Raw genomic sequence first — 55057 nt, 5'->3', positions numbered from 1 at the left:
GAGTCTGCCATCCGAACGAGCAGGAGTGCGGCGACGACTTCCAGCTGCGCCAGACCCGCGGCGCGACCGACCTGCTGCTCTGCGACGGGCTGGGGCACGGGCCGGAGGCCGCGGCGGCGGCGGGCGAGGTGCTGGATGCGGCCGGGCGCGCCGGAGGCCTGTCGCAGGAACCGGGCGCGACGATGCGCCAGATCACCGAGCAGCTTGTCGGGCGGCGTGGCGCGGTGGCGGCCATCGTCCATATCGCGCAGCCAGCCATGAAAATGAGCTACGCCGGCCTTGGGAACATCTCGACGCTGCTGATCGGCGCGCAGGGTGTGCGCCGGATGGCGGTGCGCGACGGGCGGATCGGTGCCGGGCCGACGCGCGGCTACGAGGAGAGCGTGCAACTGGCAGAGGGCGACCTGCTGATCCTGCACAGCGACGGTCTGAAGACATTGCGCGAGGCGCATTTCCCGCCGGGGCTGCTCAAGAAGAGCCCGCTGGTGATCGCCGGCTTCTTCCTCGACCGGGCCTTCCGGGGGCGCGACGACGCGAGCATCGTGGTGATGCGCATCACCCGTGGGCCCGAACAATGAAACCCGCGAAGCTGACGACGGTGAACCTCGAGAAGAGCGCCGACGTCGCGCGGCTGCGCGACGTTGCGATGACGCTGACCAACGTGCTTGGCTTCGGTGCCTTCGAGCGGACACGGACGGTGACCGCGATCGTCGAGCTGGGGCGCAACGCCATCGAGCATGGCCAGAAGGGGCGGGCCACCTTTGCGCTGACCGAGGTCCGCGGCAAGCCGGCGCTGGATCTGACGGTGATCGACCAGGGTCGGGGCATCCCGCAGGAACACCTCGACCCGAACGGTGCGGTTGGCTCCTCTTCCTCGGGCATGGGGCTGGGGCTGCGCGGCGTTCAGCGGATCGCCGAGCGGTTCGAGGTCGAGACCGGCCACGAAGGCACGCGGATCAACACGTCGTTCCTGTCCTCGGCCGCGGTGCCGGACAGCGGCCTGCTTGCCGCAAGGGCCGCCGAAGCGCTGAGCGCGCTCAGCGCCAAGGATCCGACGGCGGCGCTCACCGAGCAGAACCGGGCACTGACCGAGGGGATCGCGGACCGCGATCTGCTGATGCAAGAATTGCACCACCGCACGGGCAACAACCTTGCGCTGATCGTTGCGCTGATCCGCATGAGCAAGTCGCAGGCCGAGGCGGAGGAGACCCACCAGGTGCTCCGAGAGCTCGAGATCCGCGTTGGCGCGCTGGCCAAGGCGCACGAGCTGATGCAGCGCACCACCGGGGCCGGCGACCTCGAGCTTGGCGAGATGTTGCAGGAGGTTGCCTCGAACGCCGAGCGCGCCTTCAGCGGAAGTGGCCGCGAGGTGGCGATCGGGGTCGTCTGTCCGCAGATGGAGCTGGAGGGCAAGCTGGTCATCGATATCGGGCTGATCGTCGGCGAATTGATCACCAATGCCTACAAGTACGCCTTTGCCGGGCGTGACCGGGGGACGATCTCGGTCAGGGTGGAGGGCAGCCTGCAGGCCGGGCTGGTCCTGAACGTCGCCGATGACGGGGTCGGCCTGCCCGAGGGCGCGGAGCGGCCCGAGCGCTCGCAGTCGCTCGGCTGGCGGATGATCCGCACGCTGACCTTCCAGCACGGGGCGACCCTGAACGTCGAGAGCGCGGGCGGGCTGAGCGTGCACGTCAAGTTCCCGGCGCAGGGCTGAACGCGGCGCAGGGGCACGTCGAGGGCCGGGGCGCGCGACCCCGTGGCGGCGCGCCGGGAGCGGGGACGGCGGGGTCAGGACAGGTTGTCGATGAGCTTTTGCAGCACGCGCAGCCCGCTCGCGATCTCATCCGGGGTCATGCCGCGGGTCATCTCGGCCTCGTAGCGCTGCGCTTCCAGCAGGAGGCGGCCCACCACGTCCTCGCCCTGCGGCGTCAGCCAGAGGCCGTTGGACCGGCGGTCGTGTTCCATGAGTCGGCGTTCGATCAGCCCCTCTGCGCAGAGCTGATCGAGAATGGTCACGAAGCTTGATCGGGGCAGGGCCACGGCCTCGGCGATCCGGCTCTGCGGCTGGCCCGGGTGGGCGCGGATCACCGCCAGAAGGCCCAGATAGCGCGGCGCGCGTCCGTAATCGGTGAGCCGCTGTTCGAAACCGCGGAACGCGAGGATCTGCGCGAGCCGCAGCTTGTAGCCGAGGGTTTCCTCGGCCTCTCCCGCGTCGAGGCGCAGCTGGCGGTCTTGGCTTTCGGGCACCGGCACAGACGTCCTCCACGATTTTGTTTTACATCGAACAGTTCCATTACGTACAGTATGGCATGGACTTCGTCCATCCTGAGTCGACCCGGAGGGAGGAACGTGTCGATGGCAGTGACCGCCACAGGTCTTGCGCACTGGCTGCCCGAGGCGTCGGCTGCGCCGCTACGCGAAACCACGCTGGGGGCCCTGCTTGCCGAGCGAGCCGCGGCGCTGCCGGGGCGCCCGGCGCTGATCTTTGATGAGCCGCAGGCCCGCGCAACATGGACCTACGCAGAGCTTGACGCCGAAGTCACGCGATTGGCGAAGGCGCTTCTGGGGCATGGTATCGGGCCGGGGCAGCGCGTGGCGGTGATGGCCGCCAATTGCCCTGAATGGGTGTTCCTGGAATATGCGCTGGGTCGGATCGGGGCGGTGCTGGTGACGGTGAACCCGTCGTTCCGGCAGGGCGAGCTGGATTACCTGCTGCGGCAGGCGCGGGTCTCGGCGCTTTTTGTGGCGGGCGTCTTCCGGGGCTTCGATGTCGGGGCGATGCTGGCGGAGATGCTGCCCGGGCTCAACCGTGGCCGCCCCAGTAGCGGATCCTATGGCGGCTCCGCCTATCCCGATCTGCGGCTGGTCGTGCAGATCGGCGCGGCTGCGGTTCCGGGGGCGCTGCCCTTCAATGGGGTTCTCGAGGCTGCGCCCGAGATCTCCGAGGCCGCGCTTGCCGAGGTCGCGCAGGGGGTGCGCCCCGAGGACGTGCTGCAGATTCAATATACATCGGGGACAACCGGCAAACCCAAGGGCGCGATGCTCACCCACCGCGGCACGATCAACAACGCGCTGCTCGCGGCGGAGCGGGCCGGGTACCGCGAGACCGACGTGATGGTCTCGGCGATGCCGCTCTTTCACACCGCCGGATGCGTCTGCAACGTGATGGGGATGCTGGCCGCCGGGGGGTGCCTCGTCATGATGGCCGATTTCGACGCGGGGCGGCTGCTCGACCTCATCGAGCGCCACGGCGGGACGATCACCAATGGCGTGCCGACCATGTACATCCGCATGCTGCAGGACCCGGGGCTGGTCGCGGGGGCGCGTGACCTCTCGCGCTGGCGGATCGCCTACACCGGGGGCACCTCGATCCCGCCGCAGGTGATGCTGGATCTGCATGCCCGCGTCGGCTGCGAGCCGGTGATCATCATGGGCATGACCGAATGCAGCCCGATCATCACCCAGACGGCGCCCGATGAACCGCTCGAGACGCGGGTGATGACCGCGGGCGTGCCGCTGCCGCACGTCGAGATCCGCATCGTCGATCCGGTGAGCGGCGAGACCCGGCCCGTCGGCGCGGAAGGCGAGCTTCAGATCCGCGGCTTCCTGGTGACCGCCGGGTATTTCGACATGGCCAAGCAGACCCGCGAGACCATCAGCGCCGACGGCTGGCTGAAGAGCGGCGATCTGGCGGTGATGGACGCCGAGGGGCACTTGCGGATCATTGGCCGGATCAAGGACATGCTGATCCGCGGCGGCGAGAACATCTACCCGGTCGAGATCGAGGATTGGTTGATGCAGCACCCCGCCATCGCCGAGGCGCAGGTGGTCGGCGTGCCCGACCCGGAGTTCGGCGAGGAGATCTTCGCCTTCGTCGTATTGCACCCGGGGAAGACGCTGGAGGGGGGCGCGCTGCGCGACTGGTGCCGGACGCGTATCGCGCGCCACAAGGTGCCGCGCCACATCGCCTTCATCGAGGCGACGCCGAAGACCGCGAACGGCAAGGTGCGCAAGGTCGACCTGCGAAGGATGGCCGAAGAGATGCTCGAAAAGGACACGACCGCATGAGCGCAGCCCACCTGCTCGAAGAGCGCCGCGGCCCGGTGCTTTTGCTGACTCTCAACCGGCCCGAGGTGCGCAATGCGATCTCGCCGGAGATGGCTTGCCGGCTGGCCGATGCCTTCGCCGCCTTCGATGCGGAGGACGAACTGCGGGTGGCGATCCTCACCGGGGCGGGGGCGCAGGCTTTCTGCGCGGGGGGCGATCTGGGACGGACGCTGCCGCTGCTCTCGGGCGACCGCGCCCCCGAGGACGACTGGGACCGGCGCTTTCTCAATGAGCCGGGGCTGCAGGACCGCTCGGCGCTGCGCCGCGCGCCGCCTGCCAAGCCGGTGATCGCGGCGATCAACGGGCTCTGCCTAGCTGGCGGGATGGAAACCATGCTGGGCACCGACTTGCGGATCGCGTCGGAGGGTGCCGTGTTCGGCTTGCCCGAGGCGCGGCGCGGGGTCATTCCCTTTGCCGGGGCATTGGTGCGACTGAGCCGCCAGATCCCCGAGCCGGTGGCGCTCGAACTCTTGCTGACCGGGGGCACCATCGATGCCGCCCGCGCGCATGAGATCGGGCTGGTGAACCGGGTGGTGCCGCAGGCCGAGGTGCTGGACCGGGCCTTCGAGATGGCTGCGGCGCTGGCCGAGAATGGGCCGGTTTCGCTGCGCGAGATCAAGCGGGTGGTGCGCGGCAGCTCGGGGCTGCCGTTGGACGAGGGCTTTGCACTGGAGGACGAGGCGAAGCGCATCGTCATGGCCTCGGAGGACGCGCGGGAGGGACCGCGGGCCTTCATGGAGAAGCGCAAGCCGAGGTTCGTGGGGCGATGAGCGAAGCGGGGGACATCCGGCTCGACGGGCGCGTGGCAGTGGTCACCGGAGCCGGGCAGGGGATCGGGCGCGCGACGGCGCGGGCCCTGGCGGCCGCCGGGGCCTCGGTGGTGGTCAACGACATCGACGCGGCCGCTGCGAAGGCGGTGGCGCGGGAGATCGGCCCGAGTGCCGTGCCGTGCGTCGCCGCCATCGGCAGCGCGGAGGCGGCGGAGGCCTGCGTCGCGGCAGCGCTTGACAGCTTCGGGGGGCTCGGTGCTTTCGTCTGCAACGCCGGGCTCCTGCGCGACCGGGTGCTCTGGAACACCTCCGACGCGGATTTCGATGCGGTGATCGCGACGCATCTGCGCGGCACCTTCACCTGCGCCCGGGCCGCCGCGCGGCACTGGCGCGAGGCGGGGCAGGGGGGGCGGCTGATCCTCATGTCCTCGATCGCCGGGCAGCGCGGCAATTTCGGCCAGACCGCCTATGCCGCCGCCAAGGCGGGGATTGCCGCCATGGCGCGCACCTGGTCGATGGAACTCGCCCGCGCCGGGGTCACTGTGAATGCCGTGGTGCCCACCGCACTGACGGCGATGACCGCCACCATCCCGGCGCTCGCCGAGCTTTCCGAGCAGGCGGCGCGCGGTGAGGTACTGGACGACAGCGTGCGGCAGGAGATGGGGATCGGCGGGCCGGAGGACGTGGCGCCGTTGATCGTCTATCTTGCCTCCGAAGCCGCTGCCTCGGTGACCGGGCAATGTATCGGCATCGGCGGAGACCGGCTGAGCCTCTGGGCGCATCCGGTCGAAGCGGCACATGAAATCGCGAAAGGCGGGTGGAGCGCGGACGGCATTGCCGGCGCGCTCGAAGGATCACTCGCCGGTTCCCTGCAATCCGTGGGGATCGAAGTAAACTGACGCCCCGGAGGAGGAACACCGGGCGCATATAGGGAGGAAGACCATGAAGAACTTTACCATCGGGGCGGCCACGCTACTGGCTCTTGCGGCCACGGGCGCGCAGGCTCAGGACGTCACGCTGCGGCTGGCGCACTGGCTGCCGCCGCAGCACGCGGTGCCGCAGACCGGCATGCAGGAGTGGATGGACTCGATCACCGCCGACTCGGGCGGCACCATCACCTTCGAGGTGTTCCCCGCGCAGCAGCTGGGCGCCGCGCCGGATCACTACGACATGACCCGCGACGGCATCGCCGACATCGGCTACGTCAACCCCGGCTATACCGCCGGCCGCTTCCCGATCTACGAGTTGACCGGTGTGCCCTTCCTGGCGACAGACGGTCCGAACGCCGCCAAGGCGATCCACGAGTGGTACGCGGGCGACTACGCCGAGAAGGAGATGGGCGATGTCCACTTCTGCCTCGTCAACCCGCACGAGCCCGGCCGCTTCCATGGCAAGGCCGAGATCAAGGTCCCGGCCGATGTGAAGGGGCTCAACGTGCGCCCGGCGCATTCGACCATGGCGCGCTTCGTCGCCTCGCTTGGCGGTGCCTCGGTGCAGGTCCCCGCGCCCGAGGCGCGCGAGGCGCTGGCGCGTGGCACCGCCGATGCGGTGACCTTCCCCTACGAGGCGATGAAGGTCTTCAACGTTGCCGAGGAGACGAAGTTTCACAACGACATGCCGCTCTATCTCTCGTCGCAGGTACTGCTGTTGAACAACGACAGCTACGACGGTCTGAGCGCCGAGCAGAAGGCGGTGATGGACGCGCATTGCACCCCGGAGTGGTCGAAGAAATTCTCCGAGGGCTGGGCCGAGTATGACAAGGGCGTGCGCGAGGAGATCCTGAACAACCCCGAGCACACGGTTTACACGCCCACCGACGAGGAGGTCGCGCTCTGGCGCGAGGCGGCAATCCCGACGCTCGATGCCTGGAAAGCGGATGTGTCGGCGGCGGGCTCGGACCCGGACGCGATCCTCGAGGGGCTGCGCGCGGCGCTCGACGCCAACGGCGTTCTCTACAAGTAAGGCAAAGGCACACGGGGGAGCGGAGGCGTTCCCCCTACAATAGCGAGGCGCCATGGCTCGGCAACGACACGGCTCGGCGGACCGGGTGATCCTGTGGGTGGAGAGAACCGCCGCGGTGATGCTCGGGCTCGTCACGCTGCTTATCTTCGTATCGGCGGTGGGGCGGTATCTCTTTGCCGCCCCGCTGCCGGATTCTTTTGACCTGTCGCGGCTGACCCTGGCCATAGCGGTGATCTGGGGCTTTGCCTCGCTCGGCTACCGCGGCAGCCACATCAAGGTCGACATCTTGGCGCAGGCGGTCGGACCCGCACTGCGGCGCTGGATGGATCTTGCTGCATGGGTGATCCTGCTGGGCTTCACCGGACTGCTGGTCTGGAAGCTGGGCGGGCGGGTGATCTCGCAGCTCTCGGGGGGCGAGGTCACCATGGACCTGCGCCTGCCGCATTGGCCCTTCCTTGCAGCGATCCTGCTGGGACTGGTCGCGGCACTTTTCACCACGGCGCTCCGGCTCTGGCGGATCTGGCGCTTTGGCGAAGGGCTCGACTCCCATGAAACCCCCGCCGAAGACGCGCGTGCCGAGGTAGACAAGAATGAGTGAACGCGACCTGATCGCGGCAGGCGGCTTTGTCGTGCTGTTCCTGCTGATGCTGATCCGTGTACCAATCGGCATTGCAATGGGAATTGTCGGGGTCGGCGGCTTCGGCATGGTGACGGGGCTGAAACCGGCGCTGAACCTTCTGGCCACTTCGCCGCTGCGCACGGTGACCGACTTCAACCTGACGCTGATCCCTTTCTTCGTGCTGATGGGGGTGCTGGCCACCCGCTCGGGCATGAGCCGCGAGCTGTTCCGCGCGGCGAACGCCACGCTGGGTTCGTTCCGCGGCGGGCTGGGTATTGCGACGGTGGGGGCCTGCGCTGGCTTTGCGGCGATCTGCGGCTCGTCGGTGGCGACCGCGGCGACGATGACCGACATCGCCTACCCGGAGATGAAACGCGCGGGCTATGGCGACGACGTGGCGACCGGGGTGGTCGCGGCGGGCGGGACCTTGGGGATCCTAATCCCGCCCTCGGTGGTGCTGGCGGTCTATGGCTACATCACCGAGCAGGACATCGGCAGCCTTTTCATCGCGGGCATCCTGCCGGGGCTGCTGGCGGTGCTGATGTACATGCTGACGGTGCGCTTCTGGTACGGGCCGCGGCTGCCCGCGGGTGCGCCGTTCCGGGTCGGCGAGGCGCTGCGGGCGCTGCGCGATGTCTGGGCGGTGGCGCTGCTTTTCATCGCGGTGATCCTGTCGATCTATCTCGGCATCGCGACCGCCACCGAGGCGGCGGCGGTCGGGGCGGTGCTTACCGCGGGGATTGGCATCGTGCGCGGGCGGCTGGGGGCGGCCTCGCTGCTCGACTGCCTCGTCGGGGCGCTGCGCACCTCGGTGGCGATCTACACGATCCTGATCGGGGCGATCCTCTTCGGCTACTTCCTAGCGGTGACGCAGGTGCCGCAGAACATGACCCGCATGCTGATCGAGCTGGGGCTCGGGCGCTACGGCACGCTGGTGCTGATCATGGCGCTCTTCGTGGTGCTGGGCTGTTTCCTCGACGCCATGGCGATGATCATCCTCATGGTGCCCATCGTGTTTCCGGTGATCACCCAGCTCGGGTTCGATCCGATTTGGTTCGGGATCATCATCGTGATGACCGTCGAGCTTGGTCTGATCACACCGCCAATCGGCATGAATGTCTTTGTGATCAACAGCATTGCCCGCAACGTGGGGCTCGGCACGATCTTCCGCGGTGTGCTGCCCTTCGTGCTGGTGGACCTGCTGCGCCTCGCGCTCCTGATCCTCCTGCCGGGCCTGGTGCTGTTCCTGCCGAACTCGATGTAGCCCGGACGGGTCCGGCCGGTGCCGCTCGCTACGCTGGGAGGCATCGGAGGACAGCCCGCGTGACGCCGCCCGCCTGAGGCGTCACGCGGCCGACGAAAAGCAGCCTCGCAGCATGGGTGCGGGCCATCCGGCGCCTACAGGACCGGCGCGGAGGCACCTGGCCTCCGGGTCGAGGCTCAGGTCCCCCCGGCCTCGAGGCCGAGGAATGCGCGCATGCGCGCGGCTTGGCAGGCAGCCATCTCCTGGCCGGTGACCACCGGGATTCCCCGCAGGCGGGCCTGTTTCACCAGCGCGGTTTCTGCAGGATCGGTCAGGGCGTCTGCCACGCAGCGCGCGTTGGCGATCAGCGCCTCGCCGAAAGGCGGCGGAGCGGCCCCCGGGCTGCCGGCCGGTGAGGCGTTCACGAGGATGTCGGTGCTGACCGGACTCTGCGTGGACACCGGAATGCTCGCCACCGAAGAGACCCTTTCCGCGAGCACAGACGCCCGGCCGGGGTCCGCGTCTATGAGGGAAATCTCCCGCGCGCCCCGGAGCGCGGCCTCGATGGCGATGGCGCCGCCGGCGGCGCCGGCGCCGCAGATCACGAGGCGCGCCCCCGAAACAGCCACGCCCGTCCGCTCGATCGCATCCAGCATGCCTTGACCGTCGAACATCTCCCCGGCCAAGGCGCCGCCTTCGTCCAGTCGGACGGTGTTCACCACACCCAGAAGGCGCGCGGTGGCGGAGAGCGTGTCGCAGGCCTGCGCAAGCGCCACCTTGTGTGGCACGGTGGTCAGGAAGCCCGGCACGTTCCGGGCCTCGCGCACCCAGCGGAGGAAAGACTCCAGCCCGGCGGGCGGCAGATCGATGGGCACGCAGACCGCGTCCCGCTGCCTTGCGCGGAAGACCTCGTTCCAGAGCCCGGGGGTGGCCACCTGCGCCACCGGATCGCCGAGGATCGGGATCACCAGCGTGGCCGTCTGCGTCGTTTTCATGCGGGGTCTCCTCGGCAGGGAACACGGCGCCTCTTGACGCCCTATCTCGAATACTTCTAATAAAGTTACACATTTTTGAGATCAAGTAACGAAAGGGTCGGGCGCAATGTTCGGTCGCAAGCCTCAGAAAACGACTGCGGAAACCGTGGTGTCGGTCGTGGCTGCATCGCTGCGCAGGGACATTGCCTTTGGCGATTTGCCGCCCGACTCGAAGTTGAAAATCGAGGAGCTGCGGGGCCGTTACGGGGGATCGAACCACTCAGTGCGCGAGGCTCTGACGCTGCTCGCCTCGGAAGGGCTGGTGGAGGCCACCGCCCAGCGGGGCTTCCGTGTTGCCTCGGCCACCGAGGCGGATCTTCGGGACATCATCAGGTTTCGCGCGGAGCTGGAGCCGCTCGCGCTGAAATGGGCGATGCAAAATTCCGATGTCGCCTGGGAAGGCAAGCTCGTCGCCGCGCTGCACGCGGCCGACCGGGCGACGGAGCGGCTGATCCTGGACCCGGACGGCGCGGTCATGATGTGGGACGAGGCGGGGCGTGCGCTGCACCGGGAACTCATCTCTGGCTGCGGCTCGCCCCGGATGATCCGCGTTCTCGGCCAACTCTACGACCAGTCGCGACGCTTCCGGCTTGCTGCGCTGCGGGAAGGGCGCTGCGATCCGCGGGTGCTGCGGCAGCTGCACGCCCAAATGGTCGAGGCCATTCTCGCCAACGACATCGATGCCGCAGTCGGGGCACTCGTCGCCGACATCCGGCACGACCTGGACACATCGCACTCGCGGAGGAGCGATCCCTAGACCACCAGCGCCTCGGCTCGAGGCGCTTATCTCAAGGAGGAGGACCACCCATGAAAACTCTGACACGGCGCGCCACACTGGCGGCCATCGGCGGCGCGCTCGCCACACCCTACCTCGTGCGCTCCGCGCGCGCCGGGACCTCGGTGAACGTCGGCGCGCTGCGCTTCGTGAGCCATGCACCTAGCTTCATTGCGCTTGAACGTGGCTATTTCCAGGAGGCCGGGCTTGACGTCAGCTTCGACTTCTTCGAGGCTGCGCAGCCCATGGCCGTGGCGATTGCCTCGGGGGATACCGACTACGCAATGACGGCGATCTCGGGCGGGCTCATCTCGCTGGCCGACAAGGGCGTGGCAAAGGTCATCGGCGGTGCCCTGACCGAGGAGAAGGGCATTCCGGGTCAGAAGATCCTTGCCTCCAACGCGGCCTATGAGGCCGGGCTGACCAGCCCTGCGGATCTCGACGGCAAGACCTTCGGCATGACCCAGGCCGGTTCGTCCTTCCATTACATGGGCGCGCGCATTGCCGCGGCCGAGAACGCCCAGCTCAAGTTCAAGCCGCTGCAGAAGACCGGCGCGGTGATCGGTGCGATCAAGTCCGGGCAGATCGACGCCTGGTCCATCGTGCCGCATATCGCCAAGCCGCTGGCGGATGCCGGGGCGGTCAAGATCATCGGCGAGGTCGCCGACTATATCCCCGACTACCAGGTGACCACGGTCTTCACCTCGGCCAAGATCGCCTCGGAAGAAGGCGATCAGACCCGGGCCTTCCTCGCGGCACTGTCGCGCGGCGCCGACGACTTCAACGCCGCGCTGGTCGACAAGACCGCCAGCGAGGACGAGCAGGAAGCCATCGTCGCGCTGCTTGCGGCGCATGTCTATCCCGACCGCGCCCTGGAAGATGCCCGCGCCCCCATCGTGGATGGCGCGATGCGGATCAACGCAGGGATGTCGCTCAACCGTGCGTCGATCGTGGACCAGCTCGAGTGGTTTAAGGCCGAGAACCTCGTGAAGGCCGACATCGCCTACGAAACGCTCGTGGACGAGAGCTACGTCGAAGCGCGCAGCTGACCGGACAGCGCCGGCTCTCCGTCACTGGATAGCCGGCCACCCAACCATCGGAAGACTCTATGGAACTCAGACTCGAAGGGGTCTCGCATCGCTATGGCGATGTCGAGGTCATCCGCAATATCGACCTCTCCATACCCAAGGGGCGCATCGTGTGCATCGTGGGCCCCTCGGGCTGCGGCAAGTCCACCCTGCTGCGGTTCCTCGGCGGCCTCGAGCGTCCCACCTCCGGCTCGGTGAGCCAGGTCGGAGAGCCGCCGAGCGACAGCATCAACCCGCTGACCTACGTGTTCCAGGATTTCGCCCTGCTGCCATGGCGCTCGGTGGAGGGGAATATCTCCCTGATCCTGTCGGATCATGGCGTGCCGAAGGCTGAGGCCGAGGATATCATCACCGACGTGCTGGCCCGCACCAAGCTGAGCGACTTCCGCAAGGCGCTGCCAAAGCAGCTTTCGGGCGGCATGAAGCAACGGGTTGCCATCGCCCGCGCGCTCGCGGTCAATCCCGCCGTGCTGCTTATGGACGAGCCGCTCTCGGCGCTCGACAGCCAGACCCGCGAGCTGCTGATGGACGATCTGGTGGACCTTTGGACGCGATCGCCGTTCACCGCGGTTTATGTCACCCACAACCTCGCCGAAGCGGTGCGGCTGGGGCACCGGATCGTCGTGCTCTCGCGCCGGCCCGGGGCGATCAACGAAATCGTCGAGATAGACACCCCCCTCGCAGAGCGAAGCTCCGCCGACCCTGACCTCGAACGCACGCAGCAGCATCTCTGGGCGCTCATGCGCGCCGAAGCCGAGGCCGCCGATATGGAACTGATCGATGACTGACATCGCCCCCCAGACCCCAGACGTTCGCCCGGTCGAATTCCGTGGCGGCGGCTTCCGCCCGTCCTCACCCCGGTGGGTCGGCCTGCTGGTTTTCACGCTGTTGATCGCCTTCCTCGAGTGGGGGACACGCGCCGGTTTCATTTCGTCTCTGACCGTGCCACGCCCCTCGGACGTCTTCCTGACGCTGTGGGACCTCGCGGTGTCGGGCGCGCTCTGGACCAACCTCGCGCCCTCGCTGATGCGTTTGCTCGTGGGCGGCACCATCGGCGCCACGGTCGGCATCGCCGTGGGTGTGATGATCGGCCTCTTCTCCTTTGCGAGGGCGGGTCTCGTGCCGCTGGTGGCCGCGATCTTCCCGATCCCAAAGATCGCCCTGCTGCCGCTCTTCGTGATCTGGTTCGGCATCGACGAGGCGTCGAAATACGCGCTCATTGCCTTTGGGACCTTCACGCCCACGGTCGTGTCGACCTACGGCGCCGTCGACAACGTCGACCGCTCGCTCATCCGGATGGGGCAGAGCTTTGGACTGCGCTGGTCGACGGTCGTGTTCCGCATCGTGCTGCCCGGGGCGATGCCCGGCATCCTGTCGGGGCTCCGCGTCAGCCTCGCGATCGCGATCATTCTGCTGGTCGCCGCCGAGATGCTGGGCGCAGAGCACGGTATCGGGGCCTACATCCTGCAGGCTGGCTCGCTCTACGACCTCGAGCGTCTGTTCGCCGGGGTGACCATCCTCTCTCTGCTGGGCGTGCTGCTTTCGGCCGCCGTGGGAGCCGTCGAGAAACATGTTCTGGGGTGGCGCACATGAGCCGGAAGATCGAGAGCGAATATGACGTCATCGTCGCCGGCGGCGGTGCCGCCGGGGTTGGCGCGGCGCTCGGCGCCGCGCGCGCCGGGGCGAAGGTCTGCCTGGTCGAGAAGTATGGCTTCCTCGGCGGCGCGGCGACCACCTCGCAGGTGCTCGCCTACTGCGGGTTTTTCCAGCAGGGCAAGACCCCGATCAAGGCAGTCGGCGGCGCCGGGGAGCTCGTGCTCGAGGCGATGCGCGGCTGCGGCATGACCGGCGAGGCCTATAATTCCGAGACCACCGGCAACTGGATCATCCTGCTCAACCCGGAAGGCGCGAAACTGGCGTTCGACCGGGTGCTGGCCGATCACGGCGTCGACGTGCTTTTGCATTCGCGCGTTGCGGCCGCGACGCGGACCGCCAACGGGATCGAATCCGTCACGGTCGCCGGGATGGAAGGCCGCCGGCGCATCGCCGCCGAGGGCTTTGTCGATGCCACCGGGGATGCCAACCTCTCGCTGGTCTCGGGCATCGCCATGCGCGAGGGCGACCATGAGGGAAGGCTGCAGGCTGTTTCGGCCCCGATCCGGATCTCCGGTCTCGACCCGGACGTGCCGTTCGACCGGGAGGCGATCAAGGCCGCGGTCCGGCGTTACAACGAGACCGGCGCGCATCCGATCACCCGTAGCGATGGCGGGATCTATACCCGGATCCCCGGCACCGGCGACATGTGGTGGATGATTATCGACCTTGCCCTGCGCGACCTCAGTTCGGGCAGCTTCACCTGGGCGGAGCAGCGCGCGCGGGAGATGGCGCATGACTATGTGGCGATGCTGCGTGCTTATGTCCCGGGTTTCGAGCGGTGTTTCCTTGCCCAGTCCGGTCCGCAGATCGGCATCCGCGAGAGCCGGCATCCCGCGACCCGCTACGAGATGACCGCCCACGATCTGGCCAGCGGTCGGCAGCGGCCCGACAGCGTGGCGCGGGCGGCCTGGCCGGCGGAGCTGCACGGCGAGGCCGGCAAGCCGGTCTACCATTCGGTAGGCGGGCCGGGATACGCTTCGATCCCGCTGGACAGCCTCAGGGTGCGCGGCCTCGATAACCTCTTCGTCGCCGGCCGCGTCATCGGGGCCGATCCCGTTGCCTATGGATCCGTGCGCGTGATGGGAACGGCGTTCGCCACCGGCGAAGCGGCTGGCATCGCCGCCGCTTTGGGTGCCGAGGACGGGGAAACCGTGGGTGCGGAAGTCCGCCGGCTCGGGGGGCTCACCTGAGCAGCGAGGCGCGGCGCTCCGGAGCCGCTGTGCAGCTTTAGACCCGCCGCCCGCTGCTTGCGGGCGGGGGACGCCTGGCCGAACGCTAGGGGCGGATGCCTCCGCGGGCTCATTAATTCGACAAATGTGGAAATAGATGTTGACCGTCCGGGAGATGGGGGCGCATCTATTTCCATGGACATCGAAACAGCCTCCCGCCAACTGGATGCCATTGGCAATCCGACACGCCTTCGCATCTACCGCGCCCTGGTCCGTGCGGGCGAGACCGGCGCGCCGGTCGGACAGGTCCAGGAAACCCTTGGCCTTCCGGCTTCGACGCTGTCGCATCACCTCAGGAAACTTCTGGAGGTCGGCCTGATCCGGCAGGCGCGGAGCGGCACCACACTGCAATGCCATGCCGAGTATCCCGTGATGAAGGCGCTGGTCGCCTTCCTGGTCGACGAGTGCTGTGCGGACGACGCCAGCCAAGCCGGATGATCGCCCCACGGACACGCGTGGTTTCGGCACTCGGCGTGGTTCAGATCCTTGCCTGGGGAAGCAGCTATTACCTGATGGCCCCGCTGGCCGGAGCCATCGCGGAAGAGACTGGCTGGGGGCAGGCGCTGCTCTCGGCAGGCGTGTCCGCCGGCTTGTTGATGTCCGGCCTCGCCGCGCCGGCTGTGGGGCGCTGGATCGGGCGCAGCGGGGGGCGGATGACCCTCTGCGTGGGAATGGCGCTGATCGCGGCGGGGCTGATCCTGCTCAGCCTCTCGTATGCGCTCTGGGCCTACCTCCTCTCCTGGTGCATTCTCGGCCTCGGAATGGCGACCGGGCTCTACGATGCCGCCTTCTCGGTGCTCGGGGCCGCCTACGGACGGAACGCACGGTCCGCGATCACCCAGCTGACGCTGTGGGGAGGATTTGCAAGCACGGTCTGCTGGCCGTTTTCGGCATGGCTTGTCGAGAGTGTCGGGTGGCGATCGACCTGTCTTGTCTACGCGGCGCTCCATCTCTTTGGCACGCTCCCGCTCTGCTGGGTGGCTCTGCCGAGGGCCCGCGGGCCGCATGAGACGTCGGCGCGCACGCCGGTCCTTCTGGGCCGAACCTTCGATGCCCGGTTCCTGTGCATCGTTGTCGCCGGTGTCACGCTGACACTCCTGGCGACGATCTGGTCCATCCACATGGTGACGCTCCTGACGGCCGACGGTTACACACTTGCCGCCGCCATCACGGTCGGCACGCTCATCGGACCGTCACAAGTCGGTGCCCGTGTCCTGGAAATGATCGGGGGCGGTCGACATCACCCGATCTGGACCATGCTCGCGGCAACCACGCTCGTGCTCGCCGGGTTCATCGGGTTGTCGCTCGGCGTGCCCGCGGCTGCCGCTCTTGTCGCCTACGGCGCCGGAAACGGCCTCTGGTCGATCGCACGCGGGGCGCTTCCGCTCGTCCTCTACGGTCCGGAGAACTATGCAACTCTGATGGGCCGCCTCGCGCGCCCGATGCTGCTGGCCGCCGCCGCCGCCCCTACGCTGGGCGCGCTGCTCATCGACAGGTTTGGAGCCGAAACGACGATGGCGCTCCTGTCGATCGCCGCCGCGCTGCCACTGGTCATGGCGCTGGTGCTCTACGCCGACGTGATGCGGTCGAGAGGGATCCCCGGATCGGGATGACTGCGCTCGGGCGAGGCCGAAGGAGACGGGAGTTGTTCTGTGCAGAAAACGTGCAATTCACCAGCCAAAGTCGCCAATTTTTGGAGGCTATCGGAGGGGGATTGATTCGAAGTTGCCTCGAATAAAGTCTTCCACTACCTTCGGTAAAAATTTCAAGCCACCTGTGTTATTCAGCCTTCCAGAAATTGAATTGGCTCCTTGCGTGTGCGCAGTTCCAGTAGAGGTAATTGATGAATCTTTCTGTCGGTAGGGTTGTTTCCGTCACAGGCTCCAGCAGCGGCGCCACATTGGAGCTTACCGGCCTGGAGGGAGCCGAAAGAAAGTTCATAAAGAACTTGGGTGAGACGCCCTTGGGAAAAGAGGGCGATATCCTCGCCTACCATATTCGTGGCGAGACACAATTCATCTACAACCTTACCGACGGAACCTACTCCAGTCCGACAACGCGATTTCTTGACGGCGCATCCGCGCTGGCGCTTATGGCGGCCTTCCTCTTGGTGGGCTTGATGGTCAAGATCGCCATGGCCCTGGCCATATGTTCTATGGCATCTCTCCTGTTTCATTTCCTGTACGAACGTCCGAACCACAGGAAAGCGCTTATTCGCGCCGAAGGACTCGCAGACGAATATAGGGACTACGTCGTGAGGTCGCGGGAAGACCGCAGCTTTCTTCCTGCCGCCTGAGGCGCACCGGAACGATTGGGGTGCTGTACGGGTCGAACCACCTGTCTAGGCGGCCAGCAGCGGCACGGCCTAAGTGCGCGGATCGCGCGCACGGCTCCCGGCCTATTGCACGAGCTTTGCTCCCACGATCGACGCTGTATTGCTGATGTGCGCGCGCATCTCCGCGGCCGCAGCGGCGCCGTCGCCCGCTTTTAGGGCGGCGAGGATGGCGTGGTGCTCGGCGATCGAGGCCTCCATGCGCGAGACTTCGGTGTTCGGGATCGGGACGCGCTGGCTTTCGGTCAGCACGTCGTGGATTGACCGGTAGAACATCCGCAGCATGCCATTGGGGCAGGCATCCGCGATCCGCGCGTGAAAGGCGAGGTCGGCTTCGACATGCGCCAGAAGATCGCCGTTGCGCCAGGCTATCTCGAAGGTGCGTGCGGCGTCGGCGAGCGCGTCAAGCCGCGCCCCGGTCATCGCCGGGGCCGCGAGACGGCACATCTCGCATTCGATGAGGAGCCGGGTCTCGAAGACCTCGGTGATCGTGTAGCGCGCGTCGTGACGCCAGTTCTGCCCGGCCTTCGGGGCCTGCGTCCGCTCGCCGCTGACGAATGTCCCGCGGGCGGGCAGGGTGCGGATGAGGCCGAGCGTTTCGAGCGTGAGCAGCGCTTCGCGCAGGGAGGCGCGGGAGACCCCGAGCTGCTCCGACAGGATCCGCTGCGAGGGAAGCTTGGCATCGGGGGGAAACTCGCCACTGCGGATCATCTCCTGGATCCGGCGCGTCACGACCTCGGTGACCGGCAGCTTTCCGTAGTCCTCTTCCATCGCTCCGTCCTCAAATTGAGCAGTCCCTGGCGCCACGGCTCGCGTGGCACCGAATTTACTGATTGCACACTTGCAAATATCTTGCCAGCGTGATCCTACCGGTAGGACTGGTCAGACCAGTTGGTCCGAGGTGCGCTTCGGGCCCCATAACAGCAGGGAGAATAAAAATGCTCAGGAAACTCATCGTACCCACGTGGGTCGTCGCCGCAGGCATCGCCGGCGTTGCGCAGGCCCAGGAGGCGCTCGAAGTCGGCGCGAACATCGGCAATGTGCCGTGGGAATTTCAGGATGATACCGGCGCCTTCGTCGGTTTCGAGGTGGACCTTGCAAGCGCCGTGGCCGCGCAGCTCGGCCGCGAGGTGGAGATCGTCAACATCCCCTTCAACGGGCTGTTCTCGGCGGTGCAGTCGGGCCGGATCGACATGGCGATGTCGTCGATCACCATCACCGACGAGCGTCTGCAGTCGGTGAGCTTCGCGCAGCCCTACTATGACAGCGACCAGTCGCTGACCGTGGGTGCCGAGGGGCCCGCCTCGCTGGACGAGATGAAGGACAAGGTTGTCGGGGTGGACACGGGCTCGACCGGCGACATGTGGGCGACCGAGCATGCCGCGGACTACGGCTTTGCCGATATCCGCCGCTACGAGGGTCTGCAGCCGGCGATGCTCGATCTGACCGCGGGCCGGATCGACGGCTACATCTCGGACATCCCGGCGCTTCAGTACTACGTGAAGGACAAGCCGGCGCTGAAGGTCGTGCAGCGCATCGCCACCGGCGAGAAGTACTCCTTCATGTTCGCCAAGGACGCGGAGCTTGCCACCGAGGTGGACGGGATCCTTACCGGTCTGAAAGAGGATGGCACGCTGGCGGAGCTTCACGAGAAGTGGTTCGGCGCAGCGCCCGAGGCCGGGACCTCGACGGTGACCGTGCTCGACATGCCGACCGCCGAGTAATTGCGCGCGACCCGGGCGCGGAAGCGTCCGGGTCCCTGCAGGGGACCCCGATGGACTTGTTCGAAACCTTCTTCAATCTCGAGGTGCTGGCCCGCAGCTTTCCGATGCTGCTCAAGGGGCTCTGGCTCACGCTCGAGCTCGGCGCAGCGAGTATTCTCGCGGGGCTGGTGCTCGGCCTCGCGCTCTGCATGATGCGGCTCTACGCGATGCGTCCGGTGCAAATTCTCACGCGCATCTACATCAACGTGTTCCGGTCGATCCCGCTGCTGGTGCTGCTGATCATCGTCTATTACGCGCTTCCCTTCGTGGGCGTGCGGCTCTCGCCTTTTGCCTCGGCGCTGACCGCGCTGACCCTGGTCTCGGGGGCCTATACCGCCGAGATCTTCCGCTCCGGCATCGAGGCGATTCCCAAAGGTCAGTTCGAGGCCGCCGCGGCGCTGGGGCTGGGGCACCGGCAGACGATGGTCGACGTGATCCTGCCGCAGTCGATCCGCATGGTCATCCCGCCGCTCACCAACAATTCGATCAACGTGGTCAAGGACACCGCGCTGGCCTCGGTCGTGGCGATGCCCGACCTGCTGAAGCAGGCGACCCAGGCGCAGGCGCTCGCGGCCAACCCCAGTCCGCTGATCGGCGCCGCGGCGATGTACCTCGCCTTCCTGCTGCCGCTGGCCCTGCTCGTCTCGCAGCTCGAACGGCGGCTCAACCGGGGGAGGGTATGATGCCGGGATATATCAGCATCCGGAACCTGCAGAAGTACTACGGCCCCTATCACGCGCTGCGCGGCATCGACCTCGAGATCGCGCGCGGCGAGGTCGTCTGCGTGGTTGGCCCCTCGGGGTCAGGGAAATCGACCCTGATCCGCTGCATCAACCGGCTCGAGGCGTTCTCCGCCGACAGCGCCATCGAGGTCGACGGCGTGCCGGTGCTGCCCGGCGCCAATCTCGCCAAGGTGCGCGCCGAGGTCGGCATGGTCTTCCAGAGCTTCAACCTCTTTCCACATCTTACCGTGCGGCAGAACATCATGCTTGCGCCGCGCCGCGTGCGCGGGACCAGCAAGGCCGCCGCGGCGGCACAGGCCGACCAGCTGCTGACCCGGGTGGGGCTGGCGTCGCAGGCCGAGAAATACCCTAGTGGCCTTTCGGGCGGCCAGCAGCAGCGCGTGGCCATCGCGCGGGCGCTGGCAATGGAGCCGGAGGTGCTGCTTTTCGACGAGCCCACCTCGGCACTCGATCCCGAGATGGTCGGCGAGGTGCTCGACGTGATGCGCGACCTCGCGCAGACCGGCGTGACAATGGTGGTGGTGACCCACGAGATGGGGTTTGCCCGGCAGGTCGCGGACCGGGTGATCTTCATGGACGGCGGCGAGGTGATCGAAAGCGCGCCGCCCGCGGAGTTCTTCTCTGCCCCGCGCGAGACGCGCACCCGAAACTTCCTGCACGCCGTGCTGGACCACTGAACAAGACACACCGAGAAAGACACAGGGACAGGCGATGTCAGATTATCAAGATCAGCTCGACATGGGCTTCGTGCGCGGCCAGTTTCCCGCGCTGGCCAAGGAGTGGGCGTTTTTCGACAACGCCGGCGGTTCGCAGACGCTGCAGGGGGCCATGGACCGGATCGTCGAGTTCCTCACCCACCGTGACGTGCAGATCGGCGGCAGCTACGAGATCTCGCAGCTTGCCGCAGAGGCGCTGATGGACGGGCGCCGGGCAGCGCAGACCTTTGTGAATGCCGCGCGGCCCGAGGAGATCGTCTTCGGCCCCTCGACCACGGCGCTTGTCCAGACCCTCGCTGCGGCCATGCGCAGCCAGTTCGCGCCCGGCGACGAGATCATCGTCACCCATGCCGATCACGAGTCCAACATCGGCCCTTGGGAGCGCTTGCGCGAGCTCGGCGTGGTGATCAAGGTCTGGCCCTTCGATACCGCGTCCATGCGCCTGCGGCTCGAGGACCTCGCGCCGCTGATGGGACCGCGCACCAAGCTGGTCTGCGTGCATCACGTCTCGAACATCCTCGGCCAGATCAACCCGGTGGCCGAGATCGCCGAGTTCGTCCACGCGCGCGGTGCCAAGATCTGCGTCGACGGCGTCGCTTACGCACCGCATCGGGCGATCGACGTGACCGGCTGGGACGTCGACTACTACATCTTCAGCCTCTACAAGTGCTACGGGCCGCACACCGCGATCATGTACGGCAAATACGAGCTTCTGGCCGAGCTGGACGGGCTTTATCACTACTTTTACGGCAAGGATAAGGTCCCCGGGAAGCTCGAGCCGGGGAACCCGAACTACGAGCTGGCCTATTCCACGACCGCGGTGGTCGCCTACATCCAGGAGCTCGGCCGCCGCGCCGGGTCAACGGCCGAGGGGCGGGCGCTCTTCGAGGCCGGGTTCGAGGCCCTCGCCCGCCAGGAAGAGGTGCTGACCAACCGGCTGCTGGCCTGGCTGCGCGCGCGCAACGACTGCCGGGTGATCGGCGACGCGACGAACGAGGGGAACCTGCGGGTGCCGACCATCGCCTTCCGGGTCGAGGGGCTGCCGTCGGGGGCGGTGGCCCGTGCGATGGACGATCACAAGGTCGCCATTCGCTTCGGGGATTTCCATTCGCGCCGCCTCGCGGAGCTTCTGGGCGAGGCTCACGACGAGGGCGTCGTGCGGGTTTCCATGGTGCATTACAACACTCTGGCCGAGCTCGAGCGGATGCTCTCGGCGCTGCTGGGCATCCTCGGCGGGGACGTCGCGGCATGAGCGGCCAGCGTCCCGACCTGGTGATCCGCGGCGGCACGATCGTGACCGCCGCCGACCGCTTCCGCGCTGATCTTGCGGTGACGGACGGCAAGATCACCCAGATCGCCGCCCGTATCGAGGGCGGCGCCGAGGAGATCGATGCCACCGGTCTGCTGCTGCTGCCGGGCGGCATCGACGCCCATGTTCACCTCGCGCAGGAGCAGGGCGACGGCACCGTGATGGCCGACGATTTCGCCTCGGGCACGCGCGCGGCGGTGGCCGGTGGGAACACCATGGTGCTGCCCTTCGCGCTGCAGCGCCGCGGGGAGTCGTTGCGGCAGGCGGTGGCGGACTACCACGCGCTGGCCGAGGGCCAGTGCTGGTGCGACGTGTCCTTCCACATGATCATCACCGACCCGACGCCGCAGGTGCTCGGGCAGGAGCTGCCCGCGCTGGTGCGCGAGGGCTATACCTCCTTCAAGGTCTTCATGACCTATGACGACATGGTGCTGAACGACGCCGAGCTGCTCGAGGTCTTCGACGTCGCGCGGCGCGAGGGGGCACTGGTGATGGTCCACGCCGAGGGCCACGACGCGATCAAGCACATGACCCGCAAGCTCGAGCAGAGCGGCCGGACCGCGCCCTATTTCCACGCCGAGGCCCATGCCCAGATTGCCGAGCGCGAGGCGACGCACCGTGCCATAAGCCACGCCGAACTGGTCGACGTGCCCGTGGTGATCGTGCATGTCTCGGGCCGTGACCCGATGGAGCAGATCCAATGGGCCAAGCGGCGCGGGCTGAACGTCTTCGCCGAAACCTGCCCGCAGTACATCGCCCTGACCAAGGACGACCTCAAGGGGCTGAACATGGACTTCGAGGGGGCGAAATACGTCTGCTCGCCGCCGCCGCGGGATCACGACAGCCAGGAGGCGATCTGGCAGGGGCTGCGGGATGGCACCTTCGATCTCTTCTCCTCGGACCACTGCCCGTTCTACTTCGAGAATGCTGAGGGCAGGGGCAAGGACACGCCGCGTGCGCGCACCTCGTTCAAATGGGTGCCGAACGGGATTCCGGGTGTCGAGACGCGCCTGCCGATCCTCTTCTCCGAAGGCGTCTCGAAGGGCCGCATTAGTCTCGAGCGTTTCGTCGCCCTGACCTCCAGCAACCCCGCCAAGCTTTACGGCATGTATCCCCAGAAGGGCGCGCTGGTGATCGGGGCGGATGCCGACATCACGCTGTGGGATCCCGAGCGCCGTGCGGTGGTGCGCCAAGAAAAGATGCACCACGGCGCGGATTACACGCCGTACGAGGGAATGGAGATCACCGGATGGCCTGTGCGCACCCTCCTGCGCGGGCGCACCGTCTACGCGGCGTCGGAGGGGATCGTGCAGGACGCCCTCGGCCAGCACCTCGTGCGCGAAAAGTCCCCACGCCGTCTTTGAGAAAGCCAAGGACCGGAAACAGGTCAAGCCTTGTTTCCGGTCCTGGCCGGATGCCCTAGCTCGGCCATCGACAGCACGGGCGGCCCTGCGGAAGGACCCGCCCGTGAGGCCTTTGGCAGCGCGGCGCCCTGCTATTGCACGCGGGTCCAGCTCTGCCGTCGGCAGAAGCCCAGAACGCAGCCATAGACCTCGAGCCGATCGCCGGTCAGTTCCATCTTCGAAGCGTAGGTCTTGTCGCGGTCGGGCGCCCAGATGCGGCCAGCCTCGTACTTCCCCGCGCCCCTGGGCTGCATGTCCCAGACGATCTGCCGCCCGATCGAGGCCGAGGGGATCGCCGCACCGTCCGCGTCGAAGGCACGGCTCAGCGTGCCGCAGAGCTTGCTGCCGCAGGGCGCCATGGTCACGAGGCCAAAATGGCCGTCATCGCCGGGCTGAGTTTTCCATGTCCCGAGGACGGGATCGGCGGCAAGGGCGGGGGCCGCGGTCAGTGCTAGCAGGACGGCAAGGCGCGCGAGGCGGGTCATCATGGGCTTTCTCCTTGGACGTCGGATCGGGTGCGTTCAGCTTTCCGACACGAAGAGATCGGTCAGCAGCGGCTCGGCGGGATCGACCGCATAGCGCGAGAAATCCGTGGTCCCCGCCTCGCGCAGAATCTCCTCGTCGATGAAGAAATTGCCGGTACAGGTCTGTGCCGCGCGGGTCAGAATGGCATGGGCAGCATCTGCGACGATCTGCGGGGTCCGGCAGTTCTTCGGCTGGACCGCGCCGCCCAGCATGGCGAGCGCTGCGGTGTCGATCACCGTGCGGGGCCAGAGGGCGTTGGCGGCGATGCCGTTCGGGCGGAACTCCTCGGCCCAGCCGAGCACGCAAAGGCTCATCCCCATCTTCGAGATCGTGTAAGCGACGTGGGGCCGGTACCATTTCGGATCGAGAGACGGTGGCGGCGAGAGCGTCAGCACATGCGGGTTCGCCGCCCGCTTCAGCGCCGGCAGGCAGGCCCGGGTGACGGCGAAGGTACCGCGCATGTTGACCTGCATCATCAGGTCGAAGCGCTTCATCTCGGTGTCGGGGGTGGGCGTCAGCGAGATCGCGCTGGCATTGTTGACCACGATGTCGATGCCGCCGAAATGCGCCTCGGCCCTGCCCACCGCCTCGGCGACCGCCACATCGTCGCGGATGTCGAGCTGTAGCGGCAGCGCGCGCCCGCCTGCTGCCTCGACCTCGGCCGCGGCGTCCTCGATGGTGCCGGGCAGGCGGGGATGCGGGGTGACTGTCTTGGCCGCCAGCACCACGTTGGCGCCATCCCGCGCGGCGCGCAGCGCGATGGCCTTGCCGATGCCGCGACTGCCGCCGCTGATAAAGAGTGTCTTTCCGCCAAGATCGTCCATGACGTCCAGTCCTTTCCTGTCCTGTGCCGCCCCCGGGGCTCACGCCCCGGCAGGCGATTGGTTCAGAAGGCCGCTTCGTCGAGCGCCATGAGCGTCTCGCCGCCCGCCATGATCTGCGACAGCAGCGTGCCGGTCTGCGGCAGCATCTTTTCCATGAAAAAGCGCGCCGTCACCTGCTTGGCGGCATAGAAGCCGTCAGCGTCGCCGGTCTCGCGGGCCCTGGTCATGGCGGTTTCGGCCATGCGCGCCCAGAGATAGCCCAAGGCGGTCAGCCCAAAGAGCCGCAGGTAATCCGTCGCCGCGGCACCAGCCTCGTCGGGGTTTGCAAGGCCCCGCTGGGCGACGGTCGCCGAGGCCGTCTGCAGCCGGCCGAAGGCCTTGGCGAGCGGGCCGATGTAGGGCGCCATCTCGGGCACGTCCGCCTGCGCCGCGATATACTCCGAGACCGGGTGGAAGAACCGCCGCAGGTAGCGCCCGCCATTGGCCCCCAGTTTGCGTCCGACGAGATCGAGCGCCTGGATGCCGTTCGTGCCCTCGTAGATCTGCGTGATGCGCGCGTCGCGGACGTATTGCTCCATGCCGTGCTCGCGGATGTAGCCGTGCCCGCCGAGCACCTGCATCCCGAGGTTGGCGTTTTCGAACCCGAGATCGGTGAAGAGCGCCTTCACGATCGGGGTCATCAGCGCCACGAAATCCTCGGAGGCCTTGCGCACCTCGGGCTCGGGGTGGCGGTCTTGCTTGTCGAGCTCCTTGCCCACCCAGACCGCCATGGCCCGGCAGCCCTCGGTCGCGGCGCGTTGCAGAAGCAGCATCCGCCGTACGTCGGGATGCACGATGATCGGGTCGGCGGGCTTGTCGGGCGCCTTGGTGCCGGTCAGCGAGCGGCCCTGCAGACGCTCGCGGGCATAGGCGACCGAGCCCTGATACGCGGCCTCGGCGACGCCCAGCCCCTGACCGCCCACGGCGAGGCGCTCGTTGTTCATCATGGTGAACATCGCCTGCAGGCCCTTGTGCGGCGCGCCGACCAGCCAGCCCTGCGCATCGTCGAAGTTCATCACGCAGGTCGACGAGGCCTTGATCCCCATCTTGTGCTCGATGCTGGCGCATTGGACGCCGTTGCGCTCGCCCGGGGTGCCTGTCGCGGTGGGCAGAAACTTCGGCACGAGGAAGAGGCTGATCCCGCGCGAGCCCTTGGGGGCGTCGGGAAGGCGTGCCAGCACGAGATGGATGATGTTCTCGGTCAAGTCATGTTCGCCGGCCGAGATGAAGATCTTGGTGCCGGTGATGCGGTAGCTGCCATCCTCCTGCGGCAGCGCCTTGCTGCGCAGAAGCCCCAGGTCTGTGCCGCAATGCGGTTCGGTCAGGCACATCGTGCCGGACCATGTGCCGTCGACGAGCTTGGGCAGATAGGCCTGCTTGAGCTCCTCCGAGCCATGGCTGTGCAGCGCGAGGTAGGCACCGTGCGACAGGCCGGGGTACATGCCAAACGACAGGTTGGCCGAGCAGATCATCTCGGTCACCAGCACGTCGGCAGCAGCCGGCAGGCCCTGCCCGCCGTATTCCGGATCGCAGGTGATCGCCGTCCAGCCGCCTTCGCGGAACTGGCGGTAGGCCTCGGGGAACCCGGCGGGGGTGCGGACGACGCCGTTCTCGAGCCGGCAGCCTTCCTCGTCGCCGGAGCGGTTGATCGGGTGCAGAACCTCGGCGCAGATCTTGCCGGCCTCTTCGAGGATCGGGTCGATCAGGTCGGGGGTGAACTCCTCGAAGCCCGGCAACTCCGCCAGGTCGTCGCAGCCGAGCAGTTCGTGGTAGACAAAGCGCATGTCGCGCAGGGGGGGCGTGTAATTGGCCATCGTCGCGATGTCCCTTTCTCTGCGGCTCAGGGCCGGGGTTCAGTTCCGGAGCGGCTTGCCGGTCATCAGCATGGACTCGATCCGCTCGAGCGTACCGGGCCGCCGGACCAGCGCGAAGAATTGCTCCCGCTCAAGTTTTAGCAGGTCGCTGTCGGTGAGGCTGTCGATCGGATCGGTCTCTCCGCCCGACAGCACCTCGGCCAGCGCGCTGGCAACGATCTCGTCATAGGGCGTCGCCTTGCCCAGCTTGCGGAACTGCTGCACCGCCATCTCCATGGCGACGTGGCCCGATGGGCCGGGCAGCGTGTAGTCCCGCGTCTCGGGCGGCACGTAGTCCTCGACCATCGCCAGCGCCCGGGCCTTGGCATCGGCCAGCAATCGCGCACGGTTCATGGTGATCCCGTCCTCGGGGCGCAGGAACAGCAGGTCCTTGGCTTCGGCGGCGGATTTCGCCACCGTCGCGGTGCTGAGGATCTCGAAGACCTTCGAGGGTGCCGGCATCGGCCCCTTGGGCAGACGCCCGAAGCGCTGCCAGCGGTGCAGCATCTCGGTGCAGCCGCCCCAACCGGGGATCAGCCCCACGCCGACCTCGACAAGCCCGATGTAGCTTTCGGCATGGGCCTGCACCGCGCCACAATGCAACAGCACCTCGCAACCGCCACCGAGCGCCATTCCCGAAGGCGCGCCGACGACCGGGAAGGGGGCGCTCCGCATGTCCTGAAACACCTGCTGGCCAAGGGCCACCAGCCCCTCGATCTGGGGCCAGGCGGCGATATTGGCGGCGAAGAGCGCGAGGCCCAGGTTGGCGCCGACCGAGAAGTTCGTGCCCTCATTGTGGATCACCAGCGCCTGGTACTCGGCCCGCACCAGCTTCAGTGTCTTCGCCAGAAGCGCGAGAATCTGGTCGTCCATAGCATTCATTTTCGACGTGAACTCGAAGCACAGAACACCATCACCGATGTCCCAGACCGCGGCAGAGCCATTTTTAAGAACCGGTTTTGTCCCGCGCTTGATGTCCGAGAGCAGCAGCACGCCATCGGGGCGGGTCACAGGATGGTAGTCGCCGTCGAGGCCCAGCTGCTCGAGCCGTCCGTCCTCGACGCGGTAGAAGCTGCGGCCGCGGGCAAGCTCAAGGATCGGCGGAACCGGCGTGCCCTCGGCCTCGAGCCGCGCGACGAGCCAATCGGGGCCGATCTTGTCCATCAAGGCAAAGGGGCCATCCTTCCACGCGTACCCCAGGCACATCGCCTCGTCGATGTCGGCGATGCTGTCGGCCACTTCGCCGGCCAGCTCGGCGGCGTAGCGCAGCGTTGCGCCCATCACTTCGGCGGCATAGCGTCCCTCGGCGCTGTCATGCGCCATGAGCGCGCGGGGGTTGCGACCGGCCTCCTCCATCGCCTCCGATCTGGCTTTCCTGGCGACAGAGTAGTGGCCGCTCGAAAGGTCGACCGCCTCTTTCAGTTTCTGGCCACCCTCGCGGTTCAGACGATAGAATCCGCCCTTTCCCTTGCGGCCGGTGTACCCCTCGGCGATCATTTTCTGCACGATCGGCAGGGGCCGGTTGGTAGCGTGGAAGGCGTCGGTCTGCGGCAGCGCGGCGGCAAGGCTCGCGTTCACATGGGGCATGAGGTCGAGCCCGACCAGATCGAGCAACCCGAAGACGCCGGTCTTGGGAATGCCGAAGGGCTTGCCGATCAGCGCGTCAGCCTGTTCGACCGGGATGCCGCGCTCCGACGCCTCGACCACCGCCTTTTGCAACCAGTAGATGCCGAGCCGGTTGGCGATGAAGCTCGGCGTGTCCTTGGCCCGGACCACGGTCTTGCCAAGCCGCCGGTCCGCAAATTCGGTGATGAGCTCCTCGGCATCCGCGCGGGTCGTCGGCCCGGTGACCAGCTCCATCAGCCGCATGTAGCGGGGCGGGTTGAAGAAATGGGTGACCAGGAAATCCTGCGCGAAGCTCTCCGGCAGCCCGCCCAGCAGCGTCGCGAGCGGGATCGTCGAGGTGTTGGACGAGACGATGCTGCCGGGCTTCCGGGCCGCGTCGATCTTGCGGTAGAGGTCCTGCTTGATGTCGAGCCGTTCGATCACCGCCTCGATGATCCAGTCGGCCTCGGCGAGGCGCACGAGGTCATCCTCGAGGTTGCCCGTTTCGACCAGACGCGCCGCCTTGCGCCCCATGAAGGGGGCAGGGTCAGCCTTCAACATCCGGGCCACGGCCCCTTCGGCCAGCGCGTTGCGGGTGGCCGCGCCCTCGGGCACGATGTCGAGCAGCAGAACCTTGGTCCCGGAGTTGGCCACATGGGCCGCGATCGCGGCCCCCATGACGCCCGCACCGATGACGGCGACTTTTTCGATGTTGGCCATCATGCGGCCTCCAGCACGGTGGCGATGCCCTGACCGCCGCCGATGCACTGCGTGGCCAGCGCGTAACGGCCGCCCTCGCGCTTCAGCAGGCTGGCCGCCTTGCCGACGATGCGCGCGCCGGTGGCGCCGAGCGGATGGCCGAGCGCGATGGCGCCGCCGTCGAGGTTGACCCGTGCCGGATCGAGGTCGAGATCGCGGATACAGGCGATGGACTGGCTGGCAAAGGCTTCGTTCAGCTCGATCACGTCGAGATCGCCCGCCGAAATCGCCGCGCGCTCCAGCGCGGCGCGGGTGGCGGCGACCGGGCCGATCCCCATGATGTCGGGCGCGCAGCCTTTCACCGCGACGGATTTCACGTAGGCCAGAACCTGCAGCCCGGCCTTTTCGGCATAGGCATCCGAGCAGATCAGCACCGCCGCGCAGCCATCGGTCAGCGGCGAGGAGGTGCCCGCGGTCACCACGCCCTGCGCATCGAAGGCGGGCTTCAGCTCGGCAAGGCGCTCGAGCGTTGTCTCGGGGCGCAGGCAGCCGTCGGTGTCCACGACGCCGTCGCGGCCGGTAATCGGCACGATTTCATCGGCAAAGCGGCCCTGCTGCAGCGCCGCAGCGGCCTTTTCCTGCGAGCGGAGCGCGAACTCTTCCTGCTCGGCGCGGGTGATCTGCCAGCGCCGGGCGACGTTCTCTGCGGTCTCTCCCATGCCCATGTAGGCCTCGGGGTGGGCGCGGGCGAAGTCGGGGTGGGGCATCGGGTTGAAGCCCATCATCGGCACTCGGCTCATGTTCTCGACACCTGCGCAGACAAACGCCTCTCCGGCGCCCATCGCGATCGAGCCGGCCGCCACGTGGACCGAGGTCATCGAGGAGCCGCAGAAGCGGTTGATCGTCGCGGCACCCACCGATTGCGGCAGCCCGCTCATCAGCCCGACCAGCCGGGCGAGGTTCAGACCCTGCTCGCCCTCGGGGAAGGCGCAGCCGAGCAGCAGATCTTCGATTGCCTCGGGATCGACCCCCGAGCGTTCGACCAGCGCCCGGACCACCTGGGCCGCCAGATCGTCGGGCCGGACCTTGGCCAACGCGCCCTTGTGGGCCAGGGTGAAAGGCGAGCGCATGTAGCCCGCGACAACGACACGTGTCATCGGTAACTCTCCGGAGTTGCATTGGGAATATGGTGGGGCGGACCCTTGCGGGGTCCGGTCGGGGTCAGCGCTTCCGGGCCATGGTCCCGGCGGCGGCCTGTTCGTGACGCTCCAGCGCGTCCAGCGACATCTGCTCGATCTCGCGCAACTCGCCAAGCGTCACGCGCAGCGTCTCGAGCTGTTCGTCCAGCTCTTGGATGCGCTGACGGACCTTGCCGAGCAAGGCATCGATCTGCTCGCGCTGCGTCGGATCGGCGTCGTAGAGATCGAGGTATTCCCGGATGTCCTTGAGGGTGAAGCCCAGGCGTTTCCCGCGCAGGATCAGGATCAGCCGACCGCGATCCCGGGAGGTGTAGATCCGATTTGTGCCGACCCGTTGCGGCAGCAGCAGCCCCTGTTCCTCGTAGAAGCGGATGGTGCGCGGCGTCACGCCAAGCTCCTTCGATAGGTCCGAGATCGAGAAGAGCTTGTCCATACGAGTCCTGTCGAAACAGAGGGTTAACCGAGTGCGCCGGACGCAATCCGCGTTGACTTGTACCATCATGGCCAGGGCGATGAACAGGCCCTTCCGGGCATGTGAGGACGCTTACGCAGGTCATGACGCCGCCGTGCCCCCGGATCGTGCTGTTTCGGCGTGCGCGCCCTCGCTGTCTTGAAGCGCCTTCTTCGAGAGCTTGCCGACCGGGGTCTTCGGCAGGCTTTCGCAGATCTGGATCTGTTTGGGCATCTCGATGGGCGAGAGATACTCCTTGAGAAAGCCCTGGAGGTCTTCCTCTGCCGCGTCGAGCGGAGCCTTCAGCACCACGAAGGCCTTGGGCGCGCTGCCGCGATAGGCGTCGGCGACGCCGATCACTGCGGCCTCGGCCACCGCGGGGTGCTGGTAGAGCGCTTCTTCGATGGCCCGCGGGTAGACATTGTAGCCACTGCAGAGGATCACGTCCTTGATCCGGTCAACGATGAAGTAGAACCCCTCCTCGTCGACGTAGCCGACATCGCCGGTCCGCAGCGCGCCGTCGATGAAGCTCGCGCGGGTCTCCTCGGGGCGGTTCCAATAGCCTTGCATGACCTGCGGGCCGCGGATGCAGAGCTCACCCTTCTCGTGCGGGGCGCAAATCCGGCTCGGGTCGGCGAGATCGCGGATCTCGACCTGCGTCTTTGCCAGCGGCCTTCCGATCGAGCCGTCGCGCGCGCTGCCATCGAAGGGGTTGCAGCAGACCACCGGCGAGCTTTCGGACAGGCCATAGCCCTCGCTGAGGCGGCAGCCACTCAGGGCCTCGAACCCGCGGCGCACCTCGCCGGGCAGCGGGGCGCCGCCCGAGATGCAGCAGCGCAGCGAGGAGAGATCCGCCGGGCGCTTCTCGAGCGCGTGGTTGATCGCGGTGTAGAGCGTCGGCACGCCGGGAAAGAGTGTCGGCCGCTGGCGCTCGATCACCTTGATCGTGCCCTCGATGTCGAAGCGCGGCACCAAGATGATCTCGGCGGCGATGCGGACGGCGAGGTTCATGGCGACGGTCATGCCGAAGACGTGGAACAGCGGCAGGACCGCCAGCACCCGCTCCTCGCCGATCCTGGGATCGGGCAGCCGCTCGAGGATCTGCTCGGCATTGGCGACGATATTGGCGTGGGTCAGCATCGCTCCCTTGGAGAGCCCGGTTGTCCCGCCAGTGTATTGCAAGGCGGCGAGATCGGTTTCGGGGCTGATCGGAGCGAGGGTGATGGCACCGTCGTTCCGGGTCAGTTGCCGGAAAGAGATGTGCCGGGCATCGGTGGGAACGCGGGCGAGCTGATGGCGCTTCAGAAGCGGGAAGAGCAGCCTCTTAAGCGGGGGCAGCATCTCGGCCATCGGACAGATGACCAGCCGCTCCAGCGCGCCGCGCCCGAGCTGAGCCGCGACCTTGGGATAGATCGCCGCCAAATCCGTGGTGACCATGAGCGAGATGCCCGAGTCCTCGATTTGGTGCTGCAGCTCGCGAGGGGCGTAAAGCGGGTTGAAATTCACCACGGTGCCACCTGCCTTGAGCACCGCGAAATAGCAGATCACGAAGGCGGGCATGTTCGGCAGGCAAAGGCCTACACGTACGCCCTTGTTGACCCCCTGGCCTGCAAAGCCCGCGGCCGCGCGGTCGACGAGGGCGCCGAGCTCCCGATAGCTGTAGCGGCGTCCGAGGAAATGCATGGCCGGGCGGTCACCGTGAAGGCGCACGGCGGTGTCGAGAAGATCGGACATGGTGCCGGACGGGGCGATGGGGTCCGCCGCGGCAGCCGCGGGCGCGTCTGTGGCCGGTCGGCGGGCCATCAGCGTGTCGGGCGCGATGTCATTCGGGCTCATGAGCGGGGCTCCGGGTACAGGGCGGCTGGTCCGGCGCTTGGGAAACGCAGGCTACGGGACATGTTCCGGGAGTCCGGACATGGCTTTTTTGAACTGGCTGGCGGTCTTGGGGCCCCGCGCACCGCTTGCGACAGGCGCGCGCGGGGCCCCAAGGCGGCTCAGAACCGGTAGGTCAGGCTGGCACTCAGGATATCGGCGTGGCCTTCATAGCTGCCCTTGAGAGTCCCTGCCCCCGTTGTCTCCTCGATGTCGGCGTCGTCGAAGAAGATGTGGGTGTAGCCGAAGTTGATCGTCCGATCCGGTGCGAACTCGTAGCTGTAGCCCAGCGACGCCCAGTAGCGGTCGGAATCCGGGATCCGGGCGGTCCGATTGTCGTTCGGCACGGGGCTCTGGTCGTAGGCGACGCCAAAGTGGATCGTGTGGTTCTCGCGCGGCTTGTAGTCTGCTCCCAGGGCGACGAACCAGGAATCGTGCCAGTTCTCTTCGGTCACATCGTCGGGCCGGCCGTCATCGAACTTCACGCGCAGCTCTTCGAAGGTCGACCAGTTGGTCCAGGACAGGTCGCCCATCACGGCCCATTGCGGGTTCAGCTCGTGGTAGGCCCCGATCGACAGGACATCCGGCATGGTGACCTCTGCCTCGGCGTCGGAGCTTCGCAGCTGCGGCACCGCGGAGATAAAGGGATCCGGCACACCGGTGATCTTGGCGGTGCCCTCGAGCGTGTATTTCGCCTTGGATCGATAGCTCACGCCCACGCGGGTCGTCGGCGCGATCTCGTAAAGCATGCCCAGCGTGAAACCATATCCATAGCCGTCGCCGGTCAGCTCCGACATTCCGTCGCCAAGGCCGAGCGGCGAGAGATTGAGCGCTTTCGACAGTGTCGCGTCGGCATGACCGATCTGGATGCCGGCCCCGAGCGACAGCTGGTCGGTGGCCTGCCAGGCGATGCTCGGCGTCAGGACAATGTTCTGGATCTCGCTCTCGATGGCAAAGTAGCGGCCTTTCCAGTCGTCGTCATACTCGGTGGCGAGGCCGAAGGGCACGGTCAGCGAGAGCCCCGCCTTGATCGTGGGGGTGAGGTCGATGAGGCCGTAGAATGCCGGCACCAGTGCGCTCTCGCCCGCGTCCCCGCCGTTGTTGCCAGAATAGCTGAGCCCGGTTGTTCCCGCATCCCCCGAGAAGCGAATCTGCGGGGCGATGTAGTTCAAGTCGAGCTGGGCCCGAGTGCCCGGGATACGCATCATCCCTGCGGGGTTGGTGTAGATCGTGGACGGGTCCGCCGCCTTGGCGGTCGCGCCGGAAAAGGCCGTGCCCACGCCTTCGGCGCTCATCTCACGTAACTGAAAGCCGGCAGCAGTCGCCGCGCCCGTCATTGGCAAGAGCGCAACTACTGCTCCTGCCGCCACAATAGCGGAATGCTTTACGCATCCAGACATTGATCGCTCCTCCCTAAAACGATCGGATTTCTGAAATCCGTAGTCTTTGGTAGCGAGGCGTAACTAATACGTCAACAGGTTTACGTATTAGTTACCCCGGCTCTGCCGTCTGGGACCGAGGCAGGTCTCTCCCCCGCCCGGCGGTAGCCGCGCACGGGCGGTGTCATTGGACAAAGGAGCCCCTCATGGCACGATCATCCGCCCATCAAGAGCACTGATGTCGAGCTGCGCTGCCCCGCGAGGGGAGGGGGAAAAAAAACTCTGTCGAACTCGGGAGCGGCAGTAGACGGACGACCCGACCTCCCGTCGGAGGAGGGTCCGGTTCCAGCTGGCCGGAATTAACGCTGCGCCGCGACGGGTCTGTGACCTTTACACCGACCTTGGGAAGGTGCGACATATCGTCCATTCAAAATCTGGCCGGCATACTGGGAGGTGGGTCGGTCACGAGGTGCCGCTTTGGGAGGGGCGGTCATCTCCAGCGATCCGGTCGCCTCTCGAGGAAAAGGGGCGGCCGGATCTGCGCTTTTCGCCCTTTCCCGAATGTTTCCCCTTGGCGAATGACTGTTCGGGCCGGGAAGATCGGCATCACCTCTGGCTGCGGTATGCGTGCAACACAAAACAGGTCTGCAAAGCTGACCGTTGTGCTGCAAAGCAGCATTATGTAGATATGTCCTCAAGACGCAGCGATGCGTCGGCGAGTTTCCCGGGGTTTTCTCCTCCTCCCTGAACCCCGGAAATTGGCGGCGACCCTTCTCCTCCTCCCTTGGGTCGCCGCCGCACTCCCCCTCAAGATTTCACAGACACCCATGCGGACTCTTGCGCCATGTGCCGCGGCTTTTCGAACGCGCGGGGCAAGTGGCAGTTTCTTGCCGCTTCCGGCCCGCCGATTGGCGGATGCTTGCAATGTGCACGCTGTGGCGCAGTCTGATCCTGAATGGTTTCGGGAGAGTATGGCCATTATGCAAAGACCACGTTTTCAAGCTGGTACCAGGGTTCTTGTGCAGCCGGAAAAGAGACGGCCGCAGGAAATCGGACTGGTCACGGATGGACCGATGATCGTTTCAGGTGACCCCTTCTTCAAGGTCGAGACCAGCGAGATTGCGGCGTGGTACTCGGTCGAACACATCCGCCCCTACCTGAGAGTCGTCGAATAGTCGCGGGCACGAAGCGGCGTGCTCGGACATCGCTGCGCGCGACGGCTCGCTTTGTCCGACTCGCTCAGGGTTCGCGGCGCCAGTAGCGTTGCCGTCTCGCGGAACTCAAAGGGGAGATTGCAGCCTGGTATCCAGCGTGAACCGGGTCTGCTGAACGTCGTCAAACAGCCCCTCCGCCTGAGTCGCATCGATCACCAGATTCCAGCTGAAGCGGGACACGACCGATGGAATCAGGAAGCACCCGTGCTGGGCCAAGAGGTCGTTTCCGAATGTTTGCTGGTTGCGGCTCAGCGGCGCAGGGCTGATCCAATTCGGGTTGGGGATGTCGTCAGGGTAGACGACATGGATTTTAGCCGGCGTGAGGATGCGCGCCGAGGTGAGGAAATGCGGCGCGATGTCCAGTGCCTCGAACCCCTTGTGCACCGCCACCTCGAGGCAGGCGGTCGCGGGGTCCAGCGAGGCATAGATCGCCCGGACGCCCGAGGTGTTCCACCGGCCCCCGACCCGGAAGGCGCCCTCGCCGGTGAACCATGTCCCATAGTGCTTCTTCTGGTCGATGCGCCAAAATCTGAATTCTCCGGTCCCGAGGGGCGGCGGCAGGGGCGTCATGTATAGACCCCGTACTCCATCCTGGTCAGGTATTCTTCAACGACCTCGGCTCCGGCAGAGGTTGCGACTAGGTCGATCGGACAGCGGCGCTCGAGGCCGATCGCCGGCTTGTTCATCCAGTCCACCGCGGCCGCTTCCGAGCCAAGCACCTCGATCGCCTTGCCGAAGATCTCGGCGAAGCGCCAGGCGCGACTGCTCTGCTCTCGGCTGAGCAACTCGTCCGCACCCTTGGCCTTCATGCGCTGCAGGGTTCGCACGGAAATCCCGACCGCGTTGTACAGGGCCGGGCCCTGGTCAAGGAATCCGACCGACGAAACGAGATGCAGCAGCGCTCCGGCCGGGAGCCCCTTCATCAAGACCTCATGCGCGTCGAGCGCGCTGTTGACCTTCGCGTCCATGGTCTTCTCGCCCCCGAGAAGATGGACGGCGCGGCCGATGTCGCTATCAAAGTGAATGGCTTGCATGTCATGACCCTCCATCGCGCCATATGTCGCAATATATACGACAGATGGCGCAGAATTCAAGATGGTGGCGGGGCGGCGGGAATGCCTCGAAAATGTGGGACAAAGCCCTTTGCCGAGTTCTTGCTTTGTGCTAGGAGGGGTCTCCGCCAGAAAATTCGGCGGTCACCCGGACAACCAGCGCCTGCCAGTGGACGACACGTCTCGCCCTGCTGGGCTTGCCATGTCCGGGCCACAAAAAGGGAGAACAGTCACATGGGTATTTTCAGCCGCGAACAAACCACCGCCATCGAGCGACTGCTGCAGCAGGGCGTGTCCGATTTCGACATTGCCCAGAAAGTCTGCCCCGCCGGAGAGGATCCGGAGCTGCTGCTCGAGGCCGTTTCCATGCATCGCGATCGGCACGAGAAGGCCACCTCGGCCTGAAGCCGGCAAACATCCCTATTTCAGAGCCCGCCGGAACGTTGCTCCGGCGGGCTCTTTGTTTCCGGGCGGAGCATGAAGGTGTCGGGCTCGCGCAGTGCCGGAATGGAGCCCCGGATGCCCGCCGCCTGCCAATGCCCTCCGCATCCTCTCAGCATACCCAAGCACCGTAGGCTGATGTGTCGGTGAGGACGGTTGCACGGTGATAGCGCCGTCGAGAGACGAAGCATGTGCAACGGCGCAGAGATTCCACCCGCTAGGCAAGCGAAGACAGGTAGCGGCCCCCTTGGGGGCCGCGCGATGCCGTTCTCATGGGCGGGGAGGATTAGGCAGGCAGGATCGCCTCGGCCTCGATCTCAACGCGGTAGGGTCCGATCAGCTGGGCGACCTGCAGCAGGGTGTTGGCCGGGGGATGATCAGCGAAGAAGCGCCCGTGCGCGACGGAGACCGCCTCGCAGTCCTCGGCATCGACCAGGTAAACCCGGGTGCGCACCACGTGTTCGGGTCCGGCGCCATGGGCACGCAGGGCGGCGACGATTTTGTCGAGGATATAGGTCGTCTGCGCCCCGGCGTTGCCGGGCGCGACATTGTGAGAGTCGCCATGGGTCGCCGTGGTGCCGGACACGAGGATACGGTTGCCCACTTTCACCGCGCGGCAATAGCCGGCAATCGGCTCCCATTTCGAGCCGGTGAAGACCCGGGCGCGATCGGCAAGCGCAGCATCGGCCAAGGCGGGATGGACCGGGGGGAGTTCGCTCAGGTGATGCGACAGGTCTCCGGAGGCGGTGAGGAAGGGCGGCTTGCGGTACTCGTCGCCGCAGTCGCCGGGCACCATGGTCATGCGCGCGAAGACCGCGCCGAGCTTCGCGTGATCCTCGGCGTCCAGTGAAAACCCGAACACCTGCAGGTTGTCGGCGCGGTGCTCGGCTTCGGTGATGCGGGCACCGATGATCGTCGCGGCGACCGAGGGGGTGTCGAGCACCCAGCGGGAGGCAACGTTCGACAGCGACACGCCGTGTTTCTGGCCGATCTCATGCGCCGCCGCGAGCAATTCCTGAAAGATTTCCCAGCCCCCGGCCACGTCGATGAACCGCTTGTATTTCATCCGCGACCAATCGGGGATGTCGCGCGGTTCGGGCTTGCCCAGCCATTTCTCGGAGATGAAGCCGCCGCAGAGCGTGCCATAGGCCAGCAGCTTGACCCCCCAGCGCTTGCAGAGCGCGGTCAGGGCGCCGGCGGCACGGCGGTCAACGAGGGAGAAGCTCACTTGGTTCGAGACGATTTCGATGCCCTCGGCCAGCGCCACCTCGAGATGGGCGGCGTCGAAGTTGGTCACCCCAATGGCACCGATCAACCCCTCGGCGCGCAGCGCCTCGATTTCGCGCAGGGCATCGAGCCAGCGCGGATCCTCGAAGCTCCACCAGTGGAATTGCAGCAGGTCGATGCGCTTGGTGCGCAGCCGGTCAAGGCGATCCTGAATCCCGGCGCGGACGATCTCCGGCGTCATTGGACCGGGCTCGGGGCACCACTTGGTGAAAGCGGTGACGTGCGCCATGCCGGGACGTGAGGTCAGCTCTCCGGTGATCACCTCGGCCGAGCCGTAGTGGTCGGCCATGTCAAAGCTGTCAAACCCCGCCGCGGCATAGGCCTGAAGCCGGTCAGCGGCCTTCACAGGATCGAGCGTGCTGCCGTCCTTTTCTAGGTCGGCGACCTGCCACAGGCCGCAAACGAGGCGTGCGATGTTCAGGCCCGGCGCGAGATCGACGCGCGGCAGGGCAGGGGACTTGCCGGCGGAAAGGCGGGTGTCAGGCATTTGTCTCGGTTCCTTCGGAAATCTTGGGGGCAGTGCGGGTCTTGCGCCGCCGCAGGGTGCCAGCCTCGCCGAGCAGGCCGCGCGGACGCAGCAGCAGCACGGCGCAGAGCGCGGCGCCGATCATGACGATCTGCAACGAGGCGGCGCGCGCTTGCTGCTCGGTGGGGAAGAGCGCGCTGACGGCCGAGCCGGAGACGGCCCAGATCGCCCAGACGAGAACAGCACCGAGGATCGCGCCGCGCATGTTGCCCGAACCGCCGACGATCAGCATGGTCCAGACCTGGAAGGTCAGGATCGGCAGGTAGTTGTCGGGGGCGATGAAGCCGATGAAATGGCCCTGCGCCGCGCCGCCGAGGCCCATGACGAAACCGCCGATGGCGAACGCCTGGAGCCGATAGGTCACCGGGTTCTTTCCCAGGGCACGCGCCGCCGTTTCATCCTCGCGCAGCGCCCGCAGGACGCGGCCCCAGGGGGAGCGGACGAGATGCTCGAGCGCGAGATAGCACAGCAGCACTGTGACGATCATCACCAGAAGGTTGGCGAGCGCGAAAAGGTCGGCATCGCCCTGCAGCGAGCCGAAGGGGCGGGGGATGAAGCCGACGCCGAAGGGGCCACCGGTGAGCCCCTCGAGGTTCAGCAGCGCCAGCTGGATGACCACCGCGGCGCCGAATGTGGCGATGGCGAGATAATCCGAGCGCAGCCGCAGGGTCAGCGCACCGATGCCGAGGCACAGCAGCCCCGCGGCCAGCCCACCGCCGAGCCAGCCGACGACCATCGGAAGCTCGAAGCCGCCGATGCGTCCGTCGATCGGCGGGGTGGTCAGGATTGCCGAGACATAGGCGCCCACGGCGACAAAACCCGCGACGCCGACGTTGAAGAGGCCCGTCTGACCCCATTGAAGGTTCAGCCCGAGGCAGATGACCGCATAGGTCAGCGCCATGGTCAGGAAGAAGGCGGCGTAAGAGAGCAGGTCGATCATGCGGTGACCTTTCCGAAGATGCCCTGCGGGCGCAGCAGCAGGACTGCGACGAGGATGACGAAGGACACGGCCGCGCGCCATTCCGCGCCGATGAGTTGCACAGTCAGCGCCTCGGCCAGCCCGACGATCAACCCGGCCAGCATGGCGCCCGGAACCGAGCCGATGCCTCCGAGGATCGCCGCGGCGAAGAGCGGCAGAAGCAGGTCATGCCCCATGGTGGGCCGGATTTGCACCACCACGCCGGACATGATCCCAGCCACCGCGGCGAGCGCCGCGCCGAGCACCCAAACCATGCGGATCACCGCGCGGGTGTCGATGCCGACCAGCGCCGATAGCTGCGGATCCTCCGAGACCGCGCGCATCGAGCGGCCTGCGGCGGTGCGGGTCAGTAACAGGTGCACGAGCACCACGAGCACCACCCCAAGCGCCACGACCAGCAGCTGGTCGGGGGTGGCGCGCAGGCCGGGCAGGATCTCGCGGCTGATCTGCAGGGCGTTCGAAAAGTACTTCGGACTCGAGGTATAGGCGAACTCCAGCAGGTTGCGCAGCGCCAGCGCCGCGCCGAAGGAGGCCATCACGAGAATGATTGTCACCGCGCCCGAGCGGCGCAGCCGTCCGAAGAGCAGCCAGTCGACCGCAAGCGTCAGCGCGGCGGTCAGCAGGATCGACCCGGCCATGGCAATGGGCACCGACCAGCCGAAGCTGAACGGCCCCAGCGGGGTGCCCAGCCCGGGCAGCAGCGCCCCGAGCGCCCCGCTGACCGTCAGCGCGAGGTAGGCGCCCCAGCTCAACAGCTCGCCGTGCGCGAAATTCGCAAAGCGCAGGATCGCGTAGGTCAGGGTCACGCCGATGGCGCCGAGGCCGATGATCGCCCCGTTGACCAGCCCATCCATGATCGGCTGCAGCATCATGCCTGTGCCTCCTTTTGGTGACCGCCGAGATAGAGGTCCGCCACGATCGGGTCATTGGCGAGCGCATCCGATGGCGCATCATGTGCCACTCGGCCTTCGACCAGAACCACGCCGCGGCTGGCGATCTCGAGCCCCGCCCGCACGTTCTGTTCCACCAGCAGGATGGTCGTGCCCTTGCCGTTGATTTCTCGCAGCCGGTCGAAGACCTCCGAGACCATCAGCGGCGACAGGCCCGCAGAGGGCTCGTCGAGGATCAGCACCTCGGGATCGATGATCAGCGCGCGTGCCACGGCCAGCATCTGCCGCTGCCCGCCCGAGAGGCCGCCCGCGCGGGTGCCGGGGCGGCGGGCGAGGTCGGGGAAGGTGTCCATCATCGCGGAGATCCGCTCTGCGCGCTCTTGCTTTGGCAGGATTTGCGCGGCGAGTTGCAGGTTCTCGCGGATGGTCATCCGGGCGAAAATGTTCTCGGTCTGCGGCACAAAGGCCAGCCCATGCCGCAGGCGCAGATGGGCGGGCAGGGCAGAGATTTCCTCGCCTTTGAGGGCGACCGAGCCGCCATGAACGGGCACCAGTCCGGCCACGGTCTTCACCAGTGTCGATTTGCCCGCGCCGTTGGGACCGAGCAGCACGACGAATTCGCCGTCCGCCACCGTCAGATCGACGCCTTTCAGGATCGACAGATCGGGCTGGTAGCCGGCCGAGAGACCGCGGACTCGCAATAGCTCGCTCATGCGGCATCCCCCAGATAGGCGCGCACCACCTCGGGATCTCGGATCACCGCGGCCGGGGCGCCCTGCGCCAGCTCGCGGCCAAGCGCCATGACCACGACGCGGGAACAGAGCTGCGCCACCATGTCCATGTTGTGCTCGATCAGCAGGATCGACACGCCCTGCGCGTTGAGGTCCACGATCCGCGCCATGATCTGCTCGAGCAGCGAGGGGTTCACCCCGGCGGCCGGCTCGTCGAGCAGGATCACCCTGGGGTCGGCCATGAGGACCCGCGCCAATTCCAGCAGCTTGCGCTGGCCGCCGGAGAGCACGCTTGCGGGTTGATCGACCAGATGGGTGAGCAACAGGAAATCGATGATGTGCCGGGCCTTCTCCAGCGCCCGCGCTTCGTCACGGCGCGAGGCACCGATGCGGAAAGTGGCGCCGAAGACGCTTTCGCCGCTCTGCTTCTGCGCGCCGCAAAGGACGTTTTCGAGCACGCTCATCCGGGGGAAGGGGCGGGGGATTTGAAAAGTCCGGCCCAGCCCGCGGCCAAGGCGCTTCTCGGCGCCCTCGGCGGTCACGTCGGTGCCCATGAGTTCGATCCGCCCCGCAGATGGGGGCAACGAGCCGGCGAGCATGTTGAACATCGTGGTCTTGCCCGCCCCGTTCGGCCCGATCAGGCCCAGCAGTTCGCCTGGGGCCAGCGAGAGGGACATGTCGTCCACCGCCTGGATTCCCTGGAACCTGCGGCAAAGGCCATGCGCCGAGAGGACCGCGCCTCGGGTCGTATCCATTCCAATTTCCCTGTGGCCGCCGAGACCGGCGTTGCGCTCGGCGGAATTATATCTTTGATCAAAGATTATTGACACGGATCTCGGATGCAAGCCAAAAACGTCTGAACGGCACGGCGAGGACAGATGAGCGACACCGAAACGGACGACATGACGGTTCCAGGGCTCGGCCGCGTGGGGCGCGCGTCGCTGCAGCAGCGCGTCTACGAGGAGCTGACCAAATCGCTGATCCACGGGGCCTTTGCCGCGGGACAGGTGCTCCGCATGCAGGCCGTGGCCGACACGCTGGGCGTGTCGATCATGCCGGTGCGCGAGGCACTTGGCCGGCTGGGGACGGAAGGCGCGCTCGAGGTCATGCCGAACCGCTCGACCCGGGTGCCGCTGATCACCGAGGCGCGACTCGACGACCTCTCGCGCGCCCGCTGCCTCATCGAGGGCGAGCTGGTGCGCCTTGCCGCGGCGCAGATTGCGCCCGAAACGATCGGTCTGCTGCGGCAGCAGACGCAGGCCTGCGAGGACGCGTTTGTGCGGCTCGCTCCCGAGCATGCCACCGAGACTTCGGTGCTTAACCATGAGTTCCACTTCACGATCTATCGCGCTGCCGGCTCTGACGTGTTGCTGCCCATCGTGCGCAGCCTTTGGATGCAGTCGGGACCTTTCGTCCGGGCCTCGGCGATCATCTACGGGCGCAACCCGTCGCTGACCGCGGTGCATCATCACTGGGCGCTGATCGCCGCGCTCGAGGCCGGAGATGCGGAGGCTGCCGTCGCCGCGCTGCATGCCGACATCACCCAATCTTTCGACCTGATCCGCGCTGACATGAAGAAGGCCCAAGATGACTGACGACAGCTTCGAACTCTGGGACCTGAAGGTCGAGGTGGTCGCCCCCGAAGGCGGGGCGATCTATTGCAATGCCAAGCCCGGCGACTGGTTCGAGCTTCGCGGAGAGATGCTGTACCTGCCGCCAGGGCAGGGGTTCTCGGTCTACTCGCTGGCCTCTGTCCTGCCGCTGCTCGCGGCAAAGCAGCGCCAGACCCACCCCAACGACTGGATGAGCACCGACGCCGAAGTGGCCTGCCCGGACCCCAACTGCTCGACCCGGCTGCGTATCACCCGGATCGGCAAGCGGCAGTTCAGCCATGCCGAGACCACCGCCGTCCCGCTGCCCAAGGAGAGATGACATGACCCTGCCGCGCACCACACTGGCCCCCGGCTACGAGATTTCCCGCGTGATCCGCGGTGGCTGGCAGCTGGCCGGTGGCCATGGCCAGATCGACCGCGCCGAGGCGGTGGAGGATCTGATCGCCGCCGCAGAGGCCGGCATCACCACCTTCGACTGCGCCGACATCTACACCGGCGTCGAGGAGATCATCGGCGCCTTCCGTGCCGAATATGCCAATCGTCATGGAGCCGAGGCGCTGTCGCGGATTCGCGTGCATACCAAATGCGTGCCCGATCTCGACAAGCTTGGCCGGCTGACCCGGCCCATTCTGCGCGAAACCGTGGCCCGCTCGGCGACGCGGCTCGGCGTGCAGCGCCTCGATCTCGTGCAGTTCCACTGGTGGGACTATGCGCAGGGCGACTGGCTGCAGGCGGCGCATTGGCTCAAGGAATTCCAGGACGAGGGGCTGATCCAGCTTCTCTCCGGCACCAACTTCGACACCGACCACGTGGCAGCCATGTTCGATGCGGGCATTCGGCTGGCGACGCTGCAGACGCAATATTCCCTGCTCGATCGCCGCCCCGAGAAGCGGATGGCGGGGTTGGCGGCCGAGAGGGGGATGCAGTTCCTCTGCTACGGCACCGTCGCGGGCGGCTTCCTGTCCGACCGCTGGCTTGGCCAGCCCGACCCCGAGGGCGAGATGGAGAACCGCTCGCTGACCAAATACCACCTGATCATCCAGGACTTCGGCGGCTGGGACCTCTTCCAGAGCCTCTTGGAAACTCTGCGCACCATCGCCGACGCCCATGGCTGCGACGTGGCGACCGTGGCCTCTGCTGCGGTGCTGACCCGGCCGCAGGTCGCCGGCGTCATCGTCGGCGCGCGCAACCGCAGCCACCTCGCGGCAAACCTGCAGGTCGGTGAGGTCACGCTGAGCGCCGCCGACACGGCCGCGATCGACACAGTGCTGGCGCAGGCCCGTCAGCTCGAGGGCGATGTCTACACGCTCGAGCGCGACCGCCATGGCCGCCACGGCTCGATCATGAAATACAACCTCAACAAAGAAGAGGCCTGAGCCTCCGATCCCAGCCCGGAACGGGCGCCTTCCAACAGGAGCATCCTGAAATGAAACATCTTCTTCTTGCCTCCGCTGCGGCCGCCGCCCTGGCGACCGGGGCCATGGCCCAAGATTGCGAGGTCGAGGTCGGCATGGTCATGGAACTGACCGGCCCGGCTGGCGTCTACGGTCAGGCCGGGGCAAAGGCCGTGGACATGGCCTTCCGCGACATCAACGACGCCGGCGGCGTGCTGGGCTGCAAGATCACCTCGGACACCCGCGACAGCCAGAGCCAGGGCAACGTCGCCGTTGATCAAGCGACGCAGCTCGTCAACATCGGCAAGGTGCCGGTGCTGATCGGCGGAATCATCTCTTCGGTCTCGATCCCGATCCTGACCTCGGTCACCGGGCCTGCGGGCGTGGTGCAGGTCTCGCCGGCCTCGTCCTCGCCGACGCTGACGCAGCTCGGCCAGGACGGCAAGACCGGCGGCTACTTCTTCCGCACCATCACCTCGGATGCACTGCAGGGCACCGCGGCGGCGCAATACGCCATCGACCAAGGTCTGAACAAGCTCGCCATCATCCACGTGAACAACGATTTCGGCGTCAACATGATGCGGGAGTTCAAGAAGGCCTATGAGGCCCTCGGCGGCGAGATCACCTCGGTCACGCCCTACAACGAGAAGCAGGCGAACTACTCCTCGGAAGCGACCGCGGCACTCAAGGGCGATCCCGAAAGCCTCTACCTGATCTCTTACCCGGTGGATGGCGCGACCATTGCGCGGGCATGGATTTCCTCCGGCGGGCCGCAAAGTTTCCTGCTGAACGACGGCATGAACTCGTCGGATTTTATCAGCGCGGTCGGGGCGCAATACCTCGACGGCGCCTACGGCACCTCGTCGGGGACCTCCGAGACGGCGTCGACCACCTATTTCTACGACAATTTTGCTGAGTTCTCCGGCGGCATCGCGCCCGATGCGCCGGCGGCGGACCGCTCCTATGATGCCGGCGCCATCGTCGCGCTGGCCATCGCGCAGGCGGGAGAGGCCTCGGCCGATGCGATCCGCGACGCGATCCCGCAGGTCACGGGCACCGAGGGCGAGCCGATCTACGCTGGTCCCGAGGAGTTCAAGAAGGCGCTCGAGCTGATCAAGGCCGGCGAGAAGATCCGCTACGAAGGCGTGATCGGCCCGGTGGTCTTTGACCAGTATGGCGATATCACCGGCCCGTTCCGCCTGTGGAAGATCACCGATGGCGAGGTGGTGACCTCCGGCACGATGTCGCCGGAAGAGGTTGCGCAGGTGAAGTCCGCGATCAGCGAGTAAGCCGCCCTCGACAACAAGAAACGCCCCGGTCTTGCCCGGGGCGTTTTTGCATGTGGCCTGGTGCGGGCCTTGATTTGCGCGAGGGCCCCGGGCCGCCGCGGCCTTGGCCATCGTGCGGCCCGGCGCAGACCAAGCGCGTGCCTGTGTGCCGGGCGAAAGCCGTGGCACATTGCGGGCGGATCAGTCCGCCAGCGGCGGAGTTTGTCGGCGCATGGCGATGCCGAAGGAAAAGAGCAGCATCAGCGCAGTGAAGCCGTAGATCACCAGCGCGATGGGGCTTTGCAGCAGGATGCCGAAGTCTCCCCCCGAAATCGACAGCGCCCGGCGCAGGTTGTTCTCCATATCGGCGCCAAGCAGCAGCCCGAGCACCACTGGCACCAACGAGATCTCGAACTTGCGCAGGGCGTAGCCGAGCAGGCCAAAGCCGATCATCACGAAGAGATCGAAGCTCGAATGGCTGATCGAATAGATCCCGATGAAGCTGACCATCACGACGATCGGCATCAGCAGCCACTGCGGCAGCGACAGCAGGCGGGTGAAGATGCCCACCATCGGCACGTTGAGCATTAGCAGCACGAGGTTGGCAAGATAGAGCGCCGCGATCAGGCCCCAGACGAGGTCCGGCTGGCGCTCGAAGAGCAATGGGCCGGGCTGGATGTTGAGAGAGACGAGCAGCGCCAGCATCACCGCCGTTGTACCGGAGCCGGGCACGCCCAGCGTCAGCATCGGGATGAGCGCGCCGCCGGAAGCCGCGTTGTTGCCTGCCTCCGGCGCGGCGATGCCGCGCGGGTCGCCGGTGCCGAAGGTCCCGTTCTTGTCGCTGATCTGCTTTTCGGTGCTGTAGGAGACGAAAGCCCCGAGCGAGGCACCGGCGCCTGGCAGAACGCCGCAGACGAAGCCGATCACCGAGCCGCGCAGCGCAGCGGGGAAACCCTCGAAGACCTCGCGCAGCCGGGGCAGGGCGCGGCCGAGCTTGGCGGGCCCGGCACCAGAGGTGGCGTGGCTCTCGAAATACATGATGATCTCGCTGACCGCGAAAAGGCCGACGATGGCGACGATGGGATCGAAGCCATCATAGAGGTGGTACGACCCGAAGGTGTAGCGCGCCGTTCCGGTGGCCGGATCGAGCCCAACGCTGGCCAGCAGCAGACCCAGCACCGCCGCGAGCAGCGTCTTGAAGGGGTTCACCCCGGTCACCCCGCCGATGGTGGCAAAGGCCATCACGTAGAGCGCGAAGTAATCCGCCGGCCCGAAGTGGATCGCCGCCTTTGCCAGCAGTGGCGCGAAGAAGGTCAGCCCGAGCGTCGCCAGGGTCGCGCCGGTGAAGGATGCCACTGCGGAAATGCCAAGGGCCTTGGCCGCCTGCCCCTTTCGGGCCATGGGGTAGCCGTCGAGCGTGGTCATGATCGCGGGCTCGTCGCCGGGGATGTTGAGCATGATCGAGCTGATCCGACCGCCGTACATGCACCCATAGTAGATACAGGACAGCATGATCAGCGCCGAGCCGGGCTCGAGCTTCATTGCGAAGGCGACGGGGATCAGGATCGCGACACCGTTCACCGGGCCGAGTCCGGGCAGCGCGCCGATCAGCGTGCCGGCGAAGCAGCCGAAAACCGCGAGCGCGAGGTTGAGCGGCGTCACGGCGACGGCAAAGCCGCCAATGAGGGAGGTCAAGATGTCCATGAGGTCTCGCTAGCCGAAGAATGCAGGCGCGAAGGGCAAGGGCAGTCCCAGCACCCTGTCGAAGATCACGAAGAGCGACACGCCCACCGCCGCGCCGGTCAGCGTCGCTTTGGCCGGACCGGCACCGAAGAGCAGCGCGAGGCAGGCGGTACCGAGCGTCGTGGAGAGAGGGAAGCCGAGCGGCTCGAGCAGCAGCACGTAGCACGCCAGCACGGTCACGGTGGCGACCTGCCGGGCCAGCGCCGGGCGCGACTGGGTCTTGGGGTTCGGATCGGGGCGCAGCATCAGCCCAAGGCTGAGGATGGCCGCCAGTGCGGCGACCATCTGCGGAAACACGGCGGGGCCCAGGGGATCCCCGAAACCCGCCTCATATCCGCGCGCAACCCAGAAGGCCGAGACCGAGATCACGAAGACCACGGCCCCGACGATGCGGTCGATCATTGAATGACACCAATGCTGCGCGAGATCTCTTCCATTTGCTTGGCCTGGTCCGCGACATAGGCCTCGAACTCCTCGCCGCCGCGCCAGACCGTGATCAGGCCGTTGCCCTCGGCCGCTTCCTTCCACTCCTTCGTGTCGAAGAGCGATTTCAGCTCGTCGACCCAGGCCTGGTAGTCCTCGTCCGAGACATCGCCGCCCGTGTAGAAGCCGCGCCAGTTGTAGCCGGTCACGTCAAGGCCCTGATCCTTGGCGGTGGGCGCGTCGGGGAAGGCCGGAATCGGCTCGTCCGACAGGGCCGCGAGGATCTTGATGTCGCCCGATTCCACGAAACCGGCGATCTCGCCGAGGTCGGTCGACACGGCTCCGACCTGACCGCCGAGCATCTGCGTCACGGCGGGGCTGCCGCCATCGAACTGCACCCAGCGGATCGCCTTGTAATCCTCGCCGGACATGCCCGCGGCATCGGCCAGCATCAGCAGGCGGATGTGGTCCCAGCCCCCGGCGCCCGAGGAACCCGCCACCGGCACGGAGGTCGGGTCGGCCTTGAGCGCGTCGAGCAGGTCGCCGATGGTCTCATACTCGGAGTCCGCCGGCACGGTGATCACGCCCACGTCGGTTCCGAGCATGCCGACCCAGCGCATCACGTCGATTCCGCCCGGGTACTTGCCCTGCGCAATCTGCGTCACGCCCACCGTCGAGGTGGCGACCAGCAGGTCGCCCTCGGAAGCGCGCTTGCCTGCCACATTGGCGAACGCGACTGCACCCACGCCGCCGGGCATGTTGGTGACCTGAACCGTGCTCTCCTCGAGGCCGAGGTCGGTCAGCAGCCGTCCCACGGTGCGGCAGGTGAAGTCCCAACCGCCCCCGGGATCGGCCGGCGCGATGCATTCCGCCGCGTTGGCGGTGACCGCGCTGACGCCGGTCAAGCCGGTGGCGAGCACCGCTCCGGTGATGAATTTTCGCAAATAGGACATGGTTCCTCCCTTTCGTCCTCTGGCCCAAGGGGCCGTTTTCACCGGGGTCTCCCTCCCCGGGTCGTCTCACTGCGTGTCGCCGTCACCCCTCTTGTGATCGACGACACCGCGCGTGCCCAGAAACCGGCGCGCGCCCTCCACAGCCTCGAGGATCTGGTCGCGCACCGCGCGGGTGTGCAGCCGGACCTTGCGGGCCGCCGCGTCCTCGTCACCAGCGGCGACGAGATCGAGGATTTCGCTATGTTCCTGCCACGCGGTCTCGCGCTGCGCGGCGTCGCTGGCCAACAGCCAGCGCAGGCGCAGGGCACGGCCGACCGCGGCGCGCACCGCGTCGCGCAGGAAGGGGTTGCCCGAGAGCGCGGCCAGCTCGACGTGCACGTCGAGCCCCGACGCGAGCCAGTCCTCGACCCGGAAATCGGTGCGTCCGCGATCGACGGTGGCGCGCAAAGCGGCCAGCGCCTCGGGGCTGGCGCGGCGGCAAGCAAGGCGCACCGCCGTATCTTCCAGCTCTTCGCGAAATTCGAAGAGGTCGCGGATTTCTTGCAGGTCTATGGGAGCGATCATGTAGCCGCCGCGCGGGTCGCGGTCGACCAGCCCCTCGGCGGTCAGCGCTGCCAGAGCTGCGCGGATCGGCGTCCGCGACATGCCGTAGCGGTCCTGCAGCGCGCGTTCCGAAACCGCCTCGCCCGGCGCAAAGGCCATCGACAGGATATCCTTCCGGATGTCCTGCAACGCGCGCTCCGCCTGCGGCAATGCCGCGCTGTCCGCTGCTTTGTCCGTCTTCATGGTCTAGATTGACCCTCCCTGCGAGAGTGGTATACCACGCCGGTAGACCACATCAACAGCTTTTGGAGGAGGGCTTATGACACAGGTCACGCTGGAGGGATTCCCCGAAAGAGTGCGGATCGTGGACGTGGGCCCCCGCGACGGGCTGCAGGCCTGGCCGGCCCCGGTTCCGACAGATGTGAAGATCGAGATGATCAACGGGCTGATCGCGGCGGGCGTGCCGCAGCTCGAGGTCACCTCCTTTGTCGCGCCGCGCGCGGTGCCGAACATGGCCGATGCCGCCGAGGTCATGGCCGCGATCGACCGCAGCCACGGTGCCGAGCTGACCGCGCTGGTACCCAATGCCCGCGGCGCCGCCCGCGCCATCGAGGCCGGGGTCGATGCGATGGTGGTGTTCCTCTCGGCCTCCGAGAGCCACAACCAGGCCAACGTAAACTGCTCCCGCGACGTGTCGCTGGCCGCCGCGGCCGAGATCGCCCGGATGGGGCAGGAGGCGGGCATCGCCGTCTACGGCGCCATTGCCACGGCCTTCGGCTGCCCCTTCGAGGGGGAAGTCCCGGTCGCCGACATCGTGCATGTCGCCAAGACTTATGCCGACAACGGTATCACCCGGATCTCGCTGGGCGATACCACCGGCATGGCAACGCCGCGTTTGGTGCAGGACCGCTGCCGGGCGCTGGCCGCCGAGGTGCCGCAGGCCGACGTTGCCTTGCATTTCCACAATACCCGGGGCGTTGGTCTTGCCTGCGCCCATGCCGGCCTGCGCGAGGGGATCACCCGCTATGAGGCGAGCGTCGCCGGGATCGGCGGCTGCCCCTTTGCCCCCGGTGCGACAGGCAATATCTGCACGGAGGATCTTGTCTACCTGCTGCACGAGAGCGGCGTGGAGACGGGCATCGACCTCGAGGCGCTGATCGATGTCGCGCGGCGCACCGAGGCGGCACTGGGCCAGAAACTTCCCGGACAGGTCATGAAGGCCGGCCCACGCCTGCGCCAGTACCGACGCGACGAGGTCCGCTCGTCGAGCGGGAGCCGCGCATGATGAGTGCCGATCTCAAGCCGCCGCTCGACGGGGTCCGGGTGATCGACCTGACCCGTGTGCTGTCGGGGCCGTTCTGTTCCATGTTACTTGGCGACATGGGCGCCGAGGTGATCAAGATCGAGAGCCCGGCAGGCGATCCCGTGCGCGGTCAGGGGCACCACAAGGATGGGTTCTCGTGGTACTTCGCAGGGTTCAATCGCAACAAGAAATCGGTGGTGCTCGACCTCTATTCCGACGAGGGTCGCGCCGACCTTACGCGCTTGCTCGAAACCGCCGACGTGCTGGTCGAGAATTTCCGCCCCGGCGTGCTGGCCCGCATGGGGTTTCCGCCAGAGCGGCTCGAAGAGATCAACCCCCGGCTGGTGGTGGCCAGCGTCAATGGGTTCGGCTCGACCGGGCCTTATACAGATCGCCCGGCCTTCGACTTCATCGCGCAGGCGATGAGCGGTTTCATGAGCGTCAACGGCCCCGAGGGCGCGCCGCCTCTGCGCGCCGCTCAGCCGGTGACCGACCTCGTGGCCGGGCTCTATACCGCCTTCGGCATCGTCTCGGCGCTGCACGGGCGCAACCGCGATGGCGTCGGCCAAGCCGTCGAGACCTCGATGGTCAACGGCGTGCTGAGCATGATGGCCTATCTCGCCTCGGAGCATTTCGTCACCGGCGAAAACCCGCAGCGTACCGGCAACGACCATCCTCTGGTTGCGCCCTACGGGCTCTACAACGCCGCCGACGGTCAGATCGCCATTGCCGCCTCGAACGATCAGGTGCTGGGGCGACTGCTGGCCGAGATCGGCCTGCCGGACCTGCTGTCGGACCCGCGGTTTGACAGCAATGACAAGCGCTTTGCCCGCCGCAAGGAGTTGCACGGCATCCTCGACGCGGCGCTGGCGCATGACACCCGCGAGAGCTGGATCCTGCGTCTTAACAGGGCCGGAGTGCCGACAGGCAAGATCCAGACGCTAAAGGAGGTCTTCGCCGATCCGCAGATCCAGGCGCAGGAAATGGCGATCGATGTGCCGCATGGCGACGACCGGGGGACCGTGCGGATGCTCGGCTTCCCGGTAAAACTCAGCCGCACCCCTTGCGAAGCCCGGCTTCCGGCGCCGCGCCTTGGTGAGCATACCGAAGAGGTTCTGGCCGCACTTCAGGTCGACCGGGACTGAGAGAAACGCCCGCAAGGCGCATTTGGGCTCGGCATGCAACGCATGGTCGTCCTAGATTGGCCCGGCGGCGCCATGGCGGAAAGGGCGCATGCATGATTGATCTTTACACGTGGTCCACGCCCAACGGGCGCAAGGTGTCGATCCTTCTCGAGGAGCTCGGTCTCGAGTACCGGGTGCATCCGGTCGACCTGCAATCGGGCGCGCAGAAGTCGCCCGAGTTCCTGGCGATCAATCCCAACGGCAGGATTCCTGCCATCGTCGACCAGGGGACCGGGCTCGCGCTGATGGAGTCGGGTGCGATCCTGTGGTATCTCGCCGAAAAGCACGGGGCTTTCCTTCCCGGGGCCTTGGATGCGCGCATGCAGGTGATGGGCTGGCTGATGTGGCAGATGGGCGGCTTCGGCCCGATGCTCGGACAGGCGCATCATTTCCTGCACTTCAATCCCGGCAAGTCAGCCTACGCCGAGGAGCGCTTCGGCGGCGAGGCACAGCGCCTCTACCGCGTGCTCGACAGTCAACTCGAAGGGCGCGCGCATATCGTCGACGAATATTCCATCGCCGACATCGCCTGCTGGCCCTGGGTGGCGCGCTACGCGTGGCATGGCGTAAACTTGGCCGATTTCCCCAACGTGCGGGCGTGGTATCGGCGCCTGCGCGCGCGCCCGGCCGTGCAGCGCGGCTACCAGGTCCCGGTGGACGTGGGCGAGATTCCGGCGGGGTGACCGCGCTCTCGGCCGCGCTTCTTGAAGGCGGGCGGTCGTGCCGGGGCCGGGCACAGGGCAGGGCCCGAACCGGTCGCCATGCGCTCGGCTTTTTCCTGAAGAGCGGCGGGCCGGGGGGCCTGGACTTGCGGCCCGCGTCCGCCGTCAGAGGACGCCGAGGTTTTCCCTGATGTAGATCTCGATCCGGATGCGCTCCTGCGAGGCCAGCGGCTCGCGCCCGTCGGTGCGTGCCTTGAGCACGCGGATGGCGCTGCGCACGAGGTGTCCGGGGTCCTGGGCGATCACCGCATCGAGCGCGCCTTCGCGCAGCTTGTCCTCACTGTAGCGCGTACGCTCATGCGCGATGATCACCTGGCACAGCGGGTCGGAAGATCTGCAGAGCGCCTCGAGCGGCTGGCGCGCCTCGGAGCTCATCAGGTAGGCGCCGACGATGTCCGGATGATTGGCATAGGAATTGGCGATCACCACCTGCGTGCGTTCAGGGTCGCCGTAGGTCTCGAGCGAGGGCAGGGCCGAGAGGTTCGGGAAGTCGTTGGTCAGAACCGTGTCGAAACCGAGCCGTCGCTCCACGCTGTCGAGCGAATTCATCGTCTCGGACACCACGAGGATCTTGCCTTTCCGCTCGCCAAGAAACCGTCCCAGAAGCCGCCCGGCAGAGGCGCCCGCCGAGTTGTTGTCTACCCCGACGAAATCTACGGGCCGCAGGCCCGGCTGGCCGGTGATGAACTGAACCACCTCGACGCCACGCTCTTGGAGACGGGTGGTGGCATCCCGCACCTGAGGACTTTCGGGCGCCATGATTGCCACGCCGTCCACCAGCGCGGGCGAAACACGGGCAAGGGCCTTGGCGGTCACATGGGGGTCGTTCGCCAGCACCCGGCGCATCGAGATCTCGAGCGCTTCGGAGAGGAAGGCGGCGCGCGATTCCTCGATGCGCTCGACCAGCGTGGAGAGGAAGTCATCCCCGGCCTCGGGCAACAGGAACTGGAAACGATACCGCCGCCCGCGCGCGAGATTGGCGGCGGACTGGTTGCGGACAAAACCAATGCGTTCAATCGCTTCGTTGACGGCTTTCGCCGTCTTCTCGCGCACGCCCGGTCGTCCGTTCAGCACGCGATCAACGGTCGCGAGGCTGACGCCTGCAGCTTTGGCGAGGTCTTTGGTGGTCGGGCGCATGGGGGACTCGGGCCTTGGACTTCTCCCGGAGTCTTCTTTGTTTTCAGGCGGAAAGCAACCTTCATGAGGTACGTGCCTCAGAAATGGTTTGATCTGAGGCACGTACCTCACTTACCCTTGGTAAAGATAAATGAGTCGGGAAGAGGAGCCCGGCCTTATCTCTGGGAGGATGCACCAATGACTATCCGATACACCGCTCCGGCGGTCGCGACTGCCTTGTTTGCCCTCGCGGGGGCGGCGCAGGCGGATGAGCTCACCCTGTGCTGGGCGGCCTGGGACCCGGCCAATGCGCTGGTCGAGCTGTCCAAGGATTTCGAAGCGACGTCCGGACACGAGATGTCCTTCGAATTCGTTCCGTGGCCCAACTTCGCCGACCGGATGCTCAACGAGCTGAACTCCGGCGGCCAGCTCTGCGATCTGATGATCGGCGACAGTCAGTGGATCGGCCTCGGGGCCGAGGCGGGCCACTACGTGAAGCTGAACGATTTCTTCGAGGCCAATGGCATCAGCATGGATGATTTCATCCCTGCCACGGTCACCGGCTACTCCGAATGGCCGAAGGGCACGCCGAATTACTGGGCCCTGCCGGCCTTTGGGGACGTCGTAGGCTGGACCTACCGCAAGGATTGGTTCGAGCGGCCAGAGCTGCAAACGGAGTTCCGGGAAAAATACGGCCGCGAACTGACGGTGCCCGCCACGCTGGAAGAGCTGAAGGACATTGCCGAATTCTTCCAGGGTCGCGAGATCGACGGTACCACGGTTTATGGCGCGGCCATCTACACCGAGCGCGGCTCCGAGGGCATCACCATGGGTGTGACCAACGCGCTCTACAACTACGGCTTCAACTACGGCACGCCCGAGGAGCCCTACAAGCTCGAGGGGGTGGTGAACTCGCCCGAGGCTGCGAAGGGGCTGGAGTACTACAAGGCGCTCTACGACTGCTGCACCCCACCGGGCTCGTCGGATTGGTACATGTCCGAGAACATCGACGCCTACAAATCGGGGCAGGTGGCGCTGCAGATGAACTTCTCCTTCATCTGGCCGGGGGTCGAGGCCGACCCGAACGTCGGCGGTGGCAAGTCGGGCTACTTCCCCAACCCGCCCGGACCGGACGGGCATTTCGCGCAACTCGGTGGGCAGGGGATCTCGGTTGTCTCCTACTCCGACAGCCAGGACGCGGCGCTGGAATACATCAAGTGGTTCGCCCAGCCCGAAATACAGTCGAAATGGTGGGGTCTTGGGGGCTACTCGGCGCTGAAGGCGGTGGTCGAGGATCCCGGATTTGCCACCAGCCAGCCTTATGCGCAGACCTTCCTCGACTCGATGGCGATCGTGAAGGATTTCTGGGCCGAGCCGTCCTATGCCTCGCTGCTGCTCTCGATGCAGGACCGGGTGCACAATTACGTGGTGGCCGGGCAGGGCACCGCGCAGGAGGCGCTCGACAAGCTGGTCGAGGATTGGACCGAAGTCTTCGAAGACGAAGGCAAGATGTGACCAGCCGCCGGCCGCAACGTCCCCGGACGGGCGGTCCCGCGCGCGGAGCCGGACGAGAGGATGGCTCCGCGCATCGCACCGAACGTTTCGAAGAGACCCGCCCCATGTCCCATTCCGTCATCGCGCGCGCCGCCGAGGCGACGCCGCCCGGTCTCGCGCGCCGGTTCCGAGGCCTGTCCGACCGGGCCATCGCCTGGATTTTCGTGGCTCCGACGGTCTTCCTGCTGCTTGCGGTGAACATCTTCCCGCTGATCTGGACGATCCGCCTGAGCTTCACCAACTTCCGCGCCAATCGGCCCAATGCCGAGGTCGAGTGGATCGGGCTGCGCAACTACCACCGCATCCTGACCGACGGCGACATCTGGAAGACCATGCAGGCGACGGCGCATTTCCTGTGCTGGACCATCGTGCTGCAGGTGCTGATCGGCTTCACGCTTGCCTGGCTGATCAATCGCAAGTTCAGGGGCAACGACCTGTGGACCACGATCATCGTGCTGCCGATGATGCTCTCGCCCGCCGTCGTGGGGAATTTCTGGACCTTCCTGTATCAGCCGCAGATCGGCCTGTTCAATTACGTGGTGGCCTTCTTCACCGGTGTGGACCCCACCAGCTTCTCGATGATCGGCAGCGTGTCCCTGGCGCCTTGGGCAATCATCATTGTCGACACCTGGATGTGGACGCCTTTCGTCATGCTGATCTGCCTAGCAGGGCTGCGCTCGATCCCGGACTCGATCTACGAGGCGGCGGAATGCGACCGCGCCTCGAAGTGGCGGCAATTCTGGACCATCACCCTGCCGATGACGCTGCCCTTCCTTATGTTGGCGGTGCTCTTCCGGGGGATCGAGAACTTCAAGATGTTCGACTTGGTGGTCCAGCTGACCGGTGGCGGACCCGGCAACACCACGACGCTGACTTCCATCGACCTCAAGCGCGAGGCCTTCGAGAAATGGCGCACGGGCTATGCC

Annotated in this window: 54 protein-coding genes (2 of these 54 running past the window's edge); 31 read left to right on the top strand and 23 right to left on the bottom strand. The window is 66.6% G+C overall.

Annotated features, from left to right (window positions below; translation table 11 throughout):
- Both CEW88_RS23295 and CEW88_RS23290 read left to right on the top strand, forming a co-directional pair.
- Positions 1–578, top strand: the 3' portion of a protein-coding gene (locus CEW88_RS23295) for an ATP-binding SpoIIE family protein phosphatase (RefSeq protein ID WP_108970771.1). Its footprint begins 433 nt before the window's first position; 578 of the gene's 1011 nt are visible here — the last part of the coding sequence; its start codon lies beyond the left edge, outside the window; it ends in the stop codon at positions 576–578.
- A complete protein-coding gene (locus CEW88_RS23290) occupies positions 575–1714 on the top strand; it encodes a sensor histidine kinase (RefSeq protein ID WP_108970770.1) in 1140 nt (379 codons plus the stop codon). Before CEW88_RS23295 ends, CEW88_RS23290 begins: the two co-directional genes overlap by 4 nt.
- 74 nt (positions 1715–1788) lie before the next feature.
- On the opposite strand, the gene CEW88_RS23285 is transcribed toward CEW88_RS23290, so the two are convergent.
- A complete protein-coding gene (locus tag CEW88_RS23285; RefSeq protein ID WP_159099711.1) occupies positions 1789–2247 on the bottom strand; it encodes a MarR family winged helix-turn-helix transcriptional regulator in 459 nt (152 codons plus the stop codon).
- Positions 2248–2355: 108 nt separating this feature from the next.
- Between CEW88_RS23285 and CEW88_RS23280 the strand changes: the two genes are divergently transcribed.
- From CEW88_RS23280 to CEW88_RS23255, 6 genes are read left to right on the top strand one after another with little or no spacing between them, the layout of a single operon-like run.
- Positions 2356–4068: an AMP-binding protein gene (locus CEW88_RS23280; protein ID WP_108970769.1), complete on the top strand. Its 1713-nt coding sequence runs from the start codon at positions 2356–2358 to the stop codon at positions 4066–4068.
- Positions 4065–4877 (top strand): enoyl-CoA hydratase/isomerase family protein, encoded by an 813-nt coding sequence (locus CEW88_RS23275; RefSeq protein ID WP_108970768.1) that lies wholly within the window; start codon positions 4065–4067, stop codon positions 4875–4877. Before CEW88_RS23280 ends, CEW88_RS23275 begins: the two co-directional genes overlap by 4 nt.
- Complete coding sequence (locus CEW88_RS23270; protein ID WP_302664684.1) at positions 4874–5776, top strand: SDR family oxidoreductase; 903 nt, start codon at positions 4874–4876, stop codon at positions 5774–5776. Before CEW88_RS23275 ends, CEW88_RS23270 begins: the two co-directional genes overlap by 4 nt.
- Before the next feature lie 43 nt (positions 5777–5819).
- A complete protein-coding gene (locus tag CEW88_RS23265) occupies positions 5820–6839 on the top strand; it encodes a TRAP transporter substrate-binding protein (protein WP_108970767.1) in 1020 nt (339 codons plus the stop codon).
- 52 nt (positions 6840–6891) lie between these two features.
- Positions 6892–7437, top strand: a complete 546-nt coding sequence (locus CEW88_RS23260) for a TRAP transporter small permease (RefSeq protein WP_108970766.1) — start codon at positions 6892–6894, stop codon at positions 7435–7437.
- Entirely contained in the window at positions 7430–8722 is a 1293-nt protein-coding gene (locus CEW88_RS23255; RefSeq protein WP_108970765.1) for a TRAP transporter large permease, read from the top strand. The genes CEW88_RS23260 and CEW88_RS23255 overlap by 8 nt, the downstream gene beginning before the upstream one ends.
- 176 nt (positions 8723–8898) lie before the next feature.
- Here the strand turns inward: CEW88_RS23255 and CEW88_RS23250 are convergent, their stop codons facing one another.
- Positions 8899–9696, bottom strand: coding sequence for a shikimate dehydrogenase family protein (locus CEW88_RS23250; RefSeq protein ID WP_108970764.1), 798 nt, complete (start codon positions 9694–9696; stop codon positions 8899–8901).
- A gap of 106 nt (positions 9697–9802) precedes the next feature.
- Here CEW88_RS23250 and CEW88_RS23245 point away from each other — a divergent pair, with 106 nt between their 5' ends.
- The 8 genes from CEW88_RS23245 to CEW88_RS23210 all read left to right on the top strand — a co-directional run bounded on the left by CEW88_RS23245 (position 9803) and on the right by CEW88_RS23210 (position 16779).
- Positions 9803–10492: a GntR family transcriptional regulator gene (locus tag CEW88_RS23245; RefSeq protein ID WP_108970763.1), complete on the top strand. Its 690-nt coding sequence runs from the start codon at positions 9803–9805 to the stop codon at positions 10490–10492.
- A gap of 50 nt (positions 10493–10542) precedes the next feature.
- Positions 10543–11559, top strand: a complete 1017-nt coding sequence (locus tag CEW88_RS23240; RefSeq protein WP_108970762.1) for an ABC transporter substrate-binding protein — start codon at positions 10543–10545, stop codon at positions 11557–11559.
- Between the two features lie 59 nt (positions 11560–11618).
- Positions 11619–12386, top strand: a complete 768-nt coding sequence (locus CEW88_RS23235; protein WP_108970761.1) for an ABC transporter ATP-binding protein — start codon at positions 11619–11621, stop codon at positions 12384–12386.
- Complete coding sequence (locus CEW88_RS23230) at positions 12379–13191, top strand: ABC transporter permease (protein ID WP_108970760.1); 813 nt, start codon at positions 12379–12381, stop codon at positions 13189–13191. Before CEW88_RS23235 ends, CEW88_RS23230 begins: the two co-directional genes overlap by 8 nt.
- Entirely contained in the window at positions 13188–14444 is a 1257-nt protein-coding gene (locus CEW88_RS23225; RefSeq protein ID WP_108970759.1) for an FAD-dependent oxidoreductase, read from the top strand. The genes CEW88_RS23230 and CEW88_RS23225 overlap by 4 nt, the downstream gene beginning before the upstream one ends.
- A 174-nt stretch (positions 14445–14618) precedes the next feature.
- Positions 14619–14921, top strand: a complete 303-nt coding sequence (locus CEW88_RS23220; RefSeq protein WP_108970758.1) for an ArsR/SmtB family transcription factor — start codon at positions 14619–14621, stop codon at positions 14919–14921.
- A gap of 17 nt (positions 14922–14938) precedes the next feature.
- A complete protein-coding gene (locus CEW88_RS23215) occupies positions 14939–16096 on the top strand; it encodes an MFS transporter (protein ID WP_368074616.1) in 1158 nt (385 codons plus the stop codon).
- A 230-nt stretch (positions 16097–16326) separates the two neighbouring features.
- Positions 16327–16779 carry a hypothetical protein gene (locus CEW88_RS23210; RefSeq protein WP_108970757.1) on the top strand — a complete coding sequence of 151 codons (453 nt, stop codon included), beginning with the start codon at positions 16327–16329 and terminating at the stop codon, positions 16777–16779.
- A 102-nt stretch (positions 16780–16881) separates the two neighbouring features.
- Here CEW88_RS23210 and CEW88_RS23205 read toward each other — a convergent pair whose 3' ends face one another.
- Positions 16882–17586 carry a FadR/GntR family transcriptional regulator gene (locus tag CEW88_RS23205; protein WP_108970756.1) on the bottom strand — a complete coding sequence of 235 codons (705 nt, stop codon included), beginning with the start codon at positions 17584–17586 and terminating at the stop codon, positions 16882–16884.
- 167 nt (positions 17587–17753) lie between these two features.
- Here CEW88_RS23205 and CEW88_RS23200 point away from each other — a divergent pair, with 167 nt between their 5' ends.
- Genes CEW88_RS23200 through hydA form a run of 5 tightly spaced genes read left to right on the top strand, consistent with a single transcriptional unit; the run spans position 17754 to position 22710 of the window.
- The gene (locus CEW88_RS23200; RefSeq protein WP_108970755.1) at positions 17754–18539 is read left to right on the top strand and encodes a transporter substrate-binding domain-containing protein; all 786 of its coding nucleotides are present in this window, start codon (positions 17754–17756) and stop codon (positions 18537–18539) included.
- Positions 18540–18589: 50 nt separating this feature from the next.
- Positions 18590–19261: an amino acid ABC transporter permease gene (locus CEW88_RS23195; protein ID WP_108970754.1), complete on the top strand. Its 672-nt coding sequence runs from the start codon at positions 18590–18592 to the stop codon at positions 19259–19261.
- On the top strand, positions 19261–19998 hold the full coding sequence (locus tag CEW88_RS23190) for an amino acid ABC transporter ATP-binding protein (protein WP_108970753.1): 738 nt from the start codon (positions 19261–19263) through the stop codon (positions 19996–19998). Before CEW88_RS23195 ends, CEW88_RS23190 begins: the two co-directional genes overlap by 1 nt.
- 34 nt (positions 19999–20032) lie before the next feature.
- Positions 20033–21289, top strand: coding sequence for a cysteine desulfurase-like protein (locus CEW88_RS23185; protein WP_254694593.1), 1257 nt, complete (start codon positions 20033–20035; stop codon positions 21287–21289).
- On the top strand, positions 21286–22710 hold the full coding sequence (hydA, locus tag CEW88_RS23180; RefSeq protein ID WP_108970752.1) for a dihydropyrimidinase: 1425 nt from the start codon (positions 21286–21288) through the stop codon (positions 22708–22710). The genes CEW88_RS23185 and hydA overlap by 4 nt, the downstream gene beginning before the upstream one ends.
- Before the next feature lie 131 nt (positions 22711–22841).
- On the opposite strand, the gene CEW88_RS23175 is transcribed toward hydA, so the two are convergent.
- From CEW88_RS23175 to parS, 10 genes are all read right to left on the bottom strand, one after another.
- Positions 22842–23237 carry a DUF2147 domain-containing protein gene (locus CEW88_RS23175; RefSeq protein WP_438839492.1) on the bottom strand — a complete coding sequence of 132 codons (396 nt, stop codon included), beginning with the start codon at positions 23235–23237 and terminating at the stop codon, positions 22842–22844.
- 33 nt (positions 23238–23270) lie between these two features.
- Entirely contained in the window at positions 23271–24098 is an 828-nt protein-coding gene (locus tag CEW88_RS23170; protein ID WP_108970751.1) for an SDR family oxidoreductase, read from the bottom strand.
- A gap of 62 nt (positions 24099–24160) precedes the next feature.
- Entirely contained in the window at positions 24161–25951 is a 1791-nt protein-coding gene (locus CEW88_RS23165) for an acyl-CoA dehydrogenase C-terminal domain-containing protein (protein WP_108970750.1), read from the bottom strand.
- A gap of 39 nt (positions 25952–25990) precedes the next feature.
- Positions 25991–28315 (bottom strand): 3-hydroxyacyl-CoA dehydrogenase/enoyl-CoA hydratase family protein, encoded by a 2325-nt coding sequence (locus CEW88_RS23160; protein ID WP_108970749.1) that lies wholly within the window; start codon positions 28313–28315, stop codon positions 25991–25993.
- Positions 28315–29451, bottom strand: a complete 1137-nt coding sequence (locus tag CEW88_RS23155) for a thiolase family protein (protein ID WP_108970748.1) — start codon at positions 29449–29451, stop codon at positions 28315–28317. The genes CEW88_RS23160 and CEW88_RS23155 overlap by 1 nt, the downstream gene beginning before the upstream one ends.
- A 64-nt stretch (positions 29452–29515) precedes the next feature.
- Positions 29516–29926 (bottom strand): MerR family transcriptional regulator, encoded by a 411-nt coding sequence (locus tag CEW88_RS23150; RefSeq protein WP_108970747.1) that lies wholly within the window; start codon positions 29924–29926, stop codon positions 29516–29518.
- A 120-nt stretch (positions 29927–30046) separates the two neighbouring features.
- A complete protein-coding gene (locus tag CEW88_RS23145) occupies positions 30047–31780 on the bottom strand; it encodes a long-chain-fatty-acid--CoA ligase (RefSeq protein ID WP_254694592.1) in 1734 nt (577 codons plus the stop codon).
- Between the two features lie 158 nt (positions 31781–31938).
- Complete coding sequence (locus CEW88_RS23140; RefSeq protein WP_254694591.1) at positions 31939–33111, bottom strand: OmpP1/FadL family transporter; 1173 nt, start codon at positions 33109–33111, stop codon at positions 31939–31941.
- Positions 33112–34475: 1364 nt separating this feature from the next.
- A complete protein-coding gene (locus tag CEW88_RS23135; RefSeq protein ID WP_108970745.1) occupies positions 34476–34979 on the bottom strand; it encodes an RES family NAD+ phosphorylase in 504 nt (167 codons plus the stop codon).
- Entirely contained in the window at positions 34976–35443 is a 468-nt protein-coding gene (parS, locus tag CEW88_RS23130; RefSeq protein WP_108970744.1) for a type II RES/Xre toxin-antitoxin system antitoxin, read from the bottom strand. The genes CEW88_RS23135 and parS overlap by 4 nt, the downstream gene beginning before the upstream one ends.
- Before the next feature lie 252 nt (positions 35444–35695).
- Here parS and CEW88_RS24780 point away from each other — a divergent pair, with 252 nt between their 5' ends.
- Positions 35696–35866, top strand: coding sequence for a hypothetical protein (locus CEW88_RS24780; protein WP_193989112.1), 171 nt, complete (start codon positions 35696–35698; stop codon positions 35864–35866).
- 322 nt (positions 35867–36188) lie between these two features.
- Here the strand turns inward: CEW88_RS24780 and CEW88_RS23125 are convergent, their stop codons facing one another.
- From CEW88_RS23125 to CEW88_RS23105, 5 genes are read right to left on the bottom strand one after another with little or no spacing between them, the layout of a single operon-like run.
- Positions 36189–37676, bottom strand: coding sequence for an aldo/keto reductase (locus tag CEW88_RS23125; protein ID WP_108970743.1), 1488 nt, complete (start codon positions 37674–37676; stop codon positions 36189–36191).
- A complete protein-coding gene (locus CEW88_RS23120; protein WP_108970742.1) occupies positions 37669–38655 on the bottom strand; it encodes a branched-chain amino acid ABC transporter permease in 987 nt (328 codons plus the stop codon). The genes CEW88_RS23125 and CEW88_RS23120 overlap by 8 nt, the downstream gene beginning before the upstream one ends.
- Positions 38652–39566, bottom strand: coding sequence for a branched-chain amino acid ABC transporter permease (locus CEW88_RS23115; RefSeq protein WP_108970741.1), 915 nt, complete (start codon positions 39564–39566; stop codon positions 38652–38654). The genes CEW88_RS23120 and CEW88_RS23115 overlap by 4 nt, the downstream gene beginning before the upstream one ends.
- On the bottom strand, positions 39563–40297 hold the full coding sequence (locus CEW88_RS23110) for an ABC transporter ATP-binding protein (RefSeq protein WP_108970740.1): 735 nt from the start codon (positions 40295–40297) through the stop codon (positions 39563–39565). Before CEW88_RS23110 ends, CEW88_RS23115 begins: the two co-directional genes overlap by 4 nt.
- Positions 40294–41070, bottom strand: coding sequence for an ABC transporter ATP-binding protein (locus CEW88_RS23105; protein WP_108970739.1), 777 nt, complete (start codon positions 41068–41070; stop codon positions 40294–40296). Before CEW88_RS23105 ends, CEW88_RS23110 begins: the two co-directional genes overlap by 4 nt.
- 123 nt (positions 41071–41193) lie before the next feature.
- Between CEW88_RS23105 and CEW88_RS23100 the strand changes: the two genes are divergently transcribed.
- The 4 genes from CEW88_RS23100 to CEW88_RS23085 are packed head-to-tail and all read left to right on the top strand — an operon-like array spanning position 41194 to position 44611.
- Positions 41194–41910 carry a GntR family transcriptional regulator gene (locus tag CEW88_RS23100; protein WP_108970738.1) on the top strand — a complete coding sequence of 239 codons (717 nt, stop codon included), beginning with the start codon at positions 41194–41196 and terminating at the stop codon, positions 41908–41910.
- Positions 41903–42247 (top strand): TIGR04076 family protein, encoded by a 345-nt coding sequence (locus CEW88_RS23095; RefSeq protein ID WP_108970737.1) that lies wholly within the window; start codon positions 41903–41905, stop codon positions 42245–42247. The genes CEW88_RS23100 and CEW88_RS23095 overlap by 8 nt, the downstream gene beginning before the upstream one ends.
- A 1-nt stretch (position 42248) precedes the next feature.
- Positions 42249–43304, top strand: coding sequence for an aldo/keto reductase (locus tag CEW88_RS23090; protein WP_193989111.1), 1056 nt, complete (start codon positions 42249–42251; stop codon positions 43302–43304).
- A gap of 50 nt (positions 43305–43354) precedes the next feature.
- Positions 43355–44611: an ABC transporter substrate-binding protein gene (locus CEW88_RS23085; RefSeq protein ID WP_108970736.1), complete on the top strand. Its 1257-nt coding sequence runs from the start codon at positions 43355–43357 to the stop codon at positions 44609–44611.
- Between the two features lie 180 nt (positions 44612–44791).
- Here the strand turns inward: CEW88_RS23085 and CEW88_RS23080 are convergent, their stop codons facing one another.
- The 4 genes from CEW88_RS23080 to CEW88_RS23065 form a co-directional block, all read right to left on the bottom strand.
- Positions 44792–46294 carry a tripartite tricarboxylate transporter permease gene (locus CEW88_RS23080; RefSeq protein ID WP_108970735.1) on the bottom strand — a complete coding sequence of 501 codons (1503 nt, stop codon included), beginning with the start codon at positions 46292–46294 and terminating at the stop codon, positions 44792–44794.
- 9 nt (positions 46295–46303) lie between these two features.
- Positions 46304–46735, bottom strand: coding sequence for a tripartite tricarboxylate transporter TctB family protein (locus tag CEW88_RS23075; RefSeq protein WP_108970734.1), 432 nt, complete (start codon positions 46733–46735; stop codon positions 46304–46306).
- Positions 46732–47709 (bottom strand): Bug family tripartite tricarboxylate transporter substrate binding protein, encoded by a 978-nt coding sequence (locus CEW88_RS23070; protein ID WP_108970733.1) that lies wholly within the window; start codon positions 47707–47709, stop codon positions 46732–46734. Before CEW88_RS23070 ends, CEW88_RS23075 begins: the two co-directional genes overlap by 4 nt.
- 66 nt (positions 47710–47775) lie before the next feature.
- Positions 47776–48495: a GntR family transcriptional regulator gene (locus CEW88_RS23065; protein WP_108970732.1), complete on the bottom strand. Its 720-nt coding sequence runs from the start codon at positions 48493–48495 to the stop codon at positions 47776–47778.
- 76 nt (positions 48496–48571) lie between these two features.
- Between CEW88_RS23065 and CEW88_RS23060 the strand changes: the two genes are divergently transcribed.
- The 3 genes from CEW88_RS23060 to CEW88_RS23050 all read left to right on the top strand — a co-directional run bounded on the left by CEW88_RS23060 (position 48572) and on the right by CEW88_RS23050 (position 51422).
- Entirely contained in the window at positions 48572–49537 is a 966-nt protein-coding gene (locus CEW88_RS23060) for a hydroxymethylglutaryl-CoA lyase (protein WP_108970731.1), read from the top strand.
- A complete protein-coding gene (locus tag CEW88_RS23055) occupies positions 49534–50700 on the top strand; it encodes a CaiB/BaiF CoA transferase family protein (RefSeq protein ID WP_438839491.1) in 1167 nt (388 codons plus the stop codon). The genes CEW88_RS23060 and CEW88_RS23055 overlap by 4 nt, the downstream gene beginning before the upstream one ends.
- A 92-nt stretch (positions 50701–50792) precedes the next feature.
- Positions 50793–51422: a glutathione S-transferase family protein gene (locus CEW88_RS23050; protein WP_108970730.1), complete on the top strand. Its 630-nt coding sequence runs from the start codon at positions 50793–50795 to the stop codon at positions 51420–51422.
- 144 nt (positions 51423–51566) lie between these two features.
- Here the strand turns inward: CEW88_RS23050 and CEW88_RS23045 are convergent, their stop codons facing one another.
- On the bottom strand, positions 51567–52598 hold the full coding sequence (locus CEW88_RS23045; RefSeq protein WP_108970729.1) for a LacI family DNA-binding transcriptional regulator: 1032 nt from the start codon (positions 52596–52598) through the stop codon (positions 51567–51569).
- Positions 52599–52775: 177 nt separating this feature from the next.
- Here CEW88_RS23045 and CEW88_RS23040 point away from each other — a divergent pair, with 177 nt between their 5' ends.
- Both CEW88_RS23040 and CEW88_RS23035 read left to right on the top strand, forming a co-directional pair.
- On the top strand, positions 52776–54092 hold the full coding sequence (locus tag CEW88_RS23040) for an ABC transporter substrate-binding protein (protein WP_108970728.1): 1317 nt from the start codon (positions 52776–52778) through the stop codon (positions 54090–54092).
- Positions 54093–54196: 104 nt separating this feature from the next.
- Positions 54197–55057 carry the 5' portion of a carbohydrate ABC transporter permease gene (locus tag CEW88_RS23035; RefSeq protein ID WP_108970727.1) on the top strand. Its footprint extends 87 nt past the window's final position, so only the first 861 of its 948 coding nucleotides appear in the window; its start codon is at positions 54197–54199; its stop codon lies off the right edge, out of view.

This window comes from Alloyangia pacifica (genome assembly GCF_003111685.1).
In the GTDB taxonomy this organism is placed as follows: domain Bacteria; phylum Pseudomonadota; class Alphaproteobacteria; order Rhodobacterales; family Rhodobacteraceae; genus Salipiger; species Salipiger pacificus_A.
The sequence above is the reverse complement of the archived record's forward strand: the minus strand, read 5'-3'. Positions and strand labels throughout refer to the sequence as shown.

Excerpts from the sequence above, each read along its gene's own strand:
- CEW88_RS23290 (WP_108970770.1), top strand. The coding sequence starts at position 575 with ATGAAACCCGCGAAGCTGACGACGGTGAACCTCGAGAAGAGCGCCGAC.
- CEW88_RS23280 (WP_108970769.1), top strand. The coding sequence starts at position 2,356 with ATGGCAGTGACCGCCACAGGTCTTGCGCACTGGCTGCCCGAGGCGTCG.
- CEW88_RS23275 (WP_108970768.1), top strand. The coding sequence starts at position 4,065 with ATGAGCGCAGCCCACCTGCTCGAAGAGCGCCGCGGCCCGGTGCTTTTG.
- CEW88_RS23270 (WP_302664684.1), top strand. The coding sequence starts at position 4,874 with ATGAGCGAAGCGGGGGACATCCGGCTCGACGGGCGCGTGGCAGTGGTC.
- CEW88_RS23265 (WP_108970767.1), top strand. The coding sequence starts at position 5,820 with ATGAAGAACTTTACCATCGGGGCGGCCACGCTACTGGCTCTTGCGGCC.
- CEW88_RS23260 (WP_108970766.1), top strand. The coding sequence starts at position 6,892 with ATGGCTCGGCAACGACACGGCTCGGCGGACCGGGTGATCCTGTGGGTG.
- CEW88_RS23255 (WP_108970765.1), top strand. The coding sequence starts at position 7,430 with ATGAGTGAACGCGACCTGATCGCGGCAGGCGGCTTTGTCGTGCTGTTC.
- CEW88_RS23250 (WP_108970764.1), bottom strand. The coding sequence starts at position 9,696 with ATGAAAACGACGCAGACGGCCACGCTGGTGATCCCGATCCTCGGCGAT.
- CEW88_RS23245 (WP_108970763.1), top strand. The coding sequence starts at position 9,803 with ATGTTCGGTCGCAAGCCTCAGAAAACGACTGCGGAAACCGTGGTGTCG.
- CEW88_RS23240 (WP_108970762.1), top strand. The coding sequence starts at position 10,543 with ATGAAAACTCTGACACGGCGCGCCACACTGGCGGCCATCGGCGGCGCG.
- CEW88_RS23235 (WP_108970761.1), top strand. The coding sequence starts at position 11,619 with ATGGAACTCAGACTCGAAGGGGTCTCGCATCGCTATGGCGATGTCGAG.
- CEW88_RS23230 (WP_108970760.1), top strand. The coding sequence starts at position 12,379 with ATGACTGACATCGCCCCCCAGACCCCAGACGTTCGCCCGGTCGAATTC.
- CEW88_RS23225 (WP_108970759.1), top strand. The coding sequence starts at position 13,188 with ATGAGCCGGAAGATCGAGAGCGAATATGACGTCATCGTCGCCGGCGGC.
- CEW88_RS23220 (WP_108970758.1), top strand. The coding sequence starts at position 14,619 with ATGGACATCGAAACAGCCTCCCGCCAACTGGATGCCATTGGCAATCCG.
- CEW88_RS23210 (WP_108970757.1), top strand. The coding sequence starts at position 16,327 with ATGAATCTTTCTGTCGGTAGGGTTGTTTCCGTCACAGGCTCCAGCAGC.
- CEW88_RS23205 (WP_108970756.1), bottom strand. The coding sequence starts at position 17,586 with ATGGAAGAGGACTACGGAAAGCTGCCGGTCACCGAGGTCGTGACGCGC.
- CEW88_RS23200 (WP_108970755.1), top strand. The coding sequence starts at position 17,754 with ATGCTCAGGAAACTCATCGTACCCACGTGGGTCGTCGCCGCAGGCATC.
- CEW88_RS23195 (WP_108970754.1), top strand. The coding sequence starts at position 18,590 with ATGGACTTGTTCGAAACCTTCTTCAATCTCGAGGTGCTGGCCCGCAGC.
- CEW88_RS23190 (WP_108970753.1), top strand. The coding sequence starts at position 19,261 with ATGCCGGGATATATCAGCATCCGGAACCTGCAGAAGTACTACGGCCCC.
- CEW88_RS23185 (WP_254694593.1), top strand. The coding sequence starts at position 20,033 with ATGTCAGATTATCAAGATCAGCTCGACATGGGCTTCGTGCGCGGCCAG.
- hydA (WP_108970752.1), top strand. The coding sequence starts at position 21,286 with ATGAGCGGCCAGCGTCCCGACCTGGTGATCCGCGGCGGCACGATCGTG.
- CEW88_RS23175 (WP_438839492.1), bottom strand. The coding sequence starts at position 23,237 with ATGATGACCCGCCTCGCGCGCCTTGCCGTCCTGCTAGCACTGACCGCG.
- CEW88_RS23170 (WP_108970751.1), bottom strand. The coding sequence starts at position 24,098 with ATGGACGATCTTGGCGGAAAGACACTCTTTATCAGCGGCGGCAGTCGC.
- CEW88_RS23165 (WP_108970750.1), bottom strand. The coding sequence starts at position 25,951 with ATGGCCAATTACACGCCCCCCCTGCGCGACATGCGCTTTGTCTACCAC.
- CEW88_RS23160 (WP_108970749.1), bottom strand. The coding sequence starts at position 28,315 with ATGGCCAACATCGAAAAAGTCGCCGTCATCGGTGCGGGCGTCATGGGG.
- CEW88_RS23155 (WP_108970748.1), bottom strand. The coding sequence starts at position 29,451 with ATGACACGTGTCGTTGTCGCGGGCTACATGCGCTCGCCTTTCACCCTG.
- CEW88_RS23150 (WP_108970747.1), bottom strand. The coding sequence starts at position 29,926 with ATGGACAAGCTCTTCTCGATCTCGGACCTATCGAAGGAGCTTGGCGTG.
- CEW88_RS23145 (WP_254694592.1), bottom strand. The coding sequence starts at position 31,780 with ATGAGCCCGAATGACATCGCGCCCGACACGCTGATGGCCCGCCGACCG.
- CEW88_RS23140 (WP_254694591.1), bottom strand. The coding sequence starts at position 33,111 with ATGAGCGCCGAAGGCGTGGGCACGGCCTTTTCCGGCGCGACCGCCAAG.
- CEW88_RS23135 (WP_108970745.1), bottom strand. The coding sequence starts at position 34,979 with ATGACGCCCCTGCCGCCGCCCCTCGGGACCGGAGAATTCAGATTTTGG.
- parS (WP_108970744.1), bottom strand. The coding sequence starts at position 35,443 with ATGCAAGCCATTCACTTTGATAGCGACATCGGCCGCGCCGTCCATCTT.
- CEW88_RS24780 (WP_193989112.1), top strand. The coding sequence starts at position 35,696 with ATGGGTATTTTCAGCCGCGAACAAACCACCGCCATCGAGCGACTGCTG.
- CEW88_RS23125 (WP_108970743.1), bottom strand. The coding sequence starts at position 37,676 with ATGCCTGACACCCGCCTTTCCGCCGGCAAGTCCCCTGCCCTGCCGCGC.
- CEW88_RS23120 (WP_108970742.1), bottom strand. The coding sequence starts at position 38,655 with ATGATCGACCTGCTCTCTTACGCCGCCTTCTTCCTGACCATGGCGCTG.
- CEW88_RS23115 (WP_108970741.1), bottom strand. The coding sequence starts at position 39,566 with ATGATGCTGCAGCCGATCATGGATGGGCTGGTCAACGGGGCGATCATC.
- CEW88_RS23110 (WP_108970740.1), bottom strand. The coding sequence starts at position 40,297 with ATGAGCGAGCTATTGCGAGTCCGCGGTCTCTCGGCCGGCTACCAGCCC.
- CEW88_RS23105 (WP_108970739.1), bottom strand. The coding sequence starts at position 41,070 with ATGGATACGACCCGAGGCGCGGTCCTCTCGGCGCATGGCCTTTGCCGC.
- CEW88_RS23100 (WP_108970738.1), top strand. The coding sequence starts at position 41,194 with ATGAGCGACACCGAAACGGACGACATGACGGTTCCAGGGCTCGGCCGC.
- CEW88_RS23095 (WP_108970737.1), top strand. The coding sequence starts at position 41,903 with ATGACTGACGACAGCTTCGAACTCTGGGACCTGAAGGTCGAGGTGGTC.
- CEW88_RS23090 (WP_193989111.1), top strand. The coding sequence starts at position 42,249 with ATGACCCTGCCGCGCACCACACTGGCCCCCGGCTACGAGATTTCCCGC.
- CEW88_RS23085 (WP_108970736.1), top strand. The coding sequence starts at position 43,355 with ATGAAACATCTTCTTCTTGCCTCCGCTGCGGCCGCCGCCCTGGCGACC.
- CEW88_RS23080 (WP_108970735.1), bottom strand. The coding sequence starts at position 46,294 with ATGGACATCTTGACCTCCCTCATTGGCGGCTTTGCCGTCGCCGTGACG.
- CEW88_RS23075 (WP_108970734.1), bottom strand. The coding sequence starts at position 46,735 with ATGATCGACCGCATCGTCGGGGCCGTGGTCTTCGTGATCTCGGTCTCG.
- CEW88_RS23070 (WP_108970733.1), bottom strand. The coding sequence starts at position 47,709 with ATGTCCTATTTGCGAAAATTCATCACCGGAGCGGTGCTCGCCACCGGC.
- CEW88_RS23065 (WP_108970732.1), bottom strand. The coding sequence starts at position 48,495 with ATGAAGACGGACAAAGCAGCGGACAGCGCGGCATTGCCGCAGGCGGAG.
- CEW88_RS23060 (WP_108970731.1), top strand. The coding sequence starts at position 48,572 with ATGACACAGGTCACGCTGGAGGGATTCCCCGAAAGAGTGCGGATCGTG.
- CEW88_RS23055 (WP_438839491.1), top strand. The coding sequence starts at position 49,534 with ATGATGAGTGCCGATCTCAAGCCGCCGCTCGACGGGGTCCGGGTGATC.
- CEW88_RS23050 (WP_108970730.1), top strand. The coding sequence starts at position 50,793 with ATGATTGATCTTTACACGTGGTCCACGCCCAACGGGCGCAAGGTGTCG.
- CEW88_RS23045 (WP_108970729.1), bottom strand. The coding sequence starts at position 52,598 with ATGCGCCCGACCACCAAAGACCTCGCCAAAGCTGCAGGCGTCAGCCTC.
- CEW88_RS23040 (WP_108970728.1), top strand. The coding sequence starts at position 52,776 with ATGACTATCCGATACACCGCTCCGGCGGTCGCGACTGCCTTGTTTGCC.